General features: G+C 63.4%; 26 protein-coding genes (1 of these 26 cut by a window edge). 10 read left to right on the forward strand and 16 right to left on the reverse strand.

Features of this window, described 5'->3' with window-relative positions; genetic code table 11:
• From ACYASU_RS09870 to fhuF, 8 genes are all read left to right on the forward strand, one after another.
• A protein-coding gene (locus ACYASU_RS09870) for a non-ribosomal peptide synthase/polyketide synthase (protein ID WP_463582677.1) crosses the window boundary here: on the forward strand, positions 1-15,841 show its 3' portion. 341 nt of this gene lie to the left of the window's left edge; only the last 15,841 of its 16,182 coding nucleotides appear in the window; its start codon lies off the left edge, out of view; the stop codon is at positions 15,839-15,841.
• Positions 15,834-17,264 (forward strand): diaminobutyrate--2-oxoglutarate transaminase, encoded by a 1,431-nt coding sequence (locus ACYASU_RS09875; protein WP_463582678.1) that lies wholly within the window; start codon positions 15,834-15,836, stop codon positions 17,262-17,264. The genes ACYASU_RS09870 and ACYASU_RS09875 overlap by 8 nt, the downstream gene beginning before the upstream one ends.
• Positions 17,265-17,440: 176 nt before the next feature.
• Complete coding sequence (locus ACYASU_RS09880; protein ID WP_463582679.1) at positions 17,441-19,639, forward strand: TonB-dependent siderophore receptor; 2,199 nt, start codon at positions 17,441-17,443, stop codon at positions 19,637-19,639.
• A 350-nt stretch (positions 19,640-19,989) separates the two neighbouring features.
• Positions 19,990-20,145, forward strand: coding sequence for a hypothetical protein (locus tag ACYASU_RS09885; RefSeq protein WP_463582680.1), 156 nt, complete (start codon positions 19,990-19,992; stop codon positions 20,143-20,145).
• Between the two features lie 444 nt (positions 20,146-20,589).
• Complete coding sequence (locus ACYASU_RS09890; protein ID WP_065986085.1) at positions 20,590-20,790, forward strand: MbtH family protein; 201 nt, start codon at positions 20,590-20,592, stop codon at positions 20,788-20,790.
• Positions 20,791-20,824: 34 nt separating this feature from the next.
• Complete coding sequence (locus ACYASU_RS09895; protein ID WP_463582681.1) at positions 20,825-21,817, forward strand: TauD/TfdA family dioxygenase; 993 nt, start codon at positions 20,825-20,827, stop codon at positions 21,815-21,817.
• Between the two features lie 11 nt (positions 21,818-21,828).
• Complete coding sequence (locus ACYASU_RS09900) at positions 21,829-22,662, forward strand: formyltransferase family protein (RefSeq protein WP_463582682.1); 834 nt, start codon at positions 21,829-21,831, stop codon at positions 22,660-22,662.
• A 42-nt stretch (positions 22,663-22,704) separates the two neighbouring features.
• On the forward strand, positions 22,705-23,418 hold the full coding sequence (fhuF, locus tag ACYASU_RS09905; RefSeq protein ID WP_463582683.1) for a siderophore-iron reductase FhuF: 714 nt from the start codon (positions 22,705-22,707) through the stop codon (positions 23,416-23,418).
• A 70-nt stretch (positions 23,419-23,488) separates the two neighbouring features.
• Here the strand turns inward: fhuF and ACYASU_RS09910 are convergent, their stop codons facing one another.
• The 7 genes from ACYASU_RS09910 to ACYASU_RS09940 form a co-directional block, all read right to left on the reverse strand.
• Complete coding sequence (locus ACYASU_RS09910; RefSeq protein WP_463582684.1) at positions 23,489-24,721, reverse strand: sugar MFS transporter; 1,233 nt, start codon at positions 24,719-24,721, stop codon at positions 23,489-23,491.
• A 192-nt stretch (positions 24,722-24,913) separates the two neighbouring features.
• Positions 24,914-25,264 (reverse strand): L-rhamnose mutarotase, encoded by a 351-nt coding sequence (locus tag ACYASU_RS09915; RefSeq protein WP_463582685.1) that lies wholly within the window; start codon positions 25,262-25,264, stop codon positions 24,914-24,916.
• Positions 25,261-26,037, reverse strand: a complete 777-nt coding sequence (locus tag ACYASU_RS09920) for an L-fucose dehydrogenase (protein WP_463582686.1) — start codon at positions 26,035-26,037, stop codon at positions 25,261-25,263. The genes ACYASU_RS09915 and ACYASU_RS09920 overlap by 4 nt, the downstream gene beginning before the upstream one ends.
• On the reverse strand, positions 26,034-26,915 hold the full coding sequence (locus tag ACYASU_RS09925; protein WP_463582687.1) for an amidohydrolase family protein: 882 nt from the start codon (positions 26,913-26,915) through the stop codon (positions 26,034-26,036). Before ACYASU_RS09925 ends, ACYASU_RS09920 begins: the two co-directional genes overlap by 4 nt.
• Before the next feature lie 164 nt (positions 26,916-27,079).
• Positions 27,080-28,357: an L-fuconate dehydratase gene (locus ACYASU_RS09930; protein WP_463582688.1), complete on the reverse strand. Its 1,278-nt coding sequence runs from the start codon at positions 28,355-28,357 to the stop codon at positions 27,080-27,082.
• Positions 28,358-28,610: 253 nt separating this feature from the next.
• Positions 28,611-29,456 carry a fumarylacetoacetate hydrolase family protein gene (locus tag ACYASU_RS09935; protein WP_463582689.1) on the reverse strand — a complete coding sequence of 282 codons (846 nt, stop codon included), beginning with the start codon at positions 29,454-29,456 and terminating at the stop codon, positions 28,611-28,613.
• 65 nt (positions 29,457-29,521) lie between these two features.
• Complete coding sequence (locus ACYASU_RS09940) at positions 29,522-30,262, reverse strand: SDR family oxidoreductase (protein WP_463582690.1); 741 nt, start codon at positions 30,260-30,262, stop codon at positions 29,522-29,524.
• Positions 30,263-30,506: 244 nt separating this feature from the next.
• Between ACYASU_RS09940 and ACYASU_RS09945 the strand changes: the two genes are divergently transcribed.
• Positions 30,507-31,268: a FadR/GntR family transcriptional regulator gene (locus ACYASU_RS09945; RefSeq protein WP_282373675.1), complete on the forward strand. Its 762-nt coding sequence runs from the start codon at positions 30,507-30,509 to the stop codon at positions 31,266-31,268.
• A 504-nt stretch (positions 31,269-31,772) separates the two neighbouring features.
• On the opposite strand, the gene ACYASU_RS09950 is transcribed toward ACYASU_RS09945, so the two are convergent.
• The 9 genes from ACYASU_RS09950 to ACYASU_RS09990 form a co-directional block, all read right to left on the reverse strand.
• Positions 31,773-32,600 carry an oxidoreductase gene (locus ACYASU_RS09950; protein ID WP_463582691.1) on the reverse strand — a complete coding sequence of 276 codons (828 nt, stop codon included), beginning with the start codon at positions 32,598-32,600 and terminating at the stop codon, positions 31,773-31,775.
• Positions 32,601-32,846: 246 nt separating this feature from the next.
• Positions 32,847-34,172, reverse strand: a complete 1,326-nt coding sequence (locus ACYASU_RS09955) for an MFS transporter (protein WP_463582700.1) — start codon at positions 34,170-34,172, stop codon at positions 32,847-32,849.
• A 535-nt stretch (positions 34,173-34,707) separates the two neighbouring features.
• Positions 34,708-35,004 (reverse strand): hypothetical protein, encoded by a 297-nt coding sequence (locus tag ACYASU_RS09960; RefSeq protein WP_463582692.1) that lies wholly within the window; start codon positions 35,002-35,004, stop codon positions 34,708-34,710.
• A 93-nt stretch (positions 35,005-35,097) separates the two neighbouring features.
• Positions 35,098-35,835, reverse strand: coding sequence for a histidine utilization repressor (gene hutC, locus ACYASU_RS09965; protein ID WP_463582693.1), 738 nt, complete (start codon positions 35,833-35,835; stop codon positions 35,098-35,100).
• Positions 35,836-35,888: 53 nt separating this feature from the next.
• Positions 35,889-36,701, reverse strand: a complete 813-nt coding sequence (locus ACYASU_RS09970; protein ID WP_463582701.1) for an amino acid ABC transporter ATP-binding protein — start codon at positions 36,699-36,701, stop codon at positions 35,889-35,891.
• A gap of 74 nt (positions 36,702-36,775) precedes the next feature.
• On the reverse strand, positions 36,776-37,447 hold the full coding sequence (locus ACYASU_RS09975; RefSeq protein ID WP_463582694.1) for an amino acid ABC transporter permease: 672 nt from the start codon (positions 37,445-37,447) through the stop codon (positions 36,776-36,778).
• Positions 37,444-38,103 carry an amino acid ABC transporter permease gene (locus ACYASU_RS09980; protein ID WP_463582695.1) on the reverse strand — a complete coding sequence of 220 codons (660 nt, stop codon included), beginning with the start codon at positions 38,101-38,103 and terminating at the stop codon, positions 37,444-37,446. The genes ACYASU_RS09975 and ACYASU_RS09980 overlap by 4 nt, the downstream gene beginning before the upstream one ends.
• 340 nt (positions 38,104-38,443) lie before the next feature.
• Positions 38,444-39,280 (reverse strand): transporter substrate-binding domain-containing protein, encoded by an 837-nt coding sequence (locus ACYASU_RS09985; protein ID WP_463582696.1) that lies wholly within the window; start codon positions 39,278-39,280, stop codon positions 38,444-38,446.
• Positions 39,281-39,404: 124 nt separating this feature from the next.
• A complete protein-coding gene (locus ACYASU_RS09990; protein ID WP_463582697.1) occupies positions 39,405-40,796 on the reverse strand; it encodes an FAD-binding oxidoreductase in 1,392 nt (463 codons plus the stop codon).
• Positions 40,797-41,096: 300 nt separating this feature from the next.
• Between ACYASU_RS09990 and ACYASU_RS09995 the strand changes: the two genes are divergently transcribed.
• The gene (locus ACYASU_RS09995) at positions 41,097-42,059 is read left to right on the forward strand and encodes an isopenicillin N synthase family dioxygenase (RefSeq protein ID WP_463582698.1); all 963 of its coding nucleotides are present in this window, start codon (positions 41,097-41,099) and stop codon (positions 42,057-42,059) included.
• The last annotated feature ends 250 nt before the right edge of the window (positions 42,060-42,309 follow it).

The raw sequence follows: 42,309 nt of genomic DNA on the forward strand, positions 1-42,309 counted from the left end.
CGCTGAAGACGGCACGCCGGAGCAGGTGATTCTCGGCGATCAGTCGTTGCCATTCGAACGTCTGCACGCAGACGACGAGGGCGAGATGCAGGCGCTGGCCGATGCGTTCGCCCGACGCCCGTTCGACCTGGCCCAGGGCCCGCTGTGGCGCGTGGCGTTGATCGAACGCGGCCCGGATGAGCATGTGTTGCTGGTGTGTCTGCACCACATCATCGCCGACGGTTGGTCGATTCAAGTGCTGTTGCTGGATTTCGTCGAAGCCTATCGCGCTGCCATTCAAAACGACACTGACTCACTGCCACCGCTGCCCCTAACGTACGCCGATGTCGCCCTGTGGCAGCGCGCCTGCCTGGACGCGGGCGAGGGTGACCGGCAACTCGCCTACTGGCAGCAACAACTGGGCGACGAGCCGCCGGTGCTGGAATTGCCGGCGGACCGTTCGCGTCCGGCGCGCCAGAGTTTCCGTGGCGCGCGCCTGCCGTTCAGCTTCGACGCGGCGCTGTCCGGCCGCATGCGTGAACTGGCCCGCCGGCGCGGCGTGACACTCTTCACCGTCCTGCTCGCCGCCTATCAAGTGCTGTTGCAGCGGATGAGCGGGCAGACCGATCTGCGCATCGGCGTGCCCATTGCCGGGCGTCAGCGTGCCGAGACCGAGGGCCTGATCGGCTTCTTCGTCAACACCCAGATTCTGCGCGGCGACGTCCGGGCCGACGCCAGTTTCAATCAGATCATCGACGGCGTTCGCTTGGCGTCCCAAGGCGCCCAAGCCCACCAGGACCTGCCGTTCGAGCAACTGGTGGACGCCCTGGCGCCGGAACGCAGCCTCAGCCACAACCCGCTGTTTCAGGTGCTCTACAACCATCAGCAGCGCCAGGACGAAGCGCTGCAATTGATGCCCGGCCTCAACGCGACGCTGATGCCGCTGGACAACGGCAGCGCGCAGTTCGACCTGGCGCTGCACACCTGGGAAAACGCGGCGGGGGAGCTGGCGGGCAACTGGAATTACGCCACGGATCTGTTCGATCACGGCAGCATCGAGCGGCTGCATGGGCGTTTTGAGCAGCTGTTTGCCGAGTTGCTGGAGCGGCCGGACATTGCGATTGGCGATTTCGAATGGCTGGATGCTGAAGACCGTGCGCAGTTGGCGTTGGTCAATGACACGGCGCGGGATTGGGCTGCCGATGAACCTTTTGTTCATCGCCACTTTGAGCGTCTGGCGCAGGTGCATCCCGAGCGGGGGGCGGTGCGCTTTGGCGATGAGTTGCTGAGTTATCAGGCGCTGGATCAGCGCGCGAATCAACTGGCGCATTACCTTCGGGAGCAGGGCGTCGGCCGGGAGTCGCTGGTCGGCGTCGCGGCGTTGCGTTCGGTGGAAATGGTGGTTGCGCTGTATGCGGTGCTGAAAGCCGGTGCCGCTTATGTGCCGCTGGACCCTGAATATCCCGCTGATCGTCTGCGCTACATGCTGGAAGATGCCGGAATTGGTCTGCTGCTGAGCCACGATGCGGTGATCGACGATCTGCCGGTTGTGGAAGGCCTGCGGGTGGTGAATCTGGATCATCTGGCGCTGGCGGGTTACCCCGTCACGGCGCCTAAGGTTGATCTGCACCCCGAACAACTGGCCTACATGATTTACACCTCGGGCTCGACCGGTAAACCCAAGGGCGCGGGCAACACCCACGCAGCACTTTTCAACCGTCTGGCCTGGATGCAAGAGGCCTACACCCTCGACGCATCAGACGCCGTGCTGCAAAAAACGCCCTTCAGTTTCGACGTGTCGGTCTGGGAGTTCTTCTGGCCGTTGATGGTCGGCGCGCGTCTGGTGGTCGCTCAGCCGGGGGATCACCGCGATCCGCTGGTGTTGAAGACGCTGATCGAACAACAGCAGATCACCACGCTGCACTTCGTCCCGTCGATGCTCGGTGCCTTCATGGCTCAGGACGATCTCACCGGCTGCGCTTCGCTGAAACGCATCGTGTGCAGCGGCGAAGCCTTGCCCGCCGATCTGGCGCGGGAAACCCTGCAGCGCCTGCCCAACGCCGGCCTGTTCAATCTGTATGGCCCGACCGAAGCGGCCATCGACGTCACCCACTGGACCTGCGTTGATGAACCGGGCGTTTCCGTCCCGATCGGCGCCCCCATCGCCAACCTGCAGATCCACATTCTCGACAGCCGCCTCAACCCGCAACCCATCGGCGTACCGGGCGAGCTGTACATCAGCGGTGACGGTCTGGCTCGCGGCTATCACCTGCGTCCGGGGCTGACTGCCGAGCGTTTCGTTGCCAGCCCGTTCGGCAGCGGCGAGCGCCTGTATCGCACCGGTGACTTGGCGCGCTGGCGTGCCGACGGCGTGGTGGAATACCTCGGCCGTCTCGATCACCAGATCAAACTGCGGGGCTTGCGGGTTGAAATCGGCGAGATCGAAGCGGCGCTGCTGGATCATCCGTCGGTCAGCGAAGCCGTGGTCATTGCCCGTGAGCTGGCGACTGGCATGCAACTGGTGGGCTATCTGGTCGCCGATGATTTCGACGAAGAACAGCTGCGCAGCCAGCTGAAACAGCGCCTGCCGGACTACATGGTCCCGGCGCACTTCGTCACCCTGGAGAGCCTGCCGCTGTCGGCCAACGGCAAGCTCGACCGCAAGGCGCTGCCCGACCCACAGATTCAACAGCGGAGCTTCGAAGCGCCGCTGGCCGGGGTCGAAACCCAACTGGCGGCGTTGTGGCAAGACCTGCTCGGCGTCGCGCAAATCGGGCGTCAGGACAACTTCTTTGCCCTCGGCGGCGACTCGATCCTCAGCCTGCAAATCATCTCTCGCGCCCGCAAGGCCGGCATCGTGCTGTCGCCCCGGCAGATGTTCGAGCGTCAGACCATCGCCGAGCTGGCCCAAGTCGCTCAGGTGGTCAGTCAGGACGCGCCCGCGGTTGAGCGCATCGAGCTGAACCGCGACATCCCGCTGACGCCGATTCAGCACTGGTTCTTCCAGCAACCGATGAAGAACCGCAGCCACTGGAACCAGTCGCTGCTCTTGAACCCGGGCGAAGCGCTGGACCTGCCGGCGCTGACTCAGGCCCTTGACGCCATACTTAACCATCACGATGCCCTGCGCATGAGGTTTGTGCAGCAGGACAACGGCCAGTGGCAGCAACGCTATCGCGCCGGGTTTTCTAGTGACGAGCTTCCCACTGACAAGCAGGCCCAAGACGGCCTGATCTGGAAGCGCACAATCAGCATCGATGAGTTGACCCTAGCCTGCGACGAAGCCCAAACCAGCCTCGATCTGAGAGACGGCCCGCTGCTGCGCGCCGTGCATTTCACACTGGCCGAAGGCGGCGAACGTCTGTTGCTGGTGGTGCATCACCTGGTGGTGGATGGCGTGTCGTGGCGCATTCTGCTGGAGGACCTGCAAAACGCCTACACCCAGGCGCAAGCGGGCCTCGCCATCGACCTCGGCGACAAGACCGCGTCCTTCCAGCGCTGGGCCAACCGCCTGCTGGATTTCGCCTACAGCGACGCCGTGCTCGCCGAAGCCGATTACTGGCGCAACCTGCCGTCAGCACCGGAATTGCCTTGCGCCAATCCCCAGGGCGAAGCGCGTCAAAACCACGTGCGTCAACTGCACCTGCAACTGGACGCCGCGCGCACTGACCGGCTGATCAGCGAGGCCCCGGCGGCATATCGCACGCAGATCAACGACCTGCTGCTGACCGCGCTGGTGCGGGCGATGAAGCGCTGGAGCGGCGAATCCCGGGCGATGATTGCCCTGGAAGGCCACGGCCGCGAAGACCTGTTCGACGGGGTTGACCCGGCGCGCACCGTCGGCTGGTTCACCAGCCTGTACCCGGTCAGTCTGCATGCCGACGACGACCTCGACGCCGCCCTCAAACACACCAAGGAAACCCTGCGCGCCGTGCCCAACGGCGGCCTGGGTTATGGCCTGTTGCGCCATCTGCGCGGTGAAGCCTTGCCGGCGCTGGACGGCTGCGTGCTGTTCAATTACATGGGCCGGCTGCAACACAGCAGCGGGCTTTTCAGCCTGGCCGAGGAGGGCAGCGGTGCCCAGCGCGCCGCCGATGCGCCACTGAATGGCGAGCTGTCCATCGACGCGCAGATCCGTGACGGCCAATTCAGCCTGACCTGCAGTTTCAGCGGCGACCGCCATGAATCCGCGTCGGTTCAGCGCCTGCTCGATGCGTATGCCGAAGCGCTGGACGAGGTGATCGAACACTGCCGTCGCCACTCTGCGGTCACCCCGTCGGACTTCCCGGCACTTGCTCTGACTCAGGCGCAACTCGACGCACTGCCGGTCGCGGCCTGGGACATCGAACAGCTGTACCCACTGACCCCGATGCAGCAAGGCCTGCTGTTCCACACCGAGCTGAGCGGCAGCGAGTTCGCCGATCCCGCCAGCGCTCGCGACCTGTACATCAATCAGGTGGCGCTGGACATCGAACACTTGCCGGTGGCCCGCTTCAAATCGGCATGGGCGGCGGCGGTTCAGCGCCATCCGATCCTGCGTGCGGCGTTCCTGCGCGTGCCTGGCAGCGAACAGCCAGTGCAGCTGATTCGTCGCGATGCGGCGCTGGTCGTGCGCGAACTTGACCTGCGCGCTGGCGATCAATCCCTCGCGGACGTGCTGGTGGCCGAGCGGGAAACCCCGTTCGACCTGCACGCCGCGCCGCTGATGCGCGTGCTGCTGGTTCGCCAGAGCGAGACGCTGTGGAAACTGGTCTGGACCTTCCACCACATTCTGCTGGACGGCTGGAGCAGCGCGGCGGTGCTGGGCGAGGTGATTCAGGCGGCGATGTCTGACACCACGCCGCAGCCCGCCGGGCATTACGCGGATTACGTCGATTGGCTGCTGGGCCGCGATGCCGAGGGCAGCAAGACCTTCTGGCAGACCCACCTGGCCGGTTTCGACCAGCCGACCATGATGGCGGCGACGCTGACCGCGCCGACGTCCAGCACCGGCGAGCCGTTGCCGAATCAGGTGCGGGTCACTTCCATGGACCTGAACAGCGAACTGCTGAACAGCGCCGCCCGCCGTCAGCGCGTGACCGTCAACACGCTGATTCAGGCGGTCTGGGTCCTGCTGTTGCAGCGCTACACCGGGCAGCAGCGGGTCGCGTTCGGCGCCACCGTGTCCGGTCGTTCCGCGCAGGTGCCGGGCATCGAGCGCATGCTCGGGCTGTTCATCAACACCCTGCCGCTGGTGCAGGCGCCGCAAGCGCAGCAGAAGGTCGGCGACTGGCTCAATGACCTGCAAGCCCACAACCTGGAACTGCGCGAGCACGAACACACGCCGCTGTTCGAGGCCCAGCGTTACGCGGGCCACGCCGGTCGCGACCTGTTCGACAGCCTGCTGGTGTTCGAAAACTACCCGGTGGACGCGGTGCTGCGGGACAAGCAGGCCAACGGCGTCAATCTGGGTTCCGTCGAACTCAGCGACAAGACCCACTACCCGTTGAGCCTGGCGGTGGTGGCGGGCGAGCACGCCCACGTTCACGTCAACTACCACAGCAACGTGTTCAGCGCCGAACAGATCGAGCGTTTGTGCGGGCATTTTCAGGCATTGCTGGACGGCCTCTGCCGCTTCCCCGAGGCGCGCATCGGCGAGCTGTCGATGCTCACCGAAGGCGACATCGACGCCATGCACGCCTGGAACACGCCGCCGTTCTCGCCCTACGTGGATCGCCCGATTCACGAGCTGATCGCCGACCACGCGCGTATTCGTCCCGACGCCATCGCGCTGGTCCACGGCGAGCAGCGGCTGACCTTTGCCGAGTTCGACCGTCGCGCCAACCAACTGGCCCATGCCTTGCGCGCCCGGGGAATCGGCACCGAAGTGCGCGTGGCGATTGCCATGGAGCGCGGGATTGATCTGTGGCTGGCGTTTTATGCCGTATTGAAAGCCGGGGGCGCCTACATCCCGCTCGACCCGGATTACCCGACCGAGCGCCTGCGCTACATGCTCGAAGACGGCGGCGTGAAGCTGTTGATCAGCCACGATGCCGCGCTGGATCGTGTGCCGGTCGGCGATGTGCCGTTGCTGAACATCGATCAGCTCGATTGTTCGTCCGAATCAGAAACGACACCGGATGTGGTCATTCACCCGCAGCAACTGGCTTATCTGATTTACACCTCGGGTTCGACCGGCAAGCCGAAGGGTGCGGCCATTGCCCACCGCGACATTTCGATGCACATCCAGACCATCGGCGAGCGGTACCGCTTTACCCCGGAAGACCGCAAATTCCACTTCCTCTCGATCAGCTTCGACGGCGCCCACGAAGGCTGGATGATGCCGCTGTGTTACGGCGCCCGTGTGGTCTTGCGTGATCAGGAACTGTGGAGCGTCGAGCAGACCTACGACACGCTGATTCGCGAAGGCATCACCGTCGCCTCTTTCCCGCCGAGCTACCTGCGTCAGCTGTCCGACTGGGCCGGCGTGCAGGGCAAGGGTCCTGGGGTGAAAACCTACTGCTTCGCCGGTGAAGCCTTCAGCCGCGAGATGCTTCACGACGTGATTCGCAATTTGCAGCCGCTGTGGATCATCAACGGCTACGGTCCGACCGAAACCGTGGTCACGCCGACTTTGTGGCTGGCGTCTGCTGAAACTGCCGACTTCACCACGGCCTACGCGCCGATCGGTGATCTGGTGGGGGATCGTCAAGGCTACGTGATGGACGCGGATTTAAACCCGCTGCCCCAAGGCATCGCTGGCGAGTTGTACCTTGGGGGCGCCGTGGCGCGGGGTTATCTGGACCGTCCGGGCGCAACGGCAGAGCGTTTCCTGCCGCATCCTTTCAAGGCCGGTGAGCGCCTCTATCGCAGTGGCGACCGCGTGCGTCTGAACAGTGAAGGGCTGCTGGAGTATCTGGGCCGTATCGACCATCAGATCAAGATCCGTGGCTTCCGCATCGAGGCCGGTGAGATCGAAGCCGCGCTGAAAACCTGCAAGGGCGTTCGCGAGGCCTTGGTCGTTGTCCGCGACAGCGCGAACGGAAAAGTCTTGCTCGGTTATGTCGGCGGCAACGGTCTGGCCGAGGACAGCCTCAAGCAACAGTTGAAAAACACCCTGCCGGAATACATGGTGCCTGCGCACATCGTGGTCATGGAACGTCTGCCGCAGTTGCCCAACGGCAAGCTCGACCGCAACGCGCTGCCCGATCCGCAAGTGATCTCCAGCGACTATCAGGCGCCGCAAACGCGCCTTGAACAGCAACTCGCCGCGCTGTGGCAGCCTTTGCTGGGCATCGACGCCGTGGGTCGCAATGATCACTTCTTCGAACTCGGCGGCCACTCGCTGCTGGCGATGCAGCTGATTTCCCGGCTGCGCCATGAGCATCAACTGAGCGTGCCGTTGCGCGCGCTGTTCGACGCGCCGCGGCTCAGTGATTTCGCCCAGCGCATTGCGGGCTTGGCCCAAACCGAGACCCCCCAGCTTGAGCTGACCCCACGTTCGCAAGACCGGGCCGTGCAGTCCTTTTCCCAGCAGCGGTTGTGGTTCCTCGATCAGCTGCAACCCGGCGGCCATGCCTACAACCTGCCGGGCGCCGTGCGCTTGTGCGGCGAGCTGAACGAGGCCGCATTGCAGGCGGCATTCGACGGCCTCACCGCGCGCCATGAGGTGCTGCGCACGCGGTTCCTGGCGGTCGAGGGTGTGCCGATGCAGCAGATCGAGCCTGCTTCAAGGGTGGAGATCGAGCGGCTGGATATCAGCCATGAAGGGGATATCGAAACCGCCTTCAACGCCCTGGCTCAAGACTTCGTCAAGCGTCCCTTCGACCTGTCGCGCAGCCCCGTCTGGCGACTGGCGCTGGTGCGGGTCGCGGCCGACGAACAGCGTCTGCTGCTGTGCCTGCACCACATGATCTCGGACGGTTGGTCGGTGCGCGTGCTGCTGCAGGAATTCTGCGAGCTGTACCGCGCGGCCGTGGAAAACCGCGCGCCGCAACTCGCGCCATTGCCGGTGCAATACGCCGACTTTGCCGCCTGGCAGCGCGAATGGCTGGCGGCGGGCGAGGGCGAGCGGCAGTTGAACTACTGGCGCGAGCAACTGGGTGACGAGCATCCGGTGCTGGAACTGCCGACCGACCGGCCGCGTCCGCCCCAGCAAAGCTATCGCGGTGATCGCGTGCTGTTCGCCTTCGATATCGCGTTCAGTCAGCGCCTGCGCGAGTTCGCCAGACAACAGGGCATCACGCCGTTCATGGCGATCCTGTCGGCCTATCAAGTGTTGCTGCACCGCCTGAGCGGCCAGAACGACCTGCGCATTGGCGTGCCGATTGCCGGCCGTTCGCGGCTGGAAGTCGAAGGGCTGATCGGCTTTTTCGTCAGCACCCAGGTGCTGCGCGCCGAGGTGTCTGCCGAGCTGACCTATCGTCAGGTGCTGGAGCAGGCCAAGACGCGGACCCTCGGTGCCCAGGCCCATCAGGACCTGCCGTTCGAGCAACTGGTCGAGGCGCTGCAACCTGCGCGCAGTCTGAGCCACAACCCGTTGTTCCAGGTGGCCTACGACCATCAGCAGCAGAATTTTGAATCACTCGCCGGCCTGCCTGGTCTGCGCGCCGAGGTGCTGCCGCTGGACGACGGCAGCAGCCAGTTCGACCTGGCGCTGAACACCTTTGAGGACGCCGACGGCGGGCTGGGTGGGTCGTGGAACTACGCCACGGACCTGTTTGATCACGGCAGCATCGAGCGCTTGCATGCCCGCTTTGAGCAGCTGTTTATCGAGTTGATCGAGCAGCCGGACGCGGCAATTGGCGACTTCGAGTTGCTGGATGCTGAAGACCGCGCGCAGTTGGCGCTGGTCAATGACACGGCGCGTGATTGGGACTCGGAGCCGTTTGTGCATCAGCATTTTGAGCGTCTGGCTCAATTGCATCCGGAGCGGGAGGCTGTGCGCTTTGGCGATGCGGTGTTGAGTTATCGCGAGCTGGATAAGCGGGCGAATCAACTGGCCAATTATCTTCGTGAGCAGGGCGTCGGCCGGGAGTCGCTGGTGGGCGTCGCGGCGTTGCGTTCCGTGGAGATGGTGGTTGCGCTGTATTCGGTGTTGAAGGTGGGCGGCGCGTACGTGCCGCTGGATCCCGAGTACCCGGCGGATCGTCTGCGCTACATGCTCGAAGACGCAGGGATCGGCTTGCTGCTGAGTCACGATGCGGTGATTGATGATCTGCCGGTTGTGGAAGGCCTTCGTGTCGTAAATCTGGATCATCTGGCGCTGGCGTCTTATCCCTTCACCGCGCCTGCTGTAGAGCTGCACCCCGAACAACTGGCCTACATGATTTACACCTCGGGCTCGACCGGCAAACCGAAAGGCGCGGGCAACACTCACGCGGCGCTGTTCAACCGTTTGGCCTGGATGCAAGAGGCCTATGCCCTCGATGCCTCGGACGCGGTATTGCAAAAAACACCGTTCAGTTTCGACGTGTCGGTGTGGGAGTTCTTCTGGCCGTTGATGGTCGGTGCGCGTCTGGTGGTCGCTCAGCCGGGGGATCATCGCGATCCGCTGGTGTTGAAGACGCTGATCGAACAACAGCAGATCACCACGCTGCACTTCGTCCCGTCGATGCTCGGTGCCTTCATGGCCCAGGACGATCTGAGCGGCTGCGCTTCCCTGAAACGTATCGTGTGCAGCGGCGAAGCGCTGCCTGCCGATCTGGCGCGGGAAACCCTGCAGCGCCTGCCAAACGCTGGCCTGTTCAATCTGTACGGCCCGACCGAAGCGGCCATCGACGTCACCCACTGGACCTGCCGCGACGAGCCGGGTGCTTCCGTGCCCATCGGTCGCCCGATAAACAATCTTCAGATCCACATCCTCGACAGCCGCCTCAATCCGCAACCCATCGGCGTACCGGGCGAGCTGTACATCGGCGGCGACGGCCTCGCTCGCGGTTACCACTTGCGTCCCGGCCTGACCGCCGAGCGTTTCGTTGCCAGCCCATTCGGTACCGGCGAGCGGCTGTATCGCACCGGTGACCTGGCCCGTTGGCGTGCCGACGGCGTGGTGGAATACCTTGGCCGTCTCGATCACCAGATCAAACTGCGCGGTTTGCGGGTTGAAATCGGCGAGATCGAAGCGGCGCTGCTGGATTACCCGGCGGTCAGCGAAGCGGTGGTTGTTGCCCGTGAACTCGCCACCGGCATGCAGCTGGTGGGCTATCTGGTTGCCGACGATTTCGACGAAGAACACCTGCGCACCCAGCTGAAACAGCGCCTGCCGGACTACATGGTCCCGGTCCACTTCGTCACGCTGGACACTCTGCCGCTGTCGGCCAACGGCAAGCTCGACCGCAAGGCGCTGCCCGACCCACAGATTCAACAGCGCAGCTTCGAAGCGCCACTGGCCGGCGTCGAAACCCAACTGGCCGCACTGTGGCAAGAGCTGCTCGGCGTCGCCCAGGTCGGGCGTCAGGACAACTTCTTCGCCCTCGGCGGTCACTCGCTGCTGGGCATTCAACTGGTGGCGCAGATCCGCCGCGACCTGAAGCTAGAACTGCCCCTGCGTGCGCTGTTCGAGTCGCCGGTCCTCGCCGATCTGGCCCATTACCTGAACACCCAGGCGGTCGCCACGGCGATGCCGGTTCTGCAGCCGCGCACTGACCGCGAGTTCGCCCCGCAGTCCTTCGCCCAGCAACGCCTGTGGTTCCTTGCGCAACTGGAGCCCGACAGTGTTGCGTACAACCTGCCGTGCGTGCTCAACCTCAGCGGCGCGCTGAAGCTCGCTGCCCTGCAGCAGACCTTCGACGCCCTGGCAGCCCGTCACGAAACCTTGCGCACCTGCTTCCGCCCGTCGCCGATGCAAAACGGGGAGGCGGTGCCGCAGCAGCGGATTCTGCCGATCAGCAGCGTGCACGTCGCCCGCCATGACCTGCGCGACAGCGATACGCTGGAAGCTGCATTCGACGCGCTGGCACAGAGTTTCATGAATCAGCCGTTCGACCTCGACGCCGAGCGCGCGCCGTGGCGGGTGGCCCTGGCGCGGGTGGCGGACGATCAATGGCGCCTGCTGCTGTGCATGCACCACATCATCTCCGACGGCTGGTCGGTGCAGGTCATGCTCGAAGACTTCGCCGCGCTGTATCGCCGGTTCGCCCAGGGCAGCGACGCCCAACTGGCTGAGCTGAGCGTCCACTACGCCGACTACGCCAGTTGGCAGCGCGAGCACCTGAGCGGTGCCGAGCGCGAGCGTCAGTTGAACTGGTGGCGTGAAGCCTTGGGTGACGAACAGCCGGTGCTGGAACTGCCGGCGGACCGTTCGCGTCCCGCCGAGCGCGACGGCAAAGGCGGGCGCCATGCCTTCGTGCTGCCGCAAGACCTGGCCGACACACTGCGCCATACCGCGAAAGCCCACGACGCCACGCTGTTCATGCTGTTCCTGGCCTCGTTCGACACGCTGCTTTATCGCCTCAGCGGCCAGCGCGATCTGCGCATCGGCGTGCCGGTGGCGGGGCGTGCCGAGGTGCAGACCCAGGGCCTGATCGGCTTCTTCGTCAACACCCTGGTGCTGCGCGCCCAGGTCAGCGGCGACCAGCCGTTCACCGCGCTGCTGGCCCAGGTCAAGGACAACCTGCTCGGCGCCCACGCCCATCAGGACCTGCCGTTCGAGCAACTGGTGGAAGCGCTGCAACCGGCGCGCAGCCTGAGCGTCAACCCGCTGTTCCAGGTCAGCTACAACCACCAGCAACAGCCGGATCTGTCGCTGCTGCAGTTCGATGATTTGAGCTGCGAGGCCCGCCAGTGGGACATCAAGGGTGCGCAGTTCGATCTGGTCCTCGGCACCTTCGAGCACCGCGATGGCCACATCAGCGGCTACCTCGATTACGCCACCGACCTGTTCGACGCCTCGACCGTGGCGCGTCTGTTCGAGCAACTGGTCACGTTGCTGCGGGCGATCGGCGCGCAACCCCATGCCGCCATCGGCGACCTGCCGTTGCTCGGCGAGACCGACCTGGCCGCGCTGGATCAATGGAACACGCCGCCGTTCTCGCCTTACGTCGATCGCCCGATCCATGAGCTGATCGCCGACCATGCGCGTATTCGGCCCGACGCCATTGCGCTGGTCCATGGCGAACAGCGCCTGACCTTTGCCGAGTTCGATCGTCGCGCCAACCAACTGGCCCATGCCTTGCGGGCCCGGGGCATCGGCACCGAAGTGCGCGTGGCGATTGCCATGGAGCGCGGGATTGATCTGTGGCTGGCGTTTTATGCCGTACTCAAGGCGGGTGGGGCGTATATCCCGCTCGACCCGGATTACCCGACCGAACGCCTGCGCTACATGCTCGAAGACGGCGGCGTGAAGCTGTTGATCAGCCACGATGCCGCGCTGGACCGTGTGCCGGTCGGCGATGTGCCGTTGCTGAACATCGATCAGCTCGATTGCTCGTCCGAACCGGAAACGGCACCGGATGTGGTGATTCACCCGCAACAACTGGCCTATCTGATTTACACCTCGGGCTCCACCGGCAAGCCAAAGGGTGCGGCCATCGCCCACGCCGATATCTCCATGCACATCCAGACCATCGGCGAGCGTTACCGCTTCACGCCGGAGGACCGCAAGTTCCACTTCCTGTCGATCAGCTTCGACGGCGCCCACGAAGGCTGGATGATGCCGCTGTGTTACGGCGCCCGCGTGGTGTTGCGCGATCAGGAACTGTGGAGCGTCGAGCAGACCTACGACACCCTGATTCGCGAAGGCATCACCGTGGCCTCGTTCCCGCCGAGCTACCTGCGTCAGCTGTCCGACTGGGCCGGGGTGCAGGGCAAGGGTCCTGGCGTGAAGACTTACTGCTTTGCCGGGGAAGCCTTCAGCCGGGAAATGCTCCATGACGTGATCCGCAATTTGCAGCCGCTGTGGATCATCAACGGCTACGGCCCGACCGAAACGGTAGTGACGCCTACCTTATGGCTGGCCTCCGCCGAGACCGCCGACTTCACTACGGCCTACGCGCCGATCGGTGATCTGGTGGGGGATCGTCAGGGTTACGTGATGGACGCAGACCTCAATCCGCTGCCCCAAGGGATTGCCGGCGAACTCTATCTGGGTGGCGCCGTGGCGCGTGGTTATCTGGACCGTCCGGGCGCAACGGCTGAACGCTTCCTGCCGCACCCGTTCCGCGCCGGTGAACGCATCTACCGCAGCGGCGACCGCGTGCGGCTGAACAGCGAAGGGCTGCTGGAATACCTCGGCCGTATCGACCACCAGATCAAGATTCGCGGCTTCCGCATCGAAGCCGGTGAAATCGAAGCGGCACTCAAGGCCTGCGACGGTGTGCGTGAGGCGCTGGTGATCGTGCGCGACAAAGGCAACGGCAAGCAGTTGCTGGGCTACGTCGGCGGCAACGACTTGTCTGAAGACAGCCTGAAGGATCAGCTGAAAAACACCCTGCCGGAATACATGGTGCCGGCGCACATCGTGGTCATGGCGCGCTTGCCGCAGTTGCCCAACGGCAAGCTGGACCGCAACGCGCTGCCTGATCCGCAGGTCGGCAGTCAGGCCTTCGAAGCGCCGGAAGGTGAGCGCGAAGTCGAGCTGGCGCGGGTCTGGCAGCAGTTGCTGGGCGTCGAGAACATCAGCCGTCAGGACAGCTTCTTCGAGCTGGGCGGCGATTCGATCCAGTCGCTGGCGGTCATCACTCGTCTGCGTCAGGTCGGTTTCAAGCTGCTGCCGAAGGACGTGTTCAGCCATCCCCGGCTCAAGGATCTGGCCCTGCGCCTCACGGTCATCGAGGCCAGCGCAGCGCTGTTGATCGAAGACGCGCCGAAGGGTGAGCTGCCGTTGACGCCGATTCAGGCGCACTTCTTCGAGCAACCGATGGCCAACCGCGCGCACTTCAACCAGGCGTTGTTGCTGGACGTGCAGCGCCCACTGGAAGCGCCGCTGTTGAGCCAGGCGCTGGCCGCGCTGCTGGGTCATCACGACGGCCTGAACCTGAGTTTCCACCAGCACGCCGACGGGCGCTGGCAGCAGCAGTACCGAGCAACACCGGCCGCCGACAGCCTTTGGCTGCGTAGCGTGGCGGATGACCAGGCCATGACCGCGCTGTGCGAACAGGCCCAGCGCAGCCTCAATCTGCATGAGGGTCCGCTGCTGCGCGTGGTGCTGGCGCAGATGCCGGAAGGGCAAAAGCTGTTGCTGGTCGCCCATCACCTGGTGGTCGATGGCGTGTCGTGGCGGGTGTTGCTCGAAGATCTGGCGCGGGCTTACGCGCAGATCGCTTCGGGCAGCGCGGTCGATCTCGGGCCGAAATCCAGCAGCTTCCAACGTTGGGCGAAGCATCTGCTTCATGCGGCGCAGGCACCTGAGCGTCAAAACGAAGTGGGCCAGTGGCTGAAACAGGTCGGCACCGCCGAGCCGGTCTGGCCGGTGGACCACCCTGAAGGCCGCGCCACGCAACAGGACCTTGTGCAGTGCGAACTGCTGCTGGACGCGGGTCTGACCCGTCGCTTGCTGCGCGAAGCCCCGGCGGCACTGGCAGCGCGCACCGATGAAATCCTGCTGGCGGTGCTCGCCGACGCGCTGAAGGGCTGGACTGGCCAGTCCGACACCCTCATTGCGCTGGAAGGCCATGGCCGAGAAGCCTTGGCCGATGGCCTGGACGTCGGGCGCACGGTGGGTTGGTTCACCAGTCTGTTCCCGCTGCGGGTGCGTGCTGCTGACGACATCCGCCAGACCCTCATTGGCGTGCGCGACAGCCTGCGGGGCTTGCCGGACAAAGGCGTCGGCTTCGGTCTGCTGCGCTATCTGGGCGACGATTCGGCGCGGCAGTCACTGGCCGCGCTGCCGGAACCCAAGGTGGTGTTCAACTACCTCGGCCAGTTCGATCAGGACCTGGGCGATGGCCGCTTCTCGCCGTCGAAGGTGTCGGCCGGCGCGCTGGTCGACCCGTCCACGCCGCTCAATCGCGAGCTGGAAATCAATGGTCAGGTGTTCGCCGGGCAACTGGGGCTGACCTTCCGTTTCAGCGGTCAGCGCTATCAGCGTCAGACCATTGAACGCCTGCAAACGGCCTATCGCGACGGGTTGGTGGCGTTGCTGGAGAGCCTGCCTTCATCAACACCTGCCGCGCCGCAAAGCGTGGTCGTCAGCCGCGACGGTGCGCCAAATCCGTTGATTCGTCTGAGCAGCGGCGCCAGCGACAAGCCTCCGGTGTTCTGTGTGCACCCGGTCAGCGGCACGGTGGTCGGCTACTACGCGCTGGCCCGGCGTTTGTCCGCGCAGTGGGACGTGTGGGGCATTCAGAACCGCCAGGTGCTGGACGGCCAGTGGCGCGACAGTTCCATCGAGCAAATGGCCCGCGACTACGTCAAGGCCCTGCTCGAACAGCAGCCGTCCGGCCCCTACCGGCTGATCGGCTGGTCCATGGGCGGGACGATGGTGCTGGAAATGGCGCGGCTGCTGACCCGACTCGGCAAGCGCGTCGAGTTCGTCGGCCTGATCGACGGTTACGTGCCGGGCGCCGGTCAGCCGCGTCCTGCCGTGCCGGAAACCCCGGTTCTCGACGCCGATGACGAGGGTCTGGAAGCCGACGCGCACTGGCAACAGCTGCTCGGCGTCGAGCGGCACATGCGCCAGTTGGCCAATCAATGCCGCCAGATCCACGCCCTCAGCGTGCCGGTCTACGCCTGGTGGGCCGAGCGCTCGCCGGAAAATAACGATAACGCACCGGCTCTTCTGGAGCAGGGCATGGGTGTTCGCTTGCAGGTTTCGGCCTGGATCGACGCCGACCACCTTTCGATCGTCCGTGATCAGCTGTTCATCACTCAACTTGCCGAGGCCCTCGCGCAGGTCAACGAACGCCCCCATTCCCACGATTTCCAGGAGCACGAACATGCATAGCCAACACAACGTGACGCCGATTGCCGCCCGCCACAGCGAGGCGCTGTCGAGCAGCCCGGACGCCGCCGTCGCCAACGCCGACTACCGCTTTGCGCCGACCCCGCGACTGGAGCGGCAGGCCGCCGTGGAATCCAATGCGCGCAGCTACCCGCGGCGCATCCCCTTGGAACTCAAGCGCGCCCAGGGCATTCACGTGCAGGACAGCGAAGGGCGCTGGTTCATCGATTGCCTGGCCGGCGCCGGCACCCTGGCGCTGGGGCACAACCACCCCGAGGTGATCCAGGCCATGCGCGCCACCCTCGACGGCCAGCGTCCGCTGCACACCCTGGACCTGATGACCGAAGCCAAGGACGATTTCATCAACGAGCTGTTCGCGTTGCTGCCGAAGGAATTCGCCAAGGACGCGCGCATTCAGTTCTGCGGCCCGGCCGGAACCGATGCGGTGGAAGCGGCGCTGAAACTAGTGCGCACCGCCACCGGCCGCAGCAACCTGATGGCCTACCACGGCGCCTATCACGGCATGACCCAAGGCGCGCTGGCGCTGATGGGCAATCTCGGGCCGAAGAGCTATCTGGACGGCATGGCCGGCGGCGCGCAGTTCCTGCCGTTTCCCTACGACTACCGTTGCCCGTTTGGCGTCGGTGGCGAGGCCGGCGAGCGCATCGGCCTGCACTACATCGAGAACCAGCTGACCGACCCGGAAAGCGGCGTGTTGCCGCCGGCCGGGATGATTCTGGAAACCCTGCAGGGGGAGGGCGGCGTGGTGCCGACCTCGGCGAACTGGCTGCGGGAAATCCGCCGCATCACCCGCGACGCCGGCGTGCCGCTGATTCTCGACGAAATCCAGTGTGGCGTCGGCCGCACCGGCAAGCCGTTTGCCTTCGAACACGCGGGCATCGTGCCGGACGTGCTGGTGCTGTCCAAAGCCATCGGCGGCAGCCAGCCCATGGCGGTGGTGGTCTACAACAAGTCCCTGGACGTGTGGAAACCGGGCTCCCACGCCGGCACTTTCCGGGGCAATCAACTGGCGATGGTGGCCGGTTCGACAACGCTGCGCATCGTCCGCGAACAGCAACTGGACCTGCACGCCGCCGCCATGGGCGAGCGTCTGATCGGCCACCTGCACTCGCTGCAGAAGGACTATCCGCAGATGGGCGATGTGCGCGGCATGGGCTTGATGCTCGGGGTGGAAATGGTCGATCTCGATGGCCGCCCCGACGCCCTCGGCCACTTCCCCCACAGCGGCGCGCTGGCCTCGGCCATCCAGCGTGAATGTTTGCAGCGGGGGCTGATCATCGAAGTGGGCGGGCGGCACTCGTCGGTCATCCGCTTCCTGCCGCCGCTGATTGTCACCGCCGCGCAGATAGACCAGATCGCCGACATCTTTGCCGCCGCCGTTTCAGCGGCCGTCAAACAGCGTTAAACCCTTGTTGTAACAGCGTTGAAACAGGGCGTAGGACCAGCGATGGCCCTTCGCCCTTTTTTTATGATAAGAATGGTAATGAGAAACGTTCTTTGTTACATTTTCACGCTTTTTTGACATTGGTGGTCAATTTTGGGGCTTTGCCCCGTGTGTTTTTAAAGGGAGGGGGAGTTCGGATGGCGAGCAATAACAAGGGTCAATTCAAGGTCAATGCCTTGGCAGCGCTGGTCGCAACGGTCGCCTGTCATGGCGCGGCATGGGCGGCGGATGCCCCGGCCAAGGCCGAGCAGGGCGCCACTATCGAACTGCAGAATTCGGTGGTCAGCGGTGAAGCGCCTGAAGGGCAGGAAACCGTCGGCTATCAAGTTAAAAACAGCACGGCCGGCACCAAGACCAGCACACCGCTGTCGGAAACCCCGCGCTCGGTGTCAGTGGTGACACGCCAGCGCATTCAGGATCAGGGCTCGCAAAGCCTGACCGACATTCTCGGTTATGTCCCCGGCATCTTCGCCCCACCCTTTGCCGTCGGCGACGGCCTCGCGGGCGACCTGTTCTCCATTCGCGGCTACAACGCCACCGACTACGGTTACGGCTTGCTCAAGGACGGGCTGCGTCTGCAAGGGAACCGCTACGACACCACCACTGAACCCTATGGCCTGGAACGCACCGAAGTGTTCCGCGGCCCGAGCTCGATCCTCTACGGCGAAAACGCGCCGGGCGGGCTGGTCAACCTGGTCAGCAAACGCCCGACCGAAACCGCCCAGGGCGAAGCCAAATTCACCTACGGCAGCAATAACCGCCGGCAACTGTCCCTCGACGTCTCCGGCCCGCTGACCGACGACAACCGCATCCTCGGCCGCGTGGTCATGCTCGGTCGCAACGCCGACACCCAGGTCGATTCGGTACCGGACGACCGCATTTACATCGCGCCGTCGATGACCTTCAACTTCGACGAAGACACCGCGCTGACCCTGCTGTCGTCCTACCAGCGCGACCGCACCAAGCTGCTGCTCGGCTACCCCGCTGCGGGCACCTTGCTGAACAACGTCAACGGCAAGATCGGCAAGGACCAGTTCAACGGCAACCCGAACTGGGACGACTTCGAGCGCGAAACCTGGACCCTGGGTTACGAGTTCAAGCACCAGCTCAACGACACCTGGCAGTTCCGCCAGAACTCGCGCTTCATGGAATCGCGTCTGGACCGTCACGAGACCTGGCCGAACAACCTGAACAACGCCGGTTTCGGCAGCACCCTGACCAGCACCGCGTACGATCGCGACAACAAGTCCATCACCTACTCGCTGGACAACCAGTTCGAAGGCCACTTCACCTCAGGCGCGCTGGACAACACCGTGCTTCTGGGCGCGAGCTACGACCGCACCTCGTACAACCAGGACTGGGCGGCCGGCAACGGCGGTACCTACAACGCCTTTAATCCGGTGTTCCCGTCGGCCAAGCCGCGCATGCTCGCGACGGTTCAGAACTCGCAGCTGGATCAGCAGATGTACGGCGTTTACGGCCAGTTGCAGAGCAAGTACGACAACTGGATCTACCTGTTGGGCGGGCGTCAGGACTTCGTCAACAGCCAGTATCGCAACCGCGCCGGCACCATCAGTGGCGTATCGGACCTTGACGGCTGGGACCATCGTTTCAGCTGGCAGACGGGTTTGATGTACCAGTTCGAGAACGGCATTTCGCCGTACGTGAGTTACTCGACGGCGTTCACGCCGGTGCAGCAGTCGTCGCAACCGAACGGCGAGTTGCTTGATCCGATTCTCAGCGAGCAGTATGAGATGGGTCTGAAGTACGAGCCGGCTGGCTGGAACACGACGTTCAGCGCGGCGGTGTTTGACCTGACCAAGACCCATGACGTGATTGCCGGTTCCAACGGGTTCAGCCGTCAGATCGGCAAGAGCGAGTCCAAGGGCGTGGAGCTTGAGGTCAACAGCGATGTGACGAAGAACCTGAGCCTGACGGCGTCGTACACCTACACCGATGCGCGGGTGACGAAGGACAGTCCGGGTTCGTTGTACGAGGATCATCAGTTGACCGGCATACCGCGTAATCAGGCGAGTACGTGGGCGACGTATCGCTTCCTCGACGGTCCGATGAGCGGTTTCCGTGTGGGTGGCGGGGTGCGTTATTTCGACAATACGTTCGCGTATACCGCGCCGACGCTGTACGGGAAGTTGAAGACGGGTGATGTGACGCTGGTGGATGCGTTGGTGGGGTATGACATCGATAAGCATTGGTCGGTGGATGTGAATGCGAAGAATCTGTTCGACAAGGAGTATGTGAGCGGCTGCAATAACGCGGGTCGGTGTTATTGGGGCGAAGAGCGGACCGTGCTCGGGACCGTTGCGTTTCGCTGGTAATCCGTTAGGGGACCGATTTATTTACAGCGCTTCATCGTAAATTAATCTGTCCCCGAGGTGCGCGGTGCGGCTTATTGCGCCAGGATCAAAAGCGTCTGCCTAGGGGCAGACGTTTCGCCTTCGGCGAGTTACTTGGAAAAGCACCCCAAGTAACCAAGGGTGCTTGCTCCTGGTTGGGCCCTTCCTTCGTCAGGGTTCCTTCACTCCGGTCCCGCTCCGTGGGCCCGCGCCGAACGGACATCCATGTCCTGACGGCGCTCTCGCCGCATCCATGCGGCTCGGCCCACTCCGCGAGACCTCCATTCAGCCTGCACCCAAGTCGCGATGGGTGTCGTCTGGACTTCCTTCGTATGAAGATCAAAATCAACGGCAACGGCAACGGCAACGGCAACGGCAACGGCAACGGCTTCCCGGCTAAAGCCGGTCCTACAGGCGCGCGCGGTCTGATCAGTGGGACCGGCTTCAGCCGGGAAGAGGCCAGCCCAAGCGCCAGCAATTTTTGCTGATCGCACCCCATCCTGTGGGAGCGAGCTTGCTCGCGAATGCTGTTGCTGTTGCTGTGCTCTTGATCTTCGTACACAAAAAGCCCAGTCACCGCCAATCGCGACTTGGGTGCAGGCTGAACGCAGGTCTCGCTCCGTGGGCCGAGCGGCATGGATGCCGCGAGAGCCGCCCCCCGCCATGGATGGCGGATGGCGGCGGGCCCAGGGAGCGTGACCGGAGTGAAGGAACCCCGAGGAACGAGGGGCCCAGCCAGGAGCAAGCACCCTTGGTTACTTGGGGTGCTTTTCCAAGTAACTCGCCGAAGGCGAAACTCGAGGCCTTTAGGCCGACGCCCTTGATCCGCTTTTACATTTTTCACCAAAAAAGACTAACCACTTCGCCCCCTCGTTCGTCTTTCAGGTAAGGCGCGCTTACCTGCGCCGTTCCAACACCACGAGGGATTACACATGAGCTTCGACAGCGAAAACACACAGTTCCGGGTCGTCATCAACCACGAAGAGCAGTACTCCATCTGGCCCGACTACAAAGCCATCCCGGACGGCTGGAAAAGCGTCGGCGTCGAAGGCGACAAACAGACCTGCCTCAACCACATCGAAAGCGTCTGGACCGACATGCGCCCCCTCAGCCTGCGCAAGGCCATGGCCTGAACCCACCCCCTTCAGCCTCAGGAGCGTAACGCCCATGAACATGCGCATGCTCACCCCCGAACGCCTGCGCCTTGAAGCCGGCTTCCCCCTGCGCGTCCAGCCCGGCCAGACCGGTGTCTCCCTGGCCGCCGAATTCGAGGCCCTGCGCAGCGTCGTCGACCACTCGCTTGAGCGCGACGGCGCCATCCTTTTCAGCGGCTTCTCCAGCGAAGGCGTCGAAGGCTTCCAGCAGTTCGCCGCCTCCTTCGGCCACCCGCTGCTCAACTACGAATTCGGCTCGACCCCGCGCAGTCAGGTGGATGGCAAAGGCGTCTACACCTCCACCGAATACCCGGCGCACCGCTCGATCCCGCTGCACAACGAACAGGCCTACACCACCGAATGGCCCATGCGCATCTTTTTCTACTGCGCCAAAGCCGCCGTCAGCGGCGGCGAGACGCCGATTGCCGACAGTCGCCGGGTGTTCCAGCGCATCAGTCCGGCCCTGCGCAAACGCTTTGAAGAAAAGCGCCTGATGTACGTGCGCAACTACGGCAACGGCCTGGACCTGACTTGGCAACAGGTTTTCAACACCGAGCGCCACAGCGACGTCGAAGACTACTGTCGCCCCCGTGGCATCCAGTGCGACTGGAACGAGGACGGCGACCTGCGCACCCGACAGTTGGTGCAAGGCGTCGCCCAGCATCCGCGCACCAAGGATTGGGTCTGGTTCAATCAGGCGCACCTGTTTCACCTGTCGAACCTCGACGAGGAGATGCAGGAAATCCTCCTCGACACCGTTGGCGAAGAAGGCCTGCCGCGCAACGTCTACTACGGCGACGGCAGCCCGCTGGAGGCCGATGCGCTGGCGGAAATTCGCGGCGTGCTGAGCGAATGCGAAGTGGTCTTCCCGTGGCAGACCGGCGACGTGCTGATGCTCGACAACATGCTCACGGCGCATTCGCGCAAGCCGTTCAGCGGCGAACGAAAAGTCGTGGTCGCCATGGCCGAAGGCGTCAGCGGCAACACCCTGCACACCCTTTCCTGAGTCCGATATTCATGCAGAAAACCAAGCTTGTTTACGTCTGGTCGTTGCGTAACGCCGCGGCGGACAAGGCCGGTCAATACGTCGATTACCACGGCGAGCAGCGCTACATGACCTCGCCGCTGGAGTACCTGGTCAAGGCGCTCAACGACACCGCCCTCGGCGACCATTACTCCCTGGAAGCGATCATTTACGACGAAAACCCCGAGTCCGCACGGGACCGCGAGAGCATCAAGGACTACGGTTTCAAGCCGGGGCAGGGCGCTCACTGGTTCTACCCGGCGGGCCTGACGGTGCAGGGGCGCAAGGTCGATGACCTGCTGGAAAACGTGCCGTCGAGCTACCGCACCTTGCCCCTGGGCGACAGCGCACGGCCGGCCGGCAAATCGGATTTCGAGCGACGTCTGGGCGAGCGGCTGCACGCACTGCAAGCCGATGTCGTGGTGCTCGACGGGCTGCTGGTGATCCTCGATGAACTGGTGCGCGAAGGGGCTGATTTCCATCGGCGCATCTTCAACGTGCACCCGGGCATCACGCGTCTGGAATCGCCTTACGAGCGGCGCGGCGCCTACGCCACCCTCGACGCGCTGTACGGCGCCCGGGGCAAGAAAGTGGTCGACTGGACCACGCGGGAGATGGTCGACACGCCGGTGGTGAACATGACCGGCGCGTCGTTTCATTACGTCGACACCGGCATCGATTCCGGTGAGGTGGTGTTCGACGTGCTCGACACCCCCATCGCGCCGGACGACACCATCCTCGAACTGCGCTGGAACAACTTCAACAACAGCCTGTTTCCCGCGCTGGAGCAGGGGTTGTGGGTGCTGGCGCGGCAGCGGTCTCATTGATCGCATCCCTATGAACAGGTGGCCAGCACAGCGAATCGGGCCATGATTCCTGCGCTGGCGCCGCTGTTCATCGCCGATTTCGAGCATTACCGCGACGCGCTCGTGCTGCCGGACGATCCCCGCGTCGGCGTGCCTATGCGCACCTTTCTCACCGGCGACTACCTCAACGATGTCCTCACGCGATTCGCCAGCGCCTACCCCGACAGCGACCCTCGCGGGCTGGCGTCGATCTGGAGCAAGTATTACTTCATCAAACTGATTCCGCCGGTGGTCGCGGCGTCGTTGATCCTCGACCAGCAATTGCCGCTGCACCTCGATCAAGTACAACTGATCCTCAACGACGATGGCCTGCCTGCCGCGTTCAAGCTGCCTCACTCGGGACAGCGCTGGACGCCAACCCCGGCCGATGCTTTCGAGCGTTTCGATGACTTGCTGGAGCAGCACCTCAGACCGTTCATTGATGCCCTCGCGCGGTATGTTCGACTTTCGCCAAAAGTGCTGTGGAGCAACGCCGGCAACTATTTCGAGTGGCTGTTGGGTGTGCTCGCAAATGCCATGCCCCATGCGGATGTGAGTCACGGTCACCACCTGCTCAACGCCCGACATCTCCCCGACGGACGCCGCAATCCGCTCTACCAGCCCGTGCGCTACATCAAGGTCGAAGGGCAAGACGAACTGAAGCGCCAACGCCGGGTGTGCTGCATCCGTTACCGTGTAAACGGCCTCGACTACTGCGCCAACTGCCCGCTGTCCTGACTGCCCGCCTACAAACTGTGGGACCGGCTTCAGCCGGGAAGGCGTCACTCGCCACGCCGCAAAAGCGAGATCACGCCTCGCGCCCACGCAACCCGCTGCGCCCATAAAACGCCACCACCACAAAGCACCCCAGCGGCAGCAGGTACGCCAGCGCGGTGGAAAAGTGATCCGCCACCAGTCCCATGAAATACGGCATCAGCGCGCCGCCGACGATGGCCATGATCAGGAACGAGCTGCCGCGTTTGGTGTGGGGGCCGAGGTTTTTCACGCCCATGGCGAAGATGGTCGGGAACATGATCGACATGAAGAAGAACACCGCCACCAGCGCCACCACCGACACGCTTTCCACGCCGCTGACCACCACTGCGCACAGCACAACGTTGATCCACGCGTAGACCATCAGCAGCCGCTGCGCCGGGATGCGCCCCATCAGCCAGGTGCTGAAGAAACGTCCGCACATGAAGCAGATCATCGCCACCGACAGCAGGTACGCGGCGCTCTGGCTGGTCATGCTCGCCCAGTGTTCGGTCACGTAATTGATGAAGAACGCGCCCACGCCCACCTGCGCCGCCACGTAGAAAAACTGCGTGACCACGCCGCCGACGAATTCCCGGTGCTGCCAGAGGGTCTTGTTGTCGTGGCGCTGGATGCTCGATTCCTGCTCGCGCAGATCCGGCATCGGCGTGCGGGCGAACAGCGCCGCCACCAGTAGAACGATCACCGCGATGACCACGTAGGTGGTTTGCAGCGAGCTGTTGTCACTGCTGGCGTTGCTGCCGCCGAAGAACAGCGCGCCACCCAACAGCGGTCCGACGAACTGGCCGAGGCCGTTGAACGACTGCGCCAGGTTGAGCCGACGTTCTGCGCCTTGTGGGTCGCCCAGAACAGTGGCGTAAGGATTGGCCGCCGTCTCCAGACAACCCAGCCCCAGGGCGATGACGAACAGCGCAAACAGGAAGAACGGGAAGCTCGCCGCATTGGCCGCCGGCATGAACAGCAGCGCGCCGGCGGCGTACAGGCACAGGCCCAGCAGAATCCCGGCCTTGTAGCCGAAGCGGTCCATCAGAAAGCCGGCGGGCAGGGCGATGATGAAATACGCGCCGAAGTAGGCGGCCTGCAGCAGCCCGGACTGGGCCTTGCTGACGTGCAGCGTTTCCTGAAAATGCTTGTTCAGCACATCGAGCAGCCCGTACGACAGGCCCCAGAGGAAAAACAGGCTGGTCACCAGCATCAACGCCACCCGCACCGACGGCGCAGCGCGTTGGTACACCGGGGTCTGGACTTTGCTGTGTTTGGTCAACATAACGCTCTCCTTTTTTGTTGTTGTTCAAGCGTGAAGCGTGACAAAGCGGATGTTCGGTTGTGCAGGGTTCGACGCCTTGCACTCGTACCTGTGGGAGTGAGCTTGCTCACGAAGACGGCGTTTCAGGCGCTAAAGATGTAGGGGGTGTTTCGGCCCCTTCGCGAGCAAGCTCGCTCCCACAATTGAAGCGCTTCAAGGCGGCTGATCCGACAGGCTAAAAATCTGCGCCATGGGCTGCCATTTATTCCCCGGCTCGGTCCACGGCGTCGGTCTCTGAAACCGCCACATCAACGCCTCCCATTCATGCACCTTGGGGTTGGCCGCCGACGCCTGATCCATCGCGTCGGCGCTGAAGCCCGGGGCGGTATCCATGACCATGAACAGCCGCGTACCCAGTCGCCAGATCTGCATGTCCAGCACGCCCTGACTGCGCAGGTGTTCGGCAATTTCCGGCCAGATGCGCCGGTGCAGTTGTTCATACTCGGCGATCAACGCCTCGTCATCGGCCATGTCCAGGGCCAGACAAAAACGCTGCGCGCTCATGTCAGTGCCCGATCCAGATGCGTATAGCCGCCGTCCACCACCAGCCACTGTCCGGTGGTGTGGGACGCTCGCGGGGACAGCAGAAACAGCACGCTGTCGGCAATCTCCGTCGGCGTGGTCATGCGCTGGCCGAGGGGGATTTTCTCGACGATCTTCGCCAGCTTCGCGTCAGGGTCGTCGAAGCTGGAAATCCAGCGCTCGTACAGCGGCGTCATCACTTCAGCCGGAATCACCGCGTTCACCCTCACGCCATCGCTCAGCAAAGACGCCGCCCATTCCCGGGTCAGCGACAGTTGCGCGCCTTTCGAGGCGGTGTAGCCGCTGGTGCCGCCCTGGCCGGTGAGTGCAGTCTTCGAACCGATGTTGACGATGGCACCCTTGCTGGCTTTCAGCGCGTCGACGCACAGATGGGCCATGACGTAGTAGTGAATGAGGTTCTTCTCCAGCGACTCGATGAACGCGCTGCGACCGGCCTCCAGCCCGACGTTGTCGTTGACCCCGGCGTTGTTGACCAGCCCGTCGATGCGGCCAAAGCGCTCCAGCACCTTGCTCACCGCCGCCGCACATTCGGCCTCGTCGCGCAGCTCGACCTGGACGAACAGGGTCTGCGGCTGGCGACTGTCCAGCTCGGCGGCCCATTCAGCAGGCAACGGCTGATTGGCGAAGATCACCGGGATCGCGCCTTCTTCGGCCAGCCCCAGTGAGATCGCGGCGCCAATCCCCGAGCCGCCGCCGGTGACGATGATGACCTTGTCTTGCAGGTGCAGATTCATGGGCAGTTTCCTAGCAGGCCATACAGGCGAATGGCGGTGCCGCCGCGCAGCGCGTTTTGCTCATCGACGGAGAGCGAGCTGATGGCGGTTTCGAACAACTGGTGGACGTCGCTGTAATTGCCCGCCACCAGACAGACCGGCCAGTCGGAGCCGAACATCAGTCGTTGCGGCCCGAACAATTCCAGCGCCAGATAGAAATACGGCAGCAGTTCCACCGGTCGCCAGCGTTGCCAGTCGGCTTCGGTAATCAGCCCCGACAGTTTGCAGGCCACGTGGGGCAGGGCGGCCAGCGGGGCAAGGCGATCGGCCCAGGCGATGGGGTCTTCCAGGGACAGATCCGGTTTGCCGAGGTGATCAAGGATCAGGTGATGCCGGTCGTGGCGTTGGCAGAAGTCGGTGGCGGCGTGCAGGTCTTTGTCTTTTATCAGCACGTCGTAAGTCAGCCCGAGGGTTTGCAGCTGCCGCATACCCCGGGCGAAGGCCGGGTCCTGGAGGAACAGCGACGGCGCCGGTTCGTCCTGGATCAGGTGACGCAGGCCGACCAGTTTTTCCGCGTCCGCCCAGCGTGCCAATTGCTCGTCGACACCATCCGCCCGCAGGTCCGCCCAGCCGACGACGCCGAAGATCCACGGATGCTCGGCCGCATGGGTCAGAAGTGCGTCCGTCTCGTCGACACTGTGCCGCGCCTGCACCGCGACGCAGCCATCGATGCCATGCCGATCGAGCAGAGGTTTTAAATCGCCCGGCAGAAAATCCCGTTGCAACGCAGCATGGCGCTGGTCAATCCACGGGTAATCCCTGGCGTCATAAGTCCAGAAATGCTGATGGGCATCCACCCGCAAGGGCGGTGCCGGAACGCTTGAGTGTCGGGACGACATTGTTGTTGTACTCCGTCCGTTTCATGGCCTCACGCAATTACTGTAGGAGTGAGCTTTCTCGCAAAGGCTTAGGTACAAACGACACACCTGCATCGGGTGTCCCGGCCATTTCGTCCGGTTGCCGCACAGACCAAGCGCGCTCCTACAAGGGTTCGGCAGTGTGCTCAGCCCTTGTATGCGTACCGCGCCCGCGAGGCGGCTTTCATCTGAATCGAAAACCCCGGGGCGGCCGGCGGCAAATACGCCGCATCACGAATCACACAAGGGTCTTCAAAGTGCTCATGCAGGTGATCAACGTATTCCACCACCCGACCCTCATGGGTGCCGGCGATGCACAGGAAGTCGATCATCGACAGGTGCTGCACGTACTCGCACAACCCGACGCCGCCGGCATGGGGGCAGACCGGCAGCCGGTATTTGGCGGCCATGAGCATCACCGCCAGCACCTCGTTGACCCCGCCGAGGCGGCAGGCGTCGATCTGCACCACGTCGATGGCGCCACGCATGATCAGTTGCTTGAAGACGATGCGGTTCTGGCACATCTCGCCCGTCGCCACCTTCACCGGGTGCACGCCAAGACGAATCGTGCGATGGCCTTCGACGTCGTCCGGGCTGGTCGGTTCTTCAATGAACCACGGTTTGGCGAACGCCAGCTCGCGGACCCAGTCGATGGCCTCGCCGACCTCCCAGACCTGATTGGCGTCGATCATCAGATGACGATCCGGCCCCAGCACTTCCCGGGCGATGCGCACCCGGCGGATGTCGTCCTGCAGGTCGCGGCCAACCTTGAGTTTGATGTGGGAAAAACCGCCGTCGACCGCTTCCTGACACAGCCGGCGTAGCTTGTCGTCAGGGTAGCCGAGCCAGCCCGCCGAGGTGGTGTAGCAGGGGTAACCGTCGGCAAGCAGCGTCCGCAACCGTTGTGCTTTGCCCTCGGCGCGCTCGGTCAGCAGGGTCAGGGCTTCGTCCGGGGTGAGGCAGTCGGTGATGTAGCGAAAATCGATGCAGCGCACCAGTTGCGCCGGGGTCATTTCCGCGACCAGTTGCCACACCGGCTTGCCCTCGGACTTGGCCCACAAATCCCACGTCGCATTGACCACGGCGCCAGTCGCCAGGTGAATCGCGCCCTTGTCAGGGCCGATCCAGCGCAACTGGCTGTCGCTGGTGACGTGACGCCAGAAACGGCCCATGTCTTCGGCGATCCATTCCAGCTTCAGCCCGACCATCACGCCCGCCAGCGCCTTGATCGCGGCGCAACAGACCTCGTTGCCGCGGCCGATGGTGAAGGTCAGGCCGTGGCCCTGCAGGGTGGGGTGATCGGTTTCGAGAATGACGTAGGCCGCCGAGTAGTCGGGGTCCGGGTTCATCGCGTCCGAGCCGTCGAGGAATTGCGACGTGGGGAAACGAATGTCTTCAACGCGCAAGGCGGTGATGGTGGTCATGGCGGGTCCCTTTGGCATTGTTATGGGCAGCGCGGTTTGCTTGGGAATTCGGTTAAAACTTTTCAGCTTGGCACCACAGTGATCTCAGTCCGGCGAAACCCTGTGATCTCAGGCACCACATGATCTCAACTGGATGGAGATATTGTGGGAGTGAGCTTGCTCACGAAGGCGGCATCTCTACCCACAGAAATTCGGTGGATGTACTGGCCTCTTCGCGAGCAAGCTCGCTCCCACAGCGACGGTGTTTGCTGCTTCACGCGTCGACTGTCAGTTGCTGCTGTTCACCCAGCCCTTCAATACCCAAACGCATGGTCTGGCCGGCGCGCAGGAAGACTGGCTCCGGCTTGATGCCCAGGCCCACGCCTGGCGGTGTGCCGGTGGAAATCACGTCGCCCGGTTGCAGGCTCATGAACTGGCTCAGGTAGCTCACCAGCCTGGGGATCTGGAAAATCATCGTGCGCGTGTTGCCGTTCTGGTAGCGCTTGCCGTCGACTTCCAGCCACAGGTTGAGCTGATGGGGATCGGCGATTTCATCGCGGGTCACCAGCCACGGACCGATCGGGCCGAAAGTGTCGCAGCCCTTGCCCTTGTCCCAGGTGCCGCCGCGCTCGATCTGAAATTCACGCTCGGAGACGTCGTTGATCACGCAATAGCCCGCCACGTGCTCCAGCGCATCGGCTTCGTCGATGTAGCGACCGCCCTTGCCAATCACCACGCCCAGTTCGACTTCCCAGTCGGTCTTCTTCGAGTTGCGCGGGATTTCCACGTTGTCGTTGGGGCCGACGATGGCGCTGGTCCACTTGTTGAAAATGATCGGCTCTTTCGGAATGTCGGCACCGGTTTCTGCGGCGTGGTCTGCGTAGTTCAGGCCGATGCAGATGAACTTGCCGATCTTGCCCACGCACGGGCCGAGGCGCGGATTGCCCTCAACCAGCGGCAGGCTGTTGACGTCCTGGGACTGCAAATGGGCAATGCTTTCCGGGCTCAGGGCGGTGCCCGACAGGTCGCCGATGAGATCGGTCAGATCGCGAATGCGGCCGTTGCTGTCCAGCAGGCCAGGGCGTTCTTGACCGGGTTCGCCGTAACGCAGCAATTTCATGGGGTGTCCTCTAATGATGATTGATCAGAATTCGGTGTGGGTATTGGTGAAGGTCGTGAACAGGCTCAGTTGCTCCAGCCGCCATCGATGATCTGCGCCGTGCCGGTGGTAAAGCCGCTGGCCGACGAGCCGAGGTACAGCGCCAGTTGGGCGATTTCCTCGGGGGTGCCCAGGCGTCCCATGGGCTGGCGCGCTTCGAACGCGGCGTACACCTCGGCCTCTTCGCGGCCCTCGCGCGCCGCCTGATCGGCCACCCGCTGACGCAGGGAAGGGGATTCCACGGTGCCGGGGCAAATGCAGTTGCAGCGGATGTTCTGCCCGACGAAGTCGGCGGCGACCGAACGGGTGATGCCGATCACGGCGGCCTTGCTGGCGCAGTAGGCGAAGCGGTTGGGCACGCCCTTGATGGCCGAGGCCACCGACGACATATTGATGATCGAGCCGCCACCGTTGGCCAGCATGGCCGGCAGGAACGCGCGGATCATCTTGTACATGGCGGTGACGTTGAGGTCGAAGGCGAAGCGCCAGTCGTCGTCGGAGCATTCGAGGATGTTGCCGCTGTGCACCACGCCCGCGCAGTTGAACAGCACGTCCAGCGCGCCCACTTCGGTGGCGAGCCGTTCGATGGCGGCGTGATCGGTGACATCGAGCACGCGTTTGTGCACGCCCTGCAGGTGATCCAGCGCTGCGCCGTTGATGTCCACGGCGAAGACTTCCGCGCCGGCCTTCAGATAAGCCTCGACGCTGGCTTGACCGATGCCCTGGGCGGCGGCCGTGATGAGCACTCGCTTACCGGTGAGGTCCATGTTGATCCCTTGTTTTTATTGTTGAAACGACCTGACTGGCCATGCTGCCGTCGAGGTCTGCTGATCGAACCGGGCAGCGCGTCATGAGATTTGAAGCACGCCGAACCCCGACGGGTTTTGCTATGCTCCGCTCACTGCAGCGCTCCAATGGTCAGGCCATTGGTCCTGTTTTTAGCACTAGTCATGGACTGCAACAAGGTCATTTTTCGATCCAGTGCGCTGTAAAATTCCGAGCCGATTCCCTATGCCAATCCAAGTAATTGATAACCAGAGACTTTATCGCCAGATCGCCGATCAGCTCCGCGCGCTGATCGACAGCGGCGAATTTCCACCGGGCAGCCGCCTGCCGGCCGAACGTGAATTGGCCAAGATGCTGGGGGTGAGCAGGGCGTCGGTGCGCGAGGCGATGATTGCCCTTGAGGTGATCGGGCTGGTGGATGTGCGCGTGGGCAATGGCGTGCTGGTCTGTGAGCCGCCCGTGCAGAAGCTGTCCGATGAACCGGTAATGACCCAGGTCACCCGCGATCAGTGGAAAGACGTCGACCCCGAGCTGGGCATCGAGGTGGATTTCAGCGCGGAGATTCCGCCGTTTGCCTTGCTCCAGGCGCGGCGGTTGATTGAACCGGAAGCGGCGGCGCTGGCAGCTCAAAACGCCAGCGATGAAGAACTTGAAGCCATCCGCGAGGCCTTCGAACGCAACGCCCGCGACAACCGCGAGCATTCCCACACCCACCCGGGCGATCGGCTGTTTCACATTCGCATCGCCCAGGCCTCCGGCAACCCGGCCTATGGGCTGATGATCAAACACCTGCTCGGGCATCAGTACGGCAGCATGTTCCAGCGTTTGCAGGCGCACTACACCTCCGACGACATGCCGTTCCGCTCCGAACACGAACACCGCCTGATCCTCGACGCCCTGCAAAATCGAGATGCAGACGCTGCGAGGCAGGCGATGGCGGGGCATCTGGATGAAGTCATCCGCATCTTTAGCCGGGGCGGGGTGTAGCTCGTAAAGCGGGAACACAGCAGATGTCGCTGTTAACGGAGAACTTGTGGGAGCGAGCTTGCTCGCGAATGCTGGCTTCCAGCCGATAAAGATGCAGTGGCTGGACCGGCGCTTTCGTGAGCAAGCTCACTCCCACAGGTCCTCTGTATGACTCGAAATCTCAAGTCAGCCGCGGTCTCGTGGGAGCGAGCTTGCTCGCGAATGCTGGCTTCCAGCCGATAAAGATGCAGTGGCTGGACCTGCGCTTTCGTGAGCAAGCTCACTCCCACAGGTCCTCGGCATGGCTCGAAATCTCAAGTCAGCCGCGGCCTCTTCGTGAGCAAGCTCACTCCCACAGGTCCTCGGCATGGCTCGAAATCTCAAGTCAGCCGCGGTCTCGTGGGAGCGAGCTTGCTCGCGAAGACTTAATGTCTGACACCAGAGAAATTGGCTGAATGCCCCGGCCTCTTCGTGAGCAAGCTCACTCCCACAGGTCCTCGGCATGGCCCACCTTTCCATGACGTCTCACCCATCCGTCGAACGCGACACCTCTTCCCATTCCGCAAACTCGGCTTCCAGCTGCGCCAGCTTTTCCCGCACCAGCTTCAACGCATCGCTGCCCAGCAGCAGATGCGCCGGGGGGTTGGGGCTATCAATCAGCTTGAGCATCGCATCGGCTGCCTTGACCGGATCGCCTGGCTGCTTGCCGCTGCGTTCTTCGCGGGCCTTGCGGATCGGGTCGAAGCTGGCGTCGTAGTCGGTAATCTGCCGCGCAGTACGCTGCATCGAACGGCCGGCCCAATCCGTGCGGAACGAACCCGGTGCCACCGCGGTGACGAACACATTGAACGGCTTCAGCTCCTTGCCCAGGGATTCAGAAATGCCTTCCAGGGCGAATTTGCTGCCGTGGTAGTAGGAAATCCCCGGCATCGTGATGAAGCCGCCCATGGAGGTGACGTTGAGGATGTGCCCGCTGCGGCGCTGACGGAACAGCGGCACGAAAGCCTTGATGATCGCCACTGCGCCGAACACGTTGACGTCGAACTGCCGACGCAAATCTTCCAGCGGTGACTCTTCCAGAATGCCTTCGTGGCCATAGCCGGCGTTGTTCACCAGCACGTCGATGGGCCCGAACGCGTTGTCGGCTTCGGTCACCACGCGGTCGATGGCGTCGAAGTCGGTGACGTCCAGCAACACGCCGTGGGCGCGACCGGGTGCCTGGGCTTCAAATGCCTGCACGGCGTCTTCATTGCGCAGCGTGCCGATCACGGTATGACCCGCCGCCAGCGCCCGTTGCGCCAATGCCTGGCCGAAACCGCTGCTGACACCGGTGATAAACAGGGTTTTGCTCATTGTGCGTTTCCTCATGAGGCCTAAGCCGTTGATGGCAGGCCCCCATGGTAGGAACCCTGCGCGCCAAACCGATGACCCAGTCCTGCGCGATGATTGCCTGATCCTGCCCCGGCTTGGCGCTGCCATGGGAAGAATGCCGGTCCTGTAGGCGTGAGCTTGCTCGCGATCACGGTGTGTCAGTCAACTCACCTGCAACTGACACGCCGCAATCGCGAGCAAGCTCACTCCTACAAGATCGTGGGCGTATCAAACTCGCGGATTGGCCGTGTTCTTGGTCACCAACCGCAAGCCGCTCGCCACACTGCCCACCGCCGCAAAGCCCGCGCCGATGCTCAACGCCAGCACCGGGCCGTGGGTATTGGAAATCCCGAAGCTCAGTGCGACCAACGCCGCGCCCGTGGCCTGACCGATCAAACGTGCCGTCGCAATCGTGCCGCTGGCGCCGCTGGAGCGTTCCTTTGGCGCGCTGGTCATCAGGGCTTTCTGATTCGGCGCCTGAAAGAAACCGAAGCCGATGCCGCACAGAATCATCCGCGCAATGATCGACATCACGCTGGCGTCGGCGGGCATGGTCGCCAGGGACATCATTCCCAGGCAGAGCATCGCCAAGCCGATCCCGCCCAGCAGCCCCGGCGCATAACGGTCCGACAAGCGCCCGGCGAACGGCGCGATCATCGCCACCACCACCGACCACGGCGTCATCAGAAACCCGGTCTGGATCGGGTCGCGGCCCAGGGTGCTTTCAAAAAAGAACGGCAGCGAGACGAAGGCCAGCCCTTGGGTGGCGAACGAATAGAAGGCCGTCAGCGCCGACAACGCAAACAGCGGCCGCTTGAGCAAATCCAGGGGAAACATCGGGGCAGGGTGACCGACCTCGCGTTTTAGCATCAGCGCGCCGCCCACCAGAAAGATCGTAAGGGCGATGAGCACGCTGGCCATGGAACCCAGTTGCGCCGCCTGACTCAGGGCAAAGATCAGCGCGCCGAAGGTGATGACATTGAGCACGGCCGTCATGCGGTCGAAGGTCAGGCTGCCGAGGCGTGTGGCGGGCAGCGAATTCCAGGCGAATACCAGGGCGAACAGGCCGATGGGCAGGTTGATCGCGAACAGCCACGGCCAACTCGCTACCGACAACACCAGCGAGGCCACGGTCGGGCCGATGGAAAACGAGGTGCCGACCACCAAAGCGTTCATGCCCAGCCCGCGCCCGAGCCGTTCGTGGGGGAAAATCGAGCCGATCAGCGCGGCATTGACGCTCATGATCGCGCTGGCGCCGATGCCCTGCAGCACGCGGGCGATGGTCAGCGTGGGCAATGACCAGGAAAGCGCACACAGCGCCGACGACACCACGAACAGAATCAGCCCGCCCAGATAGACCTTGCGATGACCGAGCACACCGCCCAGCGCCGCGAACGGCAACAGCGTGGCGACGGCAGCGAGCTGGTAGGCGTTGATGATCCACACCGACGCGGCCGGCGAGGCGTTCAGATCAGCCGCGATGGCGGGAAGGGCGGTGTTGGCGATGGCGGTGTCGAGGGTGGCGAGGGCGATGGACATCAGAATCGCCGCCATGCCGCGAAACTCGCGGGGTGTAAGTTTATTACCGACGCGCGGGGCATCCTGAGTGGCGGGCTGGACCATTATCGACAACGCTCCGGGGGATGAACTTCAGGCGGGTCTGCAGTCGCAGACGAAAGCGTGATGGTGCCGTTTTGTTAGGGTGCTACGCAATTAAAGATACGCGGGATAAGCGGATGGCGGCGTACCAAGGTGCGGAGCTGAGGCTTCGCAGCCACTGAAGATCCTGTAGGAGCGAGCTTGCTCGCGAAGACTCAGGCCCAGCCGCTAGAAATTCAGCGGCTGTACCGTCCCCTTCGTGAGCAAGCTCACTCCCACAAGGTCCGGGGCGCAACCAAATCCTGTTAGCCGACATTGAAATCGTGTGGGAGTGAGCCTGCTCGCGAAGACTTAGGCCCAGCCGCCACAAATTCAGCGGCTGTACCGTCCTCCTCCTGAGCAAGCTCACTCCCACCAGTGCCAGGCCGGAATCAAATTCAGTAACCAGACTCACAAACCTGATTTGAATCTCCGGTCCAGAAGGCCGCCCTCAACCCCCCGCTGTATCAATGTCCTTGTCCAGCTCACCCGTCTGCCGTTCCTCTTTGGTGGTATCCGGCGACTCATGCTCTTCAGGCTCGAAATCAGGGGTGAAGCTGTTCTCGCCGGTCAGGTTGCCGTTGTTCTCCTGACTCTGCGCGCCGTCCTCGGACTGGCTCTGTGACCCGCCCTGGTTCTTCAGCGCATCGTTCTGCGCCACGCTGCTGTCTGGCCTGACTTTCTCAACGGCAGGATTAATCGCCGGGTCGTTGCGGTTGACGGTTTGATCGTTGTTCTGGGTAGCCATACGCACCTCTTCTGTCATGTCCCGTTCACAGGACGTACAGATATCGAGGGCAACGGCGCGCAAGGGTTCGATCCATGTGCTGACCGGCAGGCTTCAGCTGTCGCGATACGCACCCGTCACCGGCATGCGACTGCCCAGTCGATAGCGCGAGGACGGATGCACCAACCGCACGTAGGTCACCACGTTGCCGCTGTTCCAGGTGCGGCGCATCAGCACCAGACACGGCTCGCCCGGCTCGATCTGCAGATGCTTGAGCTCCTCGGCGCTCGGGTGGCTGGCCTCGACGATGTGCTCCATCTCATCGGGCTGAATGATCTGCAACAGATAGCGCGCCGACTGCAACGCGTCGCCGAAGGGCTGGTTCAGAAAGTCCGGCGCGGCGTGCGGGTTGACGTAACGGTCCTCCAGCTGCACCGCCACATCGTCCTCGTAATGCACGCACAACAGGTGAAACACCGACGCGCCAGTGGCAAGCGAGAGGGCCGAGGCGATGGGCATCGACGCCGATTCCCGTGCCAGGTGCAGCACCTGGCAACGATAGCGATGGCCCCGGGCAAGGATTTCGTCGGCGATGTTGGTGATGCGCAGCAGGTTGGATTGCGGCTTGCTCGCGGCGACGAAGGTGCCGACCCCGGACACCCGCAGCAGGCGGCCTTCTTCGGTCAGCTCGCGCAGCGCCCGGTTGACGGTCATCCGCGACATGCCCAGCTCGACCACCAGGCGGTTCTCCGACGGAATCAGGTCGCCGGGCTTCCATTCCCCCGACGACAGCTTGCCGTGAACGAAGGACTTCGCCCGCCGATAAAGGGCCTGGGGTGCCGGCTTATCCATCGTTTCTCTCCCTTTCCGAACAGGCGTGCGTCGACGGCCCTAAAAAAAGCGCATCACGCCTTGGCGTCCTGCCAGAATGCGTTGCGGTCCAGGTAGTTCTGCAAGAACTGTTGCAGCCGGGGTTGTTCGGCGTTGTGGAAAATCTGTTGCGGCGTGCCGCGTGCGACGATTTCGCCCTGATCGAGAAAGATCACCGAATCGGCGACCTGGGCGGCAAAGCCCATCTCGTGGGTGACCACGACCATGGTCATGCCTTCCTTCGCAAGGGTCTTCATCACCTGCAGCACTTCACCCACCAGCTCCGGGTCGAGGGCCGAGGTGGGCTCGTCGAACAGCATGATGTGCGGTTCCATCGCCAGCGCCCGGGCAATCGCCACCCGCTGCTGCTGACCACCGGAAAGTTGCGCGGGATACGCCTCGGCCTTGTGCGCCAGGCCCACCTTGTCGAGCATCGCCATGCCGCGCTTCTTCGCGTCGTCGGCCGAGAGTTTGCGCACCCGCCGCAAGGCTTCGCAGACGTTGCCAAGGGCGGTCATGTGCGGCCACAGGTTGAACTGCTGAAAGACCATGCCGACGTTGCGCCGCACCTGATTGATCTGCGATTGCGGCGCGCGGCGACGGCCCTTGTCGGTGTCCTGCCAGCCGAGCAACTGGCCTTCGATGCGGATCTCGCCTTCGTCGTACTCCTCCAGAAACGCCATGCTGCGCAGCAGGGTGCTTTTGCCCGAGCCCGACGGACCGATCAGGCAGACCACTTCCGAGCGCCGCACCTGCAAGTCGATGCCCTTGAGCACGCGCAGGGTGCCGAAGCTTTTGCCCACCTGGCTCAGGGTCAGGACGGTCGAGGGCTCGCCGTTGGTTTTCATAGGTTCATCCAGGGATTGGCCGGTCGGTTCGCCGGTCGGGGCGGGCACGTTGCCGCCAGGGATCAGAAGACTGTTCATGGGGTTTGCCTGCTCATGAAGCGGCCGACGCGGGTTTCCAGCAGCATGCCCAGCCGCGAGCACAGCTCCACCAGAATCAGGTAGCCGATGCACAGCATCAGCAGGGTTTCGACGAAGGCGAAGGTTTCCGAACCGATGCCGGTAAGGACCATCGTCAGCTCGGGAATGGTGATGATCGACAGCACGGCGGTTTCCTTGCACAGCACCGTGACCATGTTTACCAGCGCCGGCAGAATCATCACCAGCATCTGCGGCAACTGGATGCGCCAGATACTTTGCAGGCGGGTAATGCCCAGGCAATCGGCGGCTTCCAGCTGGCCCCGGGCGACCGACTCGAAGCCGGTGCGGAAGATCTCGGCGAAGTACACGCCGCCGTAAACCCCCAGGCCGAGAATGCCGGCGGGGATCGGGTCGAGGCTGATGCCGAACGACGGCCCGCCGTAATACACCAGGAACAGCTGCACCAGAAACGGCGTGCTGCGGATCAGCTCGATGAACACCCGCAGCGGCGCACGGACGACGTTGTTGCCGAACACCTGGGCGACGGCGATCAGCATGCCCAGCGCCAGGCCGAGCACGACGCCGCTGCTCCAGGTGCCGAGGGTGACCAGAAACCCCGAGCCGATGTCGCCCAGGTGGTCTGTGAAAATGCTGGGGTCGAAGGTCATGCCGTGCGCTCCTTCAGGCGTCGTTCGAGCAGGCTCGCGGCGTAGGCCAGCGGCACGTTGATCAGGCAGTAGAAGCCGGCCAGCATCAGGTAGTCCTGGACGAACATGTAATCGCTGGCGGCGAGGTTCTGCGCCGTGCGGGTGAGGTCGGCCAGCCCGACCACCGAAACCAGCGACGAGGCTTTGATCAGCAGAATCATTTCATTGACCAGCGCCGGCAGCGTCAGGCGCACGGCCTGGGGCACGCGGATGCGCATGAGCATCTGCGCGTCGCTCATGCCCAGCAAGCCGGCGGCCTCCAGCTGACCGCCGGGAATCGCAAGAAACCCGCCACGCATGATCTCGGCGATATAGGCGCCGGCGGCCAGGGACAGGCCGATGATCGCCGCCACCGTGGGCGAGACATTGGGCAGGCCTACCCGGGGCAGGAAGTAATAGATGAACAGCAATTGCACCAGCAGCGGAATGCCGCGGAACACGAAAATGTAGGCGCCACCGAGGCGGCGCAGCAAGGGGATCGGCGACAGGCGCAGGCTGCCGACGACGATGCCGATGACAAAGCCGAACACCAGCGCGGCCATCGACACCTGTAGCGTCACCCACAGAGCGCCAAGCAAGAGCGGCGCGTTTTGCTGCAGCAAGGGCCAATCGAACACGGGGGTACTCCGCTGTGTGAACCGTCCTGATGAATCATCACGATGTGAGTCGTCGGGCACAGACCTTGTGGGAGTGAGCTTGCTCACGAATGCGGTTTGCCTGCCGCATATGGGGTGTCTGACATACCGCAATCGCGAGCAAGCTCACTCCTACACGTTAGGTGTCGCCCCGCAAATCCGGAGTCGACGCCAAGACCTTGTGGGAGTGAGCTTGCTCACGAAAGCGGTGTGTCAGGCGACATCTCTTTCACTGCAAAAATGCATTCGCGAGCAAGCTCGCTCCCACAGGTTATGTGTCGTTCTGTCGGCCATGAGTTAAAGCCGAAGGCTCAAACGCGCCTTACCACGTCGGCTCGAAATCACCCTTCGGCACGTCCATTTCCGCCCCCAGCCATTTCTTCTGCAGCGCGGCCAGGCGGCCGTCGTCGTGCATCTTGGTCAGGGCGGCATCCAGCGCGGCGATCAGGCTGTCGGCATCGGCGTCCTTGCGGCCCAGGTAGGCGAAATAGGATTTCTTGCCGAACGGCGGCTGCACCACTTTGTACAGATTGCTTTTCTGCGCGGCGACGAAGGAGATGTTCGGCAGCGAGTTGGCCACGGCGACGATGCGCTTGGCGGCCAGGTCGGCGTAGGCCTGGTTGTTGTCGACGTATTCACGAATGGTGACCTTCTGCGGCAGGGTCGCGGCGAAGGCTTTCAGCTCTTCCAGCTGCGCCGAGCCCTTGCCGGCACCGACGGTTTTACCGGCGATGTCTTCAGGCTTGCCGATGCTGTCGTCCTTGGCCCCGGCCAGCAGCGCCACGGTCGCTTCGGCGATCGGCGAGACGAAGTGGTAACGCTCCTTGCGCGCCTTGGTCACGATGATCGGACCGGCCACCACGTCGAATTTCTTCGCCTCAAGGCCGGGCAGCACGCTCGGCCACGGCAGGTCGAGGAACTTGATCTTGACCCCCAACTCCTGGCCCAGCGCCTCGAACAGCTCGGCGTTCAAGCCTTTCTGTTTGCCCGCTTCGAGGAAATCGAAGGGCGCAAACTGCATTTCGGTGCCGACCACCAGCTCACCGGCCTTCTTCACATCGGCCAGTTGGTCGGCCTGAACCGCGAATGGCAGCAGCGTCAACGTGGCAGCGATACTCAAGCGTTTAAACGTCCTGCGGAACACAGAGTCGAGTGACATGGGATGGCTCCTGGGTGGATGCGGTGTGTTTCGTCGAAGGCTGTGGGATGTTGGGTGAGCGGGTGAATGATTCTGCAACTGCAGTTAGCGTGCCATACCGGTATAGACAACCGGCATGGGGCTATCAGCTGAGGATCTTCCCCGGATTGAGAATGCCGTTGGGGTCGAAACTGCGCTTGAGCTCGGCCATTACTTGCAAGGCTTCTGCGCTCACCGAGTGATGGAGAAACTCGCGCTTGAGCAGGCCGATGCCATGTTCGGCCGACACCGCGCCGCCCAGCTCGCCGACGGCGCTGTACACCAGCTCCTCGATTTCCAGCACCGGCGCGGGCTGCGGCAGCGAGTTGCAGTCCACGGTCAGGTGCAGATTGCTGTCACCGATGTGGCCGAAATACACGCTTCGGTTACCCGGCCAGCGCGCGTCGATGCGCTCACGGCAGCGTTCGGCAAACTCACCGATGCGGCCGATGGGCAGGCTGATGTCGAAATTCAGCGGCGCCATGCGCTGGGGAAACTCGCCGGTCGCCTCGCGAATCTTCCACAGCCCGCGGGCCTGGGCCTGGGAGGTCGCGAGGATGGCATCGACCACTTCACCGGCTTCAATCGCCGCTTCAAGGGTTTCCTCCAGCGCATCGCTTGGGCCGGAAGACTCCAGCAGCACGTACAGCGGATGATCATCGGGCATCGGCGCGACGGGCTTCTCCTGCGCTGAGCTCCCCAGCCACGACACACCGAGGCGGAAGAAATCCTGCCACATCAGTTCATACGCCTGGGGCGTGCCGACGCTCGATTGAATGCGCCGCAGCAGGGCGACCGCGCTGGGGTAATCGGGCAGGGCGCAGAGCAGCGTGGTGGTCGGACCGGGTGGCGGCGCCATTTTCAGAACCGCACGGGTAATCACCCCAAGGGTGCCTTCGCTGCCGATGAAGCACTGTTTTAGGTCATAACCGCAGTTGTTCTTGATCATCTTGTTCATCAGGTCGAGCACGCGCCCGTCCGCCAGCACCACCTCCAGACCGAGGACCAGATCGCGGGTCATCCCGTAACGAATCACCGCATTGCCGCCGGCATTGGTAGCGATGTTACCGCCGATCTGGCACGAGCCCCGGGCGCCCAGATCCAGCGGAAACAAAAAACCGGCCTCGGCCACGGCGTGCTGGATGTCCTCCAGCGTCGTGCCCGCACGCACGCTGACGGTGGCGGCGGCCGTGTCGATTTCCTCGATGCCGCGCAGGCGATCCAGCGACAGCGCGATGTCGGTGGTGCGCGGAACGGCGCCGCCCGCGAGGCCGGTCATGCCGCCTTGAGGCACCACGCTTTGCCCCGCCGCGTTACAGATGCGCAGGGCGAGGGAGACCTGTTCGGTGCTGGTCGGCAGGACAAGCGCAGCGGGGCAGGCCGGCGCGTGGCGGGTCCAGTCGCTGTAATGCCGCGGGCTGATGGCCTCGCCGGTCAGCACCTGAGAATCGCCCAGGGCCTGGCGCAACTGGCTGATGGTCTGTTGCAGGTCGCTCATGGAATCCACTCGATCAATTCGCGTCAGGTATGGGGCGTGCCTGAAAGCGGGGAGGCTGTATAGACAGCTGAGGCAAGATGCAGGCCAGCTCGGAAACGCCGGCCGGCTGAGGACGTTAATGACCTCCCTGTAGGACTGGCTTTAGCCGGGAAGGCGTCGTATGTCACACCGCAGAATTGAGGGTGCACGCACTCGCGCATTCCCGGCTGAAGCCGGTCCCACTCAAAGAAGCGGCGCGGCACAGTAAATGCTTGATCCGGTCTATACCGCCCAGTCCATTTCCTGCGCCCGGAGCCTGCCATGACCGTCACCGCTAACCTTCCTATCATCGACATGGCCGGCGTCCGTGAAGGCGACGAGGCCGCGATCCGTCGCGCCGGCGAAGCCATCCGCACTGCCTGCAGTGAGAGCGGCTTCTTCTACATCATCAACCACGGCGTGCCCCGACACGTGATCGACAGCACCATGGCGGCCGCGAAAACCTTCTTCGCCTTCGCGCCGGAAATAAAGCGCCAGGTGGCGGTGAACAAGCGCCACCGCGGCTGGCACGCATTGGGCGGGGCGCTGATGTACGAGGCGACCAAACCGGATTTCAAGGAGTTTTTCAGCATCGGCCTGGAGCTGCCGGAGGATGACCCGAGTGTGCTGGCGGGGGAGGCGTTGCGCGGGCCGAACCAGTGGCCGGATTTCATGCCGGCATTGCGGGTGGCCCTGGAGGCGTACTACGAGGAGATGGGCAAGGCCGGCGCTGATCTGTTGAGGGCTGTGGCCGTGGGCTTGGGCATCGAACCCGGTTTTTTTGCGCCTAAATACGGCAAGCGTTTGCAGCGTACGCAGATGGTCTATTACCCGCCCCATCCACCCCGGGCCGAAGCGGATCAGTTCGGCGTCGCGCCGCACACGGATTATGGCTGTATTACGTTGTTGCATCAGGACAACAGCGGCGGTCTGCAGGTGCGTGAGTTGGGCAGCGGGGCGTGGATTGATGCAACGCCGATCGAGGGCAGTCTGGTGGTGAACGTGGGGGATTTGCTGGCGCGTTGGTCGAATGATCGGTTTCGGTCGACCTTGCATCGGGTGATCAATCAGTCAGGGCATGAGCGGTATTCGATCGCGACGTTTTATGACCCGACCTATGGGGCGGTTATTGATCCGTGCGATTTGGGAATCGAGGTGGCTGCCAGTCGGTATCCGGCGGTGGCGGCGGGGGATTACATACTCAAGCGGATTGATGATTCGATGGCGTATCGGAAGAAGGGTTAATCGCGAGGACGAGCCCCGAAAGGCGGGCGAATGCGCGGAGATTTACGCATATCCATTATCGGAGGTGGCGCTGACTTACCCTTCCGCCCTTACGGCGGGTCACTTTTTCCAACAGCCGAAAAAGTAACCAAAAAGGCCGTGCTCCTGGTTGGGTTCCTCCTTCGTCGGAATACCCTCACTCCGACGACGCTCCGTGGGCCCGCGCCGAACGGACATCCATGTCCTAGCGGCGCTCTCGCGGCATCCATGC

The sequence above is a fragment of the Pseudomonas sp. HP_12 genome (assembly GCF_055283955.1).

What these genes read in the sequence shown, in the direction of transcription:
- ACYASU_RS09875 (WP_463582678.1), top strand. Translation starts at nt 15,834, where the DNA reads ATGCATAGCCAACACAACGTGACGCCGATTGCCGCCCGCCACAGCGAG.
- ACYASU_RS09880 (WP_463582679.1), top strand. Translation starts at nt 17,441, where the DNA reads ATGGCGAGCAATAACAAGGGTCAATTCAAGGTCAATGCCTTGGCAGCG.
- ACYASU_RS09885 (WP_463582680.1), top strand. Translation starts at nt 19,990, where the DNA reads ATGAAGATCAAAATCAACGGCAACGGCAACGGCAACGGCAACGGCAAC.
- ACYASU_RS09890 (WP_065986085.1), top strand. Translation starts at nt 20,590, where the DNA reads ATGAGCTTCGACAGCGAAAACACACAGTTCCGGGTCGTCATCAACCAC.
- ACYASU_RS09895 (WP_463582681.1), top strand. Translation starts at nt 20,825, where the DNA reads ATGAACATGCGCATGCTCACCCCCGAACGCCTGCGCCTTGAAGCCGGC.
- ACYASU_RS09900 (WP_463582682.1), top strand. Translation starts at nt 21,829, where the DNA reads ATGCAGAAAACCAAGCTTGTTTACGTCTGGTCGTTGCGTAACGCCGCG.
- fhuF (WP_463582683.1), top strand. Translation starts at nt 22,705, where the DNA reads ATGATTCCTGCGCTGGCGCCGCTGTTCATCGCCGATTTCGAGCATTAC.
- ACYASU_RS09910 (WP_463582684.1), bottom strand. Translation starts at nt 24,721, where the DNA reads ATGTTGACCAAACACAGCAAAGTCCAGACCCCGGTGTACCAACGCGCT.
- ACYASU_RS09915 (WP_463582685.1), bottom strand. Translation starts at nt 25,264, where the DNA reads ATGAGCGCGCAGCGTTTTTGTCTGGCCCTGGACATGGCCGATGACGAG.
- ACYASU_RS09920 (WP_463582686.1), bottom strand. Translation starts at nt 26,037, where the DNA reads ATGAATCTGCACCTGCAAGACAAGGTCATCATCGTCACCGGCGGCGGC.
- ACYASU_RS09925 (WP_463582687.1), bottom strand. Translation starts at nt 26,915, where the DNA reads ATGTCGTCCCGACACTCAAGCGTTCCGGCACCGCCCTTGCGGGTGGAT.
- ACYASU_RS09930 (WP_463582688.1), bottom strand. Translation starts at nt 28,357, where the DNA reads ATGACCACCATCACCGCCTTGCGCGTTGAAGACATTCGTTTCCCCACG.
- ACYASU_RS09935 (WP_463582689.1), bottom strand. Translation starts at nt 29,456, where the DNA reads ATGAAATTGCTGCGTTACGGCGAACCCGGTCAAGAACGCCCTGGCCTG.
- ACYASU_RS09940 (WP_463582690.1), bottom strand. Translation starts at nt 30,262, where the DNA reads ATGGACCTCACCGGTAAGCGAGTGCTCATCACGGCCGCCGCCCAGGGC.
- ACYASU_RS09945 (WP_282373675.1), top strand. Translation starts at nt 30,507, where the DNA reads ATGCCAATCCAAGTAATTGATAACCAGAGACTTTATCGCCAGATCGCC.
- ACYASU_RS09950 (WP_463582691.1), bottom strand. Translation starts at nt 32,600, where the DNA reads ATGAGCAAAACCCTGTTTATCACCGGTGTCAGCAGCGGTTTCGGCCAG.
- ACYASU_RS09955 (WP_463582700.1), bottom strand. Translation starts at nt 34,172, where the DNA reads ATGGCGGCGATTCTGATGTCCATCGCCCTCGCCACCCTCGACACCGCC.
- ACYASU_RS09960 (WP_463582692.1), bottom strand. Translation starts at nt 35,004, where the DNA reads ATGGCTACCCAGAACAACGATCAAACCGTCAACCGCAACGACCCGGCG.
- hutC (WP_463582693.1), bottom strand. Translation starts at nt 35,835, where the DNA reads ATGGATAAGCCGGCACCCCAGGCCCTTTATCGGCGGGCGAAGTCCTTC.
- ACYASU_RS09970 (WP_463582701.1), bottom strand. Translation starts at nt 36,701, where the DNA reads ATGAAAACCAACGGCGAGCCCTCGACCGTCCTGACCCTGAGCCAGGTG.
- ACYASU_RS09975 (WP_463582694.1), bottom strand. Translation starts at nt 37,447, where the DNA reads ATGACCTTCGACCCCAGCATTTTCACAGACCACCTGGGCGACATCGGC.
- ACYASU_RS09985 (WP_463582696.1), bottom strand. Translation starts at nt 39,280, where the DNA reads ATGTCACTCGACTCTGTGTTCCGCAGGACGTTTAAACGCTTGAGTATC.
- ACYASU_RS09990 (WP_463582697.1), bottom strand. Translation starts at nt 40,796, where the DNA reads ATGAGCGACCTGCAACAGACCATCAGCCAGTTGCGCCAGGCCCTGGGC.
- ACYASU_RS09995 (WP_463582698.1), top strand. Translation starts at nt 41,097, where the DNA reads ATGACCGTCACCGCTAACCTTCCTATCATCGACATGGCCGGCGTCCGT.